The sequence below is a fragment of the Streptomyces sp. WAC03905 genome, assembly GCF_057371075.1.
Genome location: NZ_JBXYDZ010000003.1, coordinates 6,039,492 through 6,096,215, shown reverse-complemented (window position 1 = coordinate 6,096,215; position 56,724 = coordinate 6,039,492). Strand labels below are relative to the sequence as shown.

Sequence of the window (56,724 nt, the reverse complement as noted above, 5' to 3'; positions counted from 1 at the left end):
GTGGCGGGCCCGGGACGAAGTGCTGGCGCGCGATGTCGCCGTGAAGGAGGTGCGCGCTCCGGCCGGACTGGACACCGCCGAACTCCAGCGCATGTACCGGCGGCTGGAGCGGGAGGCGTGGGCGGCGGCCCGGGTGTCCCACCGCGGGGTGGTGACGGTCTACGACGTGGCCTCCGAGGACGGCCGGCCCTGGATCGTGATGGAACTGGTGCGCGGGCTGTCGCTGGCGGACGTGCTGGACGCGGAGGGGCCGATGACCCCGCCGCGCGCCGCTCACATCGGCGAGCAGGTGCTGGCAGCGCTGCGGTCCGCGCACGACTCGGGGGTGCTGCACCGGGACGTGAAGCCGGCGAACGTGCTGATCGCCAATGACGGCCGGGTCGTGCTCAGCGACTTCGGGATCGCGAGCCTGGAGGGCTCCTCGGCCATCACGATGACGGGCGAGGTGGTCGGCTCCCCCGAATACCTGGCACCGGAAAGGGCGTTGGGCCGCGAACCGGGCCCCGGATCGGACCTGTGGTCGCTCGGGGTCATGCTCTACGCCTGCGTCGAGGGGGTCACTCCGTTCCGGCGGGCGACCCCGCTGGACACGCTGCGGGCCGTGGTGGACGAGGAGCCGCCCCCGGCGCGCCGGGCCGGTCCGCTGGAGCCCGTGCTGGAGGGGCTGCTGCGCAAGGACCCGGCGGAGCGGACGGACGCGGCGGAGGCGGCCCGGATGCTGCGGGTGGTGGGCGCGGGCGGAGCCGTACGCGCCTCCGGCGGGCCGGTGTCGGGGCGTACCGCGCCGATGCCGACGGCCCGTCACGGGCACGAAGCGCGCGGCGGAGCCGGACCGCACGGGGCGCAGGCGCCACCGCCCCCCGTGGGCGGGGCGGTGCCCGCGGGCGGGTCCGGTGGGGGTGCGGCCGGGTCCGGCGGGGGCCGGGGCGCGGCCGGGCCGGTGCTCGCCGTCGGGATCGCCGTGCTGCTGCTCGCCCTGGCCGCGCTGGGCTGGGTACTGCTGGGGGACCTCGGGGACCGGGGCGACCGCGGTGGGCACGGGGGCGCGCCGACGGGTCCGGCGGACACCGCCCCCGCCGCCACCTCGGCGCCGGCGCCGGGCGGGCCCGCCTCCGCGTCGGCCGCGCCCTCGGCGTCCGCCGCGCCCGGCGCTGCCGGGCACGTCGCGGTGTACGTCGACGCGGTGCGCACCACCTACACCGGGAGTTGTCCGCCGCAGGCCGGGAGGGCGCCCTCGTTCACCGCGACCGTCGAGGTGGAGAGCGTCCCGGTGGTACTGGAGTACCGCTGGGCCACGCGGAGCGGGCGGACCTCCGGGCCGGGCTGGCAGTCCGTCACGTACGAGGCGGCCGGGCCGAAGAGCCGGCGGCTGGAGCACACCGAGCTGACGCACGCGCCGGGCGCGGTCTTCGAGGACGCCGTCCGGCTGGAGGTGCGGGGACCGGCGGAGGTCGCCACCGCATGGGTGGCGACCTCCGTGACGTGCGAGGAGGCGACCCCGACGGGCGGGGCCACCTCCCCCGGTGCGAGCCCGTCGCCGTCCGCGACGCCGACCACAGGTCCGACGGCGAGCCCGGAGGACGGTGGAGCGGAGGTCGGCGGGCCGGAGGGTGGCGGGCCGGAGGTCGGCAGGCCGGAGGACGGCGGGCCGGATCAGGCCGCGTTGGTCAGGACGGGCAGGTAGCCGCCGGACTGTCCGGAGGCGGTCGGGTGGTAGGACTCGGCGATGTTGAGCCAGTTGACGCTGTGCAGCCACGGGCTGCCGGAGCAGATCTCGTGGCCCGTGAAGGCGCCGGCGACCGAGGCGAAGGTGAAGCCGTGGTTCGCGGCGCGTTTGGCGATGGCTGCGTTGAGGTGGTCGGCGGCGCCGTTGATGGCGGCCCGCTCGCCCTCGCTCAGACCGGTCGTACAGGTGCCGTTCAGCTTGTAGAAGCGGGGATAGCCGAGGACGACGACGCGGGCGGCGGGTGCCCGGCTGTCGATGGCGTCGTAGACCTGGTCGAGCAGGCCGGGGAGGGTGGAGTCGACGTAGGCCTTGGCCTGGTTCACGCGGTTGACGCAGGTGGATTCGGACTGGAGCACACAGGTCGTCATGACGTCGGAGAATCCGGCGTCGTTGCCGCCGATGGTGATGCTGACGAGGTCGGTCCCGGAGTTGAGGGGGCCGAGCTGGCCGGAGAGCACATCACCCGTACGGGCTCCGGAGCAGGCGGTGAAGGCGAAGGTCTGCGGGGAGTGGGCCGCGGCCCAGAGGGCGGGGTAGGCGCGGGTGGTGCGCTTGCAGTTGCCGCTGGCGCCGTCGTAGTTGCCGGCGCCGAGTCCGGAGGAGTACGAGTCGCCGAGGGCGACGTAGCCGAAGTCGGCCTGGGCAGCGGCCGCCTGGCCCGCGCCGAACAGGGCGGCGCTCGCGGCGAGTAGGAGGGAGGAGGTCAGGGCAGCGAAGCGCGACATCTTCATGCTCATGTGTGCGGCTCCTTGTGGGGGTTACTCCTGAGTTGTTGGTACAAGCAGCCGGGGGTTGCCGGAAGTGTCCATGCCAAGAATGTTCGGGGCGGAGATGTGGCCCGAATCTTCACTCCCCTTGCGTTTGAAGGGGGAACTTGGCACCCGATCCGGCGAAACACGGGTGCACGAGGGCACCTCGTGCCGGATCATGGGCGCCATGCCAGCCAACCCGCATGACGCGCTGCCGATCCGGCTCAACGTCGACGACAGCGATTCCCCGTCGGACGTCGTCGACGCGCTGTTCCTGGGCCGGTTCGCCTCGGGCGAGCAGCCCTACTCGCACAGCGTGTCGATCGAGCGGGTCAAGGCGGAGGCGACCCTGCTGCCGCCGGAGGCCACGGTGCTGCGCTCGGCGCGCGACAGCGACCGCAGCGCCACCCTCGCCGAGGGCCAGGGCTGGACCATGCTCGTGTCCCGGTGGAGCCGGGGCGCGGACGTCACCGTGACGGCGGTCAGCGACGAACTCGCCGCCGGCGTGCTCGGCCAGGCCACCGAGGGCGTGCAGGACGAGCCGGAACCGCAGCCGGAGAACGTGACGATGGGCTTCTGGTACGTCTCCCCGCGCCGCGGCCCGTACCGGACGACCCGTCAGATCGCGGCCGGTACCTGGGCGGAGGTACGTCCCAACTACACCGCGCCGGTCGCCTCGGCGATGGACCGGCTGATGAAGGTGACCCCGGACGACATCGCGGGCCGGCTGCTCCTGCTGCACGGCCCGCCGGGCACGGGCAAGACCTCGGCCCTGCGCACGCTGGCCCGGTCCTGGCGGGACTGGTGCCAGGTGGACTGCGTCCTGGACCCGGAGCGGCTGTTCAACGACGTCGGCTACCTGATGGACATCGCGATCGGCGAGGACGAGGGCACGGCGAAGGGCCGCTGGCGGCTCCTGCTGTTGGAGGACTGCGACGAGCTGATCCGCGGCGAGGCCCGGCACACGGCCGGGCAGGCGCTGTCCCGGCTGCTGAACCTGACGGACGGCCTGCTGGGGCAGGGGCGAAACGTCCTGGTCGGCGTGACGACCAACGAGGACCTGGAACGGCTCCACCCCGCGGTGGTCCGCCCCGGGCGCTGCCTGGCCCGCATCGAGGTCGGCCGGCTCACCCACAGGGAGGCGGTGGACTGGCTGGGCACCGAGGAGGGCGTCTCCCGCGAGGGCGCCACCCTGGCGGAGCTCTTCGCCCTCCGCCGCGGCACGGGCCCGGCGGCGGTCCTCCCCCCGCAGACCCACTCGGAGGCGGGGCTCTACCTGTAGGTCCTGTCGTCAAAGTGGCGCCGGTCAGGCCCGCGGTGTCCGGTGCCGTGCATCGCAAGGCGGAGGGGCGCCCGAGTACTGGACGTACGTGGGCGCCCCGACAACGCGGCGAGGTGCGGTGCCGGGCGCCGCGGGCCAGGTGCAACTCTGACGACAGGGCCCAGGGGGTGCCCGGGGGGGCGCGGCGGTGGGCGGATCGCCATCCGCGTCGGGCCGCAGACGCCCCGCGACGGCGGGCAGAAAGCCCCGACCGCGTTCACGACGCGGAGGGCGAATCCAGCCCCGCAGGCGTTCGGGGCGCGGGGTCCGGGGGCGGAACCCCCCGGCCCGGGCCGTCGAGCCGCGGCTGCGGGGCGGCTACTTCGCGGCGTACCGGGCCCGGAGCGCGGCGGTGGCGGAGGCGATCGCCTCCGTCTCCGTCAGCCCCAGCCGGTGCACCCGCTCCGCGAACGCCTGCGCGGCCGACGCGGCCTCGCGCGCCGCGCCCTCCCCCGCCGCCGCGACGAAGGTCCCGTTGCGGCCCCGCGTCTCGATCACCCCGTCGGCCTCCAGCGCCCGGTAGGCCTTGGCGACGGTGTTGGCGGCCAGCCCCAGTTCCTCCGCCAGCCCCCGTACCGTCGGCAGCTTGAAGCCGGCCGGCAGCCTGCCGGACCGGGCCCGGGCGGCGATCTGCGCGCGCAGCTGTTCGTACGGGGCGGCCGACCCGGCCGAGCCGTCGATGGTGATCTTCAGGTTCGTCGAGCTCACGGGGGTGATTGTCCACCATCAGCGGTTAATTGGGAGGCGCCGGGCGCGCGGGCGCCCGTAGCGTCGGGCCCATGACCGTTCTGATCCGCGCTCTCCGTCCGGGTGACCTCCGCGACGTGGAATCGGTGGTACGGGTGCGCCGTGCGGCCCTGCCGTTCCTGATCACCAGTGCCGCAGACGTGACCTTCGAACTCACCCGCTCCCACCCCGCCCGGCACCACCGCGTCCTCGTCGCCGAGACCGCGGACGGCGAGGTCGTCGGCAGCGCCCAGGCCGGCATCGCCCACGACAGCCCCCGGCCGGGCCAGGGGTACGTCAACGCCTGCGTCGACCCCGCGCGCCGCGGCCTCGGCGCCGGCCGGCTCCTGCTGCGGGCGGCCGAGGAGCACCTGGCCGCCCGGGGCGTGGTGGACTCGTACGCCTGGGTGCTCGACGAGCCCGCGCACCGCGCGTTCGCCGAGCGGCACGGCTACCGGCCCGGCCGCTCGGCGCACTTCCTGCGCCTGGACCTGACGGCGGCCGCGCTGCCCGCGCTCCCCGGGGCCCTGCCCGCCGGGGTGGAGCTGCGGCCCGCCGCGGCCTTCGCCGCGGACCCGCGCCCGCTCTTCGCGATCGACGCCGAGTCCACGGCCGACGAACCGGGTGACGTGCCGGCCGACCTCGACGACTACGAGGACTGGCTGAGCCACACCTGGCACCACCCCACGCTCGACAAGGAACTGACCACCGTCGCCCTGGTCGACGGGCGGGCGGTGGCCTTCAGCGCCGCCCGGACCGACGGCGCGACCCGCTACGGCTCGGCGATGACCGGCACGCTGCGCGCGTTCCGGGGCCGCGGCCTGGCCAAGCTCGCCAAGTACACCTCCCTGCACCGGGCCCGTGCGGCCGGCTGCACCGAGGCGTTCACCGGCAACGACAGCGGCAACGAACCGATGCTCGCCATCAACCGGTGGTTCGGGTACGAGATCTGCGCGACCGAGACGCACTGCACGAGGGAGTTGAGGACCGGGTGGCCGAGCAACTGACCGTCGTCCTGACCAAGGCCGGCCGGACCAAGATCCGCTACCCGGCGACGCAGGTCGCCGACGACGGCGACCGCATCTCGGTACGAGCCCCCTGGGCGGCCGAGGGCGTACGGGACTTCGGCTTCGTCCGCTTCGAGCCGGGCGACGTGTTCGTCGAGCACTTCTGGCGGACCCGCTGGTACGCGGTCAAGGAGGTGTGGACGGGCGACGGCGTCCTGAAGGGCTGGTACTGCGACGTGACGCGGCCCGCCCTGGTGCGCAGCGGGGAGATCATCGTCGAGGACCTGGACCTCGACCTGTGGGTCTCGGCGGACGGGACGTCCGTGCTGCGGCTGGACGAGGACGAGTTCGCCGAGAGCGGCCTGGCGGCGAGTGACCCGGAGGCGGCGGCCCGGGCCGTCCGCGCCCTGGACGCGTTGGACGACCAGGCCCGTTCCGCCTCCGGCCTGCCCGCGCTGCTCCGGTGAGTTCGGCGGTTTCCCGCGGGCGGGAGGCCTCTTCCTGATCCCGCTCTTTTGCCTTCCTTAAGCGGAGCCTAAGGATCCTGTCCCGGGGGGCGCGTGCGGCGAAAAGGCGTGGTCCGGGGGCTAGCTTGGCGGGGCCAGGACAGGAAGGGCCGGTCGTGGCGCCGCCGGGGGGCGGCGCCGCCGAGCCCCGTTCCCCGGCGCGCACCCGCCGTTGCCCGAAGGAGACCCGCTCATGTCCGCTCGCCGCCGTACCGTGACGCCGATCCGTATCGCCGCCGCCGGTCTCGCCCCGCTCGCGCTGGCCGCGTACGCCGCCGTTCCCGCGGCCGCCCACGGCTCGATGACGGACCCGGTCAGCCGGGTCGCGGCGTGCTACGCGGAGGGGCCGGAGTCGCCGAAGTCGGCGGCGTGCAAGGCCGCGGTCGCCTCCAGCGGGGCGCAGGCGTTCTACGACTGGAACGCGGTCAACATCGCCAACGCGGCCGGCAACCACCGGGCGCTCATCCCGAACGGTCAGCTCTGTTCGGCCGGCAACGACAAGTACCGGGGCCTGGACCTGGCCCGCGCGGACTGGCCGGCGAGTCCCCTGTCCGCCGGCCCGCACACCTTCCGCTACAAGGGCACGGCCCCGCACAAGGGCTCCTTCGAGCTGTACGTGACGAAGGACGGCTACGACCCGTCGAAGCCGCTGAAGTGGTCCGACCTGGAGCCGGCGCCGTTCGCGAAGGCCACCGACCCGGGCATGCAGAACGGCGACTACGTCTTCTCCGGGACCGTCCCCGCCAAGTCCGGCCGGCACCTGATCTACAGCATCTGGCAGCGCTCCGACAGTCCGGAGGCCTTCTACACCTGCTCCGACGTGGTCTTCGGCAAGGACGGCGGCGGTGCGGGAACACCGCCGAGCACCAAGCCCGGCACCGGGAACGGAAGCGGGAACGGAAGCGGGAACGGAAGCGGCACCGGGTCCGAGCCGTCCGGCAAGCCCTCCGACAAGCCGTCCGCCCCCACCGACCAGCAGATCGCCGACGGCGCCGGCAAGTCCTCGGTGGAGCACCACGGCCACGGCGACAACGACCCGAAGACGAACGGCGCGACCGGCGCCCCGCTCCCCTCCGCGCCCTCGTCGGGCTCGTCGGGCTCGTCGGACTCCGCGGGTCCGGCGGGCTCGGGCGCCCCGGCCGGCGGCAACCTCGCGGAGACCGGCGGCAACGGCGCCACCCCGTCCATCGCCATCGCCGGGGCGGGCGCCCTGGCCGTCGGCGCGGCCGTGCTGTTCGCGATGGCCCGCCGCCGTGCGACGACGGCGGGCCGGCGCGGCCGCCGGTAGGGAGGGACCTTCACACGGGCGGACCGCCCGCGCCCCGGGTCAGTCGAAGACCGAGGCGCAGGTGGTCCGTTCGGCGTGCGCCGGGTCGAGGGCGTTGACCGCCTCGTGCCAGGCGATCCGGTCGGTGAGCCCGATGGCGACGTGTTCCGACAGGTCCAGGAAGCACAGGTCCTGGAGCACGACGTTGCGGACGTTCGGCCCCTCCAGGAAGCCGCTCCGGTACGGCGTCACCACCTCGTCGTACTTGGTGGCGATCACCGTGTACTTCACCCCGGGCACGGTGTCCCCGCCCTCGTTGAGCTTCTGCAGGAAGGCGGAGCCGGCAATCTGGTCGGCGAGGCCGGGGGTGGCGCTGTTGATCAGGTCCTCGGCTCCGGGGAAGTACGGGAGGAGCTTGGTGAAGCCGAGCAGGGTCGTGCCGTGGTTGTCGGGGGCGAGCCCGACCAGCGCGTTCACCTTCGCCGCGCCGCCGAGGAACTTCAGGTAGTAGCGCGGCATCATGCCGCCCTGGGAGTGCCCGACGATGTCGGTCTTGGACGCGCCGGTGGCGGCGAGCACCTTGTCGACGAAGACGTCGAGCTGTTCGGCGGACTTGTCGATGGGGCCGAGCCCGTTGAAGAGGGGTACGCCGGGCAGCTGGCCGTAGTCGAGCGAGTAGACGCAGTACCCGCGGTGCACGAGGTACGGGGCGAAGCCGAGCCAGTTGTCCCAGGAGTTGCCGAAGGTGCCGTGGACGAGGACGACGGGGCGCGGGTGGGCGGCGGACGGCTTGCAGGACCAGTCGTTCCAGCCGCTGCTGGGGGCGGATGCGGCCTGCGCTGCGCCGGTGGGGGCGACGAGTGCGGCGGCGGTGAGGGTGAGGACGGCCAGCGGGCGGAGCAGGCGTCTCCAGGGCAGCATCGTGTGATCTCCTTGCGGTCGACTCAAGGGGAAGCGTGGGGGTTCGTCCCGTGATCCGGATCACAAGGGGGCGCTGCTGCCGCTAAATTACGTGTGAGTAGCAACACAGGGAAGTTACGCGTCGGTAAAAACTCGCGTGTCGTCCGGGCAACCGTCAGGCGGCCAGCGTGCCGCGGGCGATGACGTGCGGACCGAAGCGCGTACGGACCCGGTCCGTGACGGCTTCCAGGCGGCGCGCCTTCTCGTCCTCGGGGTCGAAGCTGAGCTGCCGCACGGCACGTTCGGCCGGGACCAGCTCCTCGGCCCGCAGGGACAGGGCGCGGACCCGGGCCCGCTGCAGGCCGAGGCCCTCGTACAGGGCGTAGGCCGTGGCGGTCAGGACCGCCGAGTGCGCGGTGGGTTCGGCCAGGGTGCGGGTCCGGGTGAGCGTGGTGCGGTCGGCGCAGCGGACGGTGAGCGAGAGGACCCGGCACACCTGCCCGTCCTCCTGTGTACGAAGCTTCGCGCCGAGCTCCTCGGTCAGCGAGAGCAGCGCCCGCCGGTGCCGTACGGGATCCAGCTCGTCCCGGTCGAAGAGCCGCTCGGCGGCGAGGGCGCGGGCGGCCGCGCCCGGCCGGACGGGGGTCCGGTCGATCCCGTGGGCGCGCTCGTGCACCTCACGGCCGAGCCGGGCTCCGAGGATCCGCCGCAGGGCCGCGGGCGGGGCGGCGGCGACCCGGCCGACGGAATCGAGGCCGTAGGAGCACAGGATGCGGGCGGCCTTGGGCCCGACCCCGTCGAGCGCGGTGACGGGCTTGCCCGCGAGGAAGTCCCTTACGGCGGCCGGGTCCTCGGGGAGCACCAGGGTGCCCCCGGGCCCGGCATCGCGGGCGGCGGCCCGGGCCAGCATGGGGTTGCCGGCCACGCCGACGGCGGCGTCCACGCCGTGGAGGGCGAGGGCGCGGACCCGGATCACGGCGGCCAGCCGGCGGGCGTCACAGGCGAAGTAGCGCAGAGCGGCCCGGACATCGGCGAGGGCGGCGTCCGGCGGCAGGGGCTGCACGGCCGGGGTGATCCCGCCGAGCAGGGCGAGCACCCCGGCGTACTCGCGCGCCCCGAGCGGTCCTCCGCCGGCGGGGTGCAGCCGCAGGCACATCACGGCCTTCCCGGGGGCGTTCATCCCGCGCTCCCCGGGCTGGAGTGCCACAGCTTGCGGCCGGTCGCGGGACCGGTGCCGGGCGGCTGGAGGTCGGCCCAGGGGTTCATCTCGTAGCCCGTGGACATGCGGATCGTGCGTCCGGAGCCCTTCGCCGCCGGCTTCCCGTCCCGCTCGTGCCCGTGCCCGTGCCCGTGCCCGTGCCCGTGCCCGTGCCCGTGCTCACCCTCACCCTCACCCTCGCCCTCGCCCCCGTTCTCGTCCTCCCCCGCGGCGGCCGGTCCGCCGTCCTGCCCGCCGGCCGGCTCGGCGAGGCGGGCCGCGACCGCGTCCAGGCCGCCCTTCTCCCGCAGTTCGACCAGCTCGGCCAGGTTCCACGCGGCCGCCCCGACCACGCTCAGGCTCTGCGGGCCCCTGCGCTGCACGACACCTCGTACCAGCAGCAGGAAGGAGTGGAAGACGGTGTGCGCGCACCGCTCGTGGCTGTCGTCGAAGAAGGCCAGGTCGACCAGGCCCGTGCCGTCGTCCAGCGTCGTGAAGATGACCCGCTTCCCGGACCGGATCGGCGGGGTCTGGGTGGCCGCCTTGGCCCCCGCGACCAGGACGGTCCGCCCGTGCTCGGCCTCGCGCAGACGGCGCGCCGGGAGCACGCCCAGCTCGGCCAGGAAGGCGTGGTGGTCGCCCATCAGGTGCCGCGAGGTGTCCATGCCGAGGACGCCCAGCTCCGCGCTGAGCCGCTCCGCGTCGCTCAGGTCGGGCAGCCCGACGGACGCCGTGGAACGGCCTCCCTCCAGCGGGAGTTGGGCGCCGCGCACCCCCGCCGCGCGCTGTGCGCCGTGCAGTTCCGTCAAGTGCAGCAGGAGGTCACGGCGGTTGGCGCCGAACGAGTCCAAGGCCCCGACCTGGGCCAGCCGTTCGGCGACCGGACGCCCCGGACGGGCCCGGTCCCAGAAGTCGCGCAGGGAGGCGTACGGCTGCCCGGACTCGATCCGGGCCGCTTCGGCCCCGCTGATGCCGTGGACGTCGGTGAGCCCCAGCCGCAGTCCCCACACCCCACCCGTGTCGGACACCAGTTCGATGCGGTGGGCGACCGCGGACCGGTTCACGTCCAGCGGCAGCACCGGCACGCCCCGCCGCCGCGCGTCCGCCAGCAGCAGCCGCTTCGGGTACATCCCCGGATCGTGGGTCAGCAGCCCGGCGTAGAAGGCCGCCGGGTGGTGCGCCTTCAGCCACGCCGACTGGTAGGTGGGCACGGCGAAGGCCACCGCGTGCGCCTTGCAGAAACCGTACGAGCCGAAGGCCTCCACGATCTCCCAGGTACGGGCGATCACCTCCAGCGAATAGCCGCGTTCCGCCGCCTTCGCCGCGAACCAGACCTTGATCCGCGCCTGCGACGGCGGGTCGGACAGCCCGCGCCGCACCCGGTCCGCCTCGTCCCGGCCGCAGCCGGTCATGACGTCCACGATCTCGATGATCTGCTCGTGGAAGACCACCACCCCGTACGTCTCGCGCAGCGCGTCGGCCAGGTCCGGGTGCGGGAAGCGCACCGGCGCCCGCCCGTGCCGGGCCTCGATGAAGGGCCGCACCATGTCGGCGGCCACCGGCCCCGGCCGGAAGAGGGAGATGTCGACGACCAGGTCGTGGAAGGTCGCCGGCTGGAGCCGCCCCACCAGGTCCCGCTGGCCCGGAGATTCGATCTGGAAGCAGCCCAGCGTCTCGGCCGATCGGATCAGCTCGTACGTGGCCCGGTCGCCCGGCGGCACCTGGGCCGGGTCGTCCAGGTCGAGCTCCCGCCCCGTGCCGCGCCGGATCTCCGCGACCGCGTGCGCCATCGCGGACTGCATCCGCACGCCCAGCACGTCCAGTTTCAGCAGCCCGAGCTCCTCCACGTCGTCCTTGTCGAACTGGGACATGGGGAAGCCCTCGCCGCTGGTGGGGACCACGGGCGTACGGGCGAGCAGCGAGGCGTCGGAGAGCAGCACCCCGCACGGGTGCATGGCGATCCCGCGCGGCAGTGCGTCCAGCGACTCGACGAGCTCCCACAGCCTCCCGTACGACTCCCCGCGCACGTCGCGCAGTTCGGGGAGTTCCTGCAGCGCGGCGCGGGCGTCGCGGGCCCGGATGTGCGGGAAGGCCTTGGCGAGCCGGTCGACGACGGCCGGGTCCATGGACAGGGCGGCACCGACGTCCCGGATGGCGTGGCGGACCCGGTAGGTCTCGGGCATGGAGACGGTGGCGACGCGCTCGGCGCCGAACCGCTCGATGATCCGCCGGTAGACCTCCAGCCGACGGGCGGACTCCACGTCGATGTCGATGTCGGGCAGGACGCGCCGGCGCTTGGAGAGGAAGCGCTCCATCAGCAGACCGTGCTCGACGGGGTCGGCGTGCGCGATCCCGAGCAGGTGGTTGACGAGGGAGCCGGCGCCGGAGCCGCGGGCCGCGACCCGGATGCCCATCTCCCGTACGTCGTCCACCACCTGGGCGACCGTCAGGAAGTACGAGGCGAATCCGTGGTGGGCGATGATGTCGAGCTCGTGGTGCATCCGCTCCCAGTAGGCGGGGTCGCCGGCGTAGCCGCGCAGCACCATGCCGGCGGAGGCGCGGGAGGCGAGGACCCGCTGGGCGCTGCGGTGGGCGGCGCCGACCAGCCGGGCCTCGGGGAAGTGCACGGAGCCGATGCCGAGGTCGTCCTCGGGGTCCACGCAGCAGGCCTCGGCGGTGTGCCGGGTCTGCGCGAGCAGACGCCGTGCGTCGGCGGGGCCGAGGCCGGCCGCCCGGGCGATCAGGTCTGCGGCCCCGGCCATGGCGGCGGGGTCCTTGAGCCAGCGCTCGCCGGTGTCGAGGGGGCCCCGGCGGTCGATGGGGACCAGGCGGCGGGCGGCGTCGAGGATGTCGGCGACGGGGCCCTGGCCGGGGTCGGCGTAGCGGACGGCGTTCGTGAGCACGGCCGGGACGCCCTGCTCGGCGGCGAAGCCGACGGTACGGGCGGCCAGCCGCAGCGAACCGGGGCCGGTGCCGGTGCGGCCGTGGTGGACGGCCTCCAGGCGCAGGGAGTCGCCGTAGATCTCCCGCCAGGGGGCGAGCAGCCGGGCGGCCCGGTCGGGGCGGCCCGCGGCGAGCGCCCGGCCCACCTCGGAGCCGGGCCCGAGGAGGACGAAGACGCCTTCCCCGCGCAGGGCGTCCCAGGGGACGAGCGGGACCTCGGCGGCCGCCGCGTGGGCGGCGGTGACCATCCGGCACAGCTCGGCCCAGCCGGCGGCGCCGTCCCGGGCCAGGAAGACGGCCCGCGCGGCGGACTCGTCCAGGAAGGCCCCGCCCTTGACGGGGGTGCGTCGCCGGTACGAGGCCTCGCCCGGACCGCCGGCGGCGGACGCGGTCGAGCCCCCCGGCCCGGCCGTGCCCGCCGTGGGGGACCCGGCGGGCGACACCGCCATGTCCACGCCGAAGAGCGGCCGGATGCCCGCCTGCGCCGCCGCCTTCGCGAACCGGACCGCACCCGCCAGGGTGTCGCGGTCGGTCAGGGCGAGGGCGTCCATGCCCCGCTCGGCGGCACGCTCCGCCAGCCGCTCCGGGTGCGATCCTCCATAGCGCACGGAGAACCCCGAAACGGTGTGCAGATGCGTAAAACCAGGCACCCGCGGCCTCCTGCTTCGCTCGTAGAACACCACCCCCGCTCTCCACCATAGAGCAATTCGAATATCCGTGCGAAACACTTGTTCGATCACCTGGGTGCGGTGGGGTCATCCGTTCGGCCCGCCCCTGCTGCGGCCCGCCCCGCGCGCGCCGAGCGTGTCAGACATGACCCCGTCCCAAGGTTTCCTCGCCGAGTTCAAGGACGCCGTGACCACCCGGGCGGCACTGCTCGTCCTGGGGGTCCTCTTCCTCCAGCTCGCCTTCGTCACCTCGTACATCGGGGCCTTCCACCACCCGAAGCCCCACGAGATCCCGATCGCCGTGGCGGCGCCCGCCGCGCCGGCGGCGGAACGGGCCGCGCAGCAGCTCGGCGCGCTGCCCGGGGACCCGCTCGACCCGCGGGTGGTCGCGGACGCGGCCGCGGCGCGCGCCCAGGTCGAGAACCGGGACGTCGACGGCGCCCTGGTCGTCGACCCGGCCGGCCGGACCGACCTGCTGCTGGTCGCCTCGGGCGCCGGAGCCTCGCTGTCCCAGGCGCTGGAGGAGGTCGTGGGCGCCGCCGAACGCGCCCAGGGGCGCACCGTGCGGGTCACCGACGTGGCCCCGGCCGCCAAGGGCGACAGCCGCGGCCTGAGCTCCTTCTACCTCGTCATCGGCTGGTGCGTCGGCGGCTACCTGTGCGCCGCGATCCTCGCGATCAGCGCCGGGGCCCGGCCCGCGAACACCGCCCGCGCCGTCATCCGGCTCGGCGCGCTCCTCGTGTACTCGCTCGCCGCCGGGCTGCTCGGTGCGGTCGTCGCCGGCCCGGTCCTGGACGCGCTGCCCGGCAGCGTCTGGGGCCTGTGGGGGCTGGGCACGCTGGTCGTCTTCGCGGTCGGCGCGATCACCCTGGCCTTCCAGGGGCTGGCGGGCGTGGTCGGCATCGGCCTGGCGATCCTGCTGGTGGTGGTCCTCGGCAACCCGAGCGCCGGCGGAGCCTATCCGTATCCGCTGCTGCCGCCGTTCTGGAGCGCGATCGGTCCGGCCCTGCCGCCGGGTGCCGGTACGTACGCCGCGCGCTCGCTCACGTACTTCGACGGCAACGGGGCGGGGGGCCCGGTGCTCGTCCTGTCCGCCTGGGCCCTGGCCGGGGCGGCGGTGACGCTCGCCTGCGCCGCCCGCTCCCGCGGGGCCAGCCCGGGTCCACCGGACCCCGCCCCCACGTAGCCGCTCCCGCGGGGGTGGCCGTACTCGGGGTCGGCCCGGCCGGTGGCTGCTGGGGCTCCGCCCCTCCGCTCCCGCGGGGGTGGCCGTACTCGGGGCTGGCCCGGCCGGTGGCTTCTGGGGCTCCGCCCCTCCGCTCCCGCGGGGGTGGCCGTACTCGGGGCTGGCCCGGCCGGTGGCTGCTGGGGCTCCGCCCCAGACCCCGCGCCTCAAACGCCGGCGGGGCTGGATGGGGCGGCTCCGCTCCGCAGCGGGCAGCAGTCGGGGCCGGCGGGGCTGGGATGGTGCGGGCCGGTGCGCGGGGCCGCCGAGGGGTGTCTCCTCGGCTCGGCGCGCGCGAGCCTTCTCGGCCGTGGGCCGGGGGTTGCGCGCTCGTCCTGCGGGGACACCCCTCACCGTCCCCGCTCCCCCCGCGACGGGCACGGCAGTGGGGCGGGGACACGGCGGAGTGTCCCCGCAGGACGAGCGCGCACCACCGGGCACAACCGCGAAGTACGGTTCCGCGCGAGCCGAGGAGACACTCCGGCGGGGCACCGCCCCACACCCAACCGACCCGGTCTAGCGGTCACCCCGGCGAAAGCCGCCCCGCCCCCCACCCAACGAAGCCACCGCCCCGCACATCCAGCCCCGCCGGCGATTGAGGCGCGGGGTCCGGGGCGGAGCCCCAGCACACCGGCCCGCAGGCCGCCCCGAGCAGCGCCACCCGCCGCGGGAGCGGAGGGGCGGAGCCCCGGAAGCCGCCGGCCCGCGGGCCGGCGCCGGATCCGCCACCCGCCGCGGGAGCGGAGCGGCCGGATCAGGCGGAGCGGTGGACGACCTCGCCGCCCACCACCACCGTTTCGGCCACCGTGCCCGGGATCTCCTCCGCCGGGACGGCGAGGATGTCCCGGGACAGGACCACGAAGTCCGCCAGCTTGCCGACGGTGAGCGAACCGCGTTCCCGCTCCAGGAAGTTGGCGTGGGCCGAGCCCATCGTGTATCCGTGCACCGCCGTGGCCACGTCCACCGTCTCGGCCGGCTGCCACGCCGGGCCGTCTCCGGACAGCGGGCGGCGCGTCACGGCCGTGTAGATGCCGATCATGGGGTCCATCTCCGCCACGTTCCAGTCGCTGGAGAACGCCAGGACCGCCCCCGCCTCGTGCAGGCTGCGCATGGGCCAGGCCTTGTGCCACCGGCCCTCGCCCACGTTCTGCGCCCAGTCCTTGCCCGGCCCGGCGATCTCCGGCGCGCAGTGCCTGGGCTGCATGCAGGCGACCACGCCGAGTTCCTCGAAGCGTGGTACGTCCGCCGGGTCCAGGCACTCCACGTGGACGACCTGGTGGCGGGCGTCGCGCGGGCCGTTCACGGCCCGCGCGTGCTGCACCGCGTCGAGGACGGTACGGATCCCCCGGTCGCCCGTGGCGTGCACGAAGCACTGGAAGCCCCGCGCGTCGAGCCCGGCCAGCAGCTCCGCGAACTCCTCGGCCGGGTAGAAGGTCTCGCCCCGGTGCGCGCCGCAACCGGTGTACGGCTCCAGCAGGGCGGCCGTGCGCGGCTCCACCACGTCGTCGATGTAGAGCTTGAGCGGGCCGACCCGCAGCCGGTCCCCGGGGTAGGCGCGGGCGGCCGCCTCGAAGTCGTCCAGTTCCCGGGCCGTGGTGCCGCGCGGGTGGAAGAGCGCGGCCACGATCCGCGAGCGCAGCCGGCCCTCCGCCCTGGCCCGCTCGTAGAGGGCGAGGTCGTCGAGGGAGTTCTGCGGTTCGACGACGGTGGTGATGCCGAAGGCGATGGCGTCGTCGAGGCTCTTGGCGAGCCGGCCGTACTGCCGGTCCGGCGAGGCCCACGGGACGCCGAGGTGGCGCAGGGCCCGGTGGCCTTCGCGGGAGAGTCCCTTGACCGCGAAGTCCTTGACGAATCCGGTGGGTTCGCCGGTGCCGGGGTCGAGCGCCGCCGTGCCGAAGGGGAGGTCCGTGCGGTCCCGGGTGACCTCCAGCCGGCGCATGGCCGCGGTGTTCAGCCAGGCCGTGTGCACGTCGTACGAGAGCACGATCGCGGGGGTGTCCCCGGTGACGGGGTCGAGGTCGGCGGCGCACGGCATCCGCCCGCCGGGGATCGCGGAGTAGTCGAAGGCCTCGGCCTCGATCCACTCCGCGTCGGGGTGGGCCTCCCGCCAGGCGAGGATCCGTTCGTGGATGCCCTCCAGGGTCCGCACCCCGGCGAGCTGGACGCAGGCGTCGTCGGAGCCGAGGCGGACGTGGTTGTGCGCGTCGATGAAGCCGGGGAGGACCAGCCGGCCGGCGGCGTCGATCCGTTCGGTGTCCGGTCCGGCCCAGGCCTCGGCCTCGTGGTCGGGGCCGAGCCACACGATGCGGCCGTCGTGCACGGCGAGCGCCTCGGCCTCGGGCAGGTCCGGGTCCACGGTGTGGATGCGGGCTCCGGTGAGCAGCAGGTCGGCGGGGTGGTTCATGGGGTGGTGCTCCTGTTGCGGTGGTGGGAGGGGTCAGGCGGCGGCCGGGACGGGGGCGGGCGCCGGGGTCCTGCGGTAGAGGGCCGCGTAGACGAGGCCGGAGACGACCGCGCCGAGCAGGGTGAGGTCGGCGCCGCCGAGGGGGGCGACCAGCGGCCCGGTCCACAGTTCGGAGTCGCAGGTCAGGGCGGCGAAGGTGATGCCGGTGAGGAGGGCGGCCAGGCCGGCCGGGTGGTAGCCGGAGCGGTACCAGTAGGCGCCGTCGGGACCGGTGGTGTGCAGGGCGTGGCCGTCGTAGCGGCAGCGGCGCAGGAGCATGTCGGCGAGGAAGACGCCGCCCCAGGGCGCGAACACGATGATCAGGAGGGACAGGAAGGAGGTCAGCGCGCTGGTGAAGTCGGTGAGGAAGAGGGCGGCGAGGGAACCGAGGCCGGTGATGGCGGCGCTGACGACGATGGCCCGGGCGCGGGACCAGGGGATGCCGAGGACCTGGAGGTTCAGGCTGGAGGAGTAGAGGGTGATGATCGAGTTGGTGACGGAGCCGCCGAGGACCAGGGCGAGGAAGACGGGCTGGAACCACCCGGGCAGCAGGCTCTCGGTGCCGGCGACGGCGTCGGTCATGTCGGTGCGGGTGGCCGCGGCGACGCCCGCGACGCCGAGGGCGACGGAGGAGAGGAAGCCGCCGAGGGCGCCGTACCAGGTGATCGACTTCAGCGAGGTGGTACGGGGCAGGTAGCGGGTGTAGTCGGCGGGCATCGGCAGGTACGAGAAGGGGGCTGCCAGCATGATCACGAAGGCCAGGCTCCAGCCGGAGGCGCCGGGTACGCCGGTCGCGGGGGCGGTGGTGTCGGCGCCGGGCAGCAGGAAGGCGAGCAGGGCGGCGAAGCCGGCGGCGAGCACGTAGGCCATCCAGCGTTCGGCGAACTGGACGGTGGCGTGCCCCCACATGGCGACGACGAAGGTCAGCGCGAGGGTGACGAAGAGGGCGGCGGCCCGGGCGGGGGTGCCGTGCAGGAGGCCCAGCTCTTCGAGGAACACCTCAAGGGCGAGGGTGCCGACGACGGTGTTGAGGATGGTGTACCCGATGCCGACGAGCCAGTTGAGGACTCCGGCGGGCAGGTTGCCGCGGACGCCGAAGGCGGCCCGGGAGATGACCAGGGTGGCGGTGCCGGTGCGGATGCCGGACAGTCCGGCGGCGCTGATGGCGAAGAAGGCCAGTCCGCTGACCACGACCACGGCGGTGGCCTGCCAGAAGGTGAGGCCGAAGGCGACGGCGAGGGCTCCGTTGATCACGTAGGTGAAGGTCAGGTTGGATCCGAACCAGAGCCAGAAGAGGTCGCGCGCCCTGCCGTGCCGCTCGCCGTCCGGGATCGGGTCGATGCCGCGCGTCTCGACTCTGAAGATCTCGTCACTCATCGCTGCACGCACCCTTGATCTTGAATGGCGTTCTAAGTTCTTGAATGACATTCAAGATGAGGGGTGGAGCGGACCCCCGTCAAGACCCTGTCCGGGATAAGGTCGGCCCACGAAGATCGGGAGGCGGCAGCGGTGGCAGGAGCGGCACGGCGGCGCGACGGGCAGATCGCCCAGGAGCGGATGCTGGAAGAGGCCATGGCGGCGATCGCCGAGGACGGGCTCGCGGCGCTGACCATGTCCAAGCTCGCGGACCGGCTCGGCACCAGCGGCGGCCACATCCTGTACTACTTCGGCAGCAAGGACCGTCTGCTGCTGGAAGCGCTGCGCTGGAGCGAGGAGCAGCTCGCCACCGAACGCGCGGCCCTGCTGCGCCGCCGCGTCACCGCCGCCCGCAAGCTGGAGCTCTTCCTGGAGCTGTACCTGCCGCGCGGCCCGCGCGACCCGCGCTGGACCCTGTGGATCGAGCTGTGGGCCCGTACGCCGTCCAACGAGGACCTGCGGGCGGCCCAGGAGGAGATCGACGCGCGCTGGCACGAGGACCTGCGGGCACTGCTGGCCAAGGGCGTGGAACAGGGCCGGTTCGCGCCGACGGACACGGCCGACCGGGCCTCGGAGCTGCTCGCGCTGCTGGACGGGCTGAGCACCCGGGTGGTCCTGGGCCAGCGCGACGCGGACCGGGTCCGGGCACTGGAGCGGGCGCGCTCGGCGACGGCCCTGCTGATCGAACACCTCTGAGGTGATCGAACACCGCTGAGGGCACGACGGGCCCCGGGACCCAGGGGCGTCCGGCCCCGCCGGCCGGCGGAGCGCGCCCGCAGGGGCCGGCACGGGAATTGCCCCCGAAGTGCGCCCTACCGCACTCCTCCCCCAGCGAGCACAATCGCCGTGACGACTCACAACGATCGTGAGGGAGGGAGCGCGTGCGCGATCAGGTGCGCACAGCGGACGGGCGCGCTCTGACCGTGGAGCGCTGGGGCGATCCGGAGGGCAAGCCCGTCTTCCTGCTCCACGGCATGCCCGGCAGCCGCCTGGGCCCGGCCCCCCGGGGAATGGTCCTCTACCAGCGCCGGATGCAGCTCATCGCCTATGACAGACCGGGCTACGGCGATTCCGACCGGCATCCGGGCCGCACCGTCGCCGACGTGGCCCATGACGTGGCCGCGGTGGCCGACGCCCTCGGCCTGGACCGGTTCGCCGTGGCCGGCCGCTCCGGAGGCGCCGCCGGCGCCCTCGCCTGCGCCGCCCTGCTGCCGGACCGGGTCACCCGCACCGCGGCGATGGTCGGCCTGGCCCCCCGGGACGCGGAGGACCTGGACTGGTTCGCCGGGATGGCCGCGTCGAACGTCAAGGAGTACACCACCGCCTCCACCGATCCCGAGGAGCTGGCCGCCCGGCTGATCCCGCGCGCCGACGGCATCCGCAAGGACCCGGGACGGCTGCTGGACGAGCTGCGCCGGGAGCTGACCGACAACGACCGGATGATCGTCTCCGACGCCGGACTGAGGTCGATGCTGCTGCGCAACTACCGCGAGGGACTGCGTCGTTCGGCGTACGGCTGGATCGACGACGTGCTCGCCTTCAGTCGCCCCTGGGGCTTCGACCCGGCGGACATCCGCTGCCCGGTGATGATCTGGCACGGGGAGCTCGACGTGTTCTCCCCCGTGGGGCACTCCCGTTGGCTGGCCCGCCGGATCCCGGGTGCCACCACGACGATCGAGCCGGCCGCCGCGCACTTCGCGGCCCTGCGCGCGCTGCCCGACGTACTGAACTGGCTGCTGCGCGACCTCCCGATCCCGCCACTCAGCGAACAGCAGCCCGCCTAGGGGGTGTCCGGCCGGTCGACGTCGGCTCGCGGGGGGGCTCCGCCCCGCTTCCGCAGCACGCCTGAGCAGGCGTCACATTGCCACGGCGCCCGGGGGTGATCGCCGTCGCCCCGACTCACCGGCGCAGCCGGGGGACGGCCGGCTGCTCCGGCGCCCGGGACCGCGGGCCCGGTCGGCTCCCGGGACCCCGCGGCGGGGAGCCGGGCGCACCCGCCCGCCCGACGCCGGGACGCTCCGCGTCCCGTCCGGCCGGACCGCGCCACGGCCCCGGGCCGGCGGTCCAGGAGAAAAGGATCTTGCCGTCCGGCGAACGGCCGAATAAGCCACGTCGAGAAATACGCCGCACTCGCTATAGAACGGTTGACCAGGCGTCATGTCTCGGTTGCCAATGGGGTGTGGCCGAGTAAAGTCCACGCTTGACGGCAGCGCGTCGCTGCTGTCATTCACATGACCATTCCACATGGCTTCCCCGAGGACGGTGTCGTGAACACTTCCGCAACCCCCCCGACCAGCACGGTCAAGGCCCGCCGGGTCCCGCTCGCCAAGATCGACGTCGAGACCGCCTCCGCGGCCGCGACGCTCGGTCGCGTGCTGCCCGCAGGATCCGGCCGTCCGGTTCAGGCACCGATCTTCAACTCCGCGCTCTGACACGGAGCAGGCGCTCTAGACTGGCGGAATGACCGGCCTGATCGCATTTCGCGAGATCGTCCTGAAAGTTCACAGCAGATGCGATCTGGCTTGTGATCATTGCTATGTCTACGAATACGCAGATCAGAGCTGGCGAGCCCGGCCGAAAGTGATCTCCCCCGAGGTTATTTCACGGACCGCGTCGAGGCTCGCCGAACATGCCCGTGACCATGCACTCCCCTCCGTCACGGTGATTCTCCACGGAGGGGAACCCCTGTTGGCGGGCACGGCCCGGCTCCGACTCGTCTGCGAGGAGTTCAGCCGGGCGCTCTCCGGGATCGCCGCCCTCGACCTGCGGATCCACACCAACGGACTCCAGCTCGGCACGCGTTACCTCGACCTCTTCGCGGAGTTCGGCGTCCGCGTCGGCGTCTCCCTCGACGGGGACCGCGCCGCCAACGACCGCCACCGCCGCTTCGCGGACGGCCGTACGAGCCATCCGCTGGTCCTCGCCGCCGTCGCGCTGCTGCGCTCCGCGCCCTACCGCCACCTCTACCAGGGTCTGCTCTGCACCGTGGACGTGGCCAACGACCCCGTCGCCGTCCTCGACGCCCTCGTCGAACTCGACCCCCCGCGCGTGGACTTCCTGCTCCCGCACGCCACCTGGGAGACGCCGCCCGTCCGGCCGGACGGCGCCCCGGACGCCTACGCCCGCTGGCTCCTGCGGATCTTCGACCACTGGGACCGGCTGGGCCGCCCGGTTCCGGTCCGGCTCTTCGAGTCACTCCTGTCCACCCTGCGCGGCGGACCCAGCCTCACCGAGTCGCTCGGCCTCGCGCCCACCGACCTCGTCGTCGTCGAGACCGACGGGACCCTGGAGCAGGTGGACTCCCTCAAGAGCGCCTTCGAAGGGGCCGCCGCCACCGGCTTCAACGTCTTCGAGCACGCTTTCGACGAGGTCGCGGCCCATCCCGGGGTCCGGGCCCGGCAACTGGGCCTGGCGGGGGTCAGCGATGCGTGCCGCCGCTGCCCCGTCGTACGTTCGTGCGGGGGCGGGCTCTACACCCACCGCTACCGCGACCGCAACGGCTTCGACAACCCCTCCGTGTACTGCACCGACCTGCGTGAACTCGTCGACGGGGTCGAGGGCCGCACCGCACACCGGGAGACCGCGCCCCAGCTGTCCGACCCGGCCGAGCTGGCCCGCGCGCAGGAGGAGCTGACCCGGATCCTGCTGGCCCGGCTGAACGCGGACCTGGCCGGCGACCCCGACTGGGCGCACGCCTGGGAGCTGGTGGCCGCGGTGGAGCGGGCCGGGGAGGCGGGCGCGGACGCGCTGGACGCCGTACTGGACCACCCGTTCACCCGGACCTGGGTGCTGGCGGCCCTGGACACCGCGCGAGAGGGCCGCACCGGCGGCGCGGAGGCGGCCCGCAGGCTCACTGCGCTGGCCGCGGCGGCCGTGCTGCGCGGCGGGCTGGACCTGCCGGCCGAGGTGGCCTACCGGGACGGCGAGGTGTACCTGCCGACGCTCGGGCTGCTGCGGCTCGGGGAACCGGGCACGGAGGGCCGGGCCTCGCTGCGCGCCACCGACGAGGGGTACGTCGTCCGGGACGGCCGCTCCGAGCACCGCTTCGGTCCGGCGGCGGGCGACGCCCGCTGGCAGCCCGTCCGCACCTGGTCCCCGGCTCCGGACGCGGCGCCGGTGGCCCTGGAGGACCTCGACCCGTACCGCAACTGCTTCCCCCGCCCGCCCAGGCTCCGGCTGGGCTCCGGCGAGACCGAGGAATGGCGGGGCAGGCTCGACCGGGCCTGGGCGCTGCTGCACAAGGCGGTGCCCGCCTTCGCCCGGACGGCCGCGGCCGGGCTGACGACCCTGACGCCGCTCGCCGGCGGCCCCCGGGCCGGCGGCTGGGGCGAGGCGGGCCGGAGCGGGCCGGGTGCGCTGGGGGTGCCGTACGCGGCGGGTGTGCGGGAGACCGCTCTGGCGCTGCTGACCGGGCGGCGGCGGACCCGGCTGCGGGCCCTGACCGAGGTGACCGACCTGTACGCGCTGGACGGGGAGTGGCAGCACCCGTCGCCGTGGCGGTCGCGGCCGGTGCCGGTGTCGCGGCTGCTGGCCGACGTGCACGAGCAGGTGGCGGTGGAGGCGTACCGGCGGGCGACGGCGGGACCCGGGCCGGGCGGTTCGGACCGCATCCACGAGGCCCTGGACCGGCTGTCGGCGGCGGCCGAGCTGACGGTCACCGGCAAGCACCTGGTGGCGGAGCTGCGCTACGAACTGAAGGCGGTCGACGCGTGAGCGCCCACTCTCCCGCGCCGGCCCCTTCCCCGGCGGGCCCGGGCCGGGGCCGCCGGGCCACGGGCGCCCTCCAGCTCGCGGTGCAGCTGCGGCTGCTCGGGGTCCGGCCGGGGATGCGGCTCATGGTGCACGCCTCGCTGCGCGGGACGGGGCTGCGTGCGGAGCAGCTGCGCGACGCCCTGACGGGCGTCCTGGGCCCGCGCGGGACCCTGGTGGTGCCCGCGTTCACCCCGGAGAACTCCCGGACGTCCAGCGCCCATCTGGAGCGGATCGCCGGAATGGACGAGGCGCAGGTCCGGGCGTTCGTGGACCGGATGCCGCCCTTCGATCCGGCGAGCACCCCCAGTCAGGGCATGGGCTCGCTCGCGGAGGCCGTCCGTACGGCGCCGGGGGCGGCGCGCAGTTCCCACCCTCAGACGTCCTTCGCCGCGCTCGGCGCGGACGCGGAGCGGTTGTGCGCAGGTCACCGCCTGGAATGTCACCTCGGTGAGGAGTCTCCTCTGGGAAAGCTGTGCTGGGAGGGCGGACAGGTACTCATGATCAATGTGGGGTTTTCGGTCTGCACCGCTTTCCATCTCGCGGAGTATCGAATTCCGAAGCCCCCCTTGCGCAAGTACGAGTGTGTGGTGAAGGTGAACCTTCCGGAGGGGCACCAGGGGCCCCGCCAGGAGGGGGAGTGGACCGCATACGAGGACGTCGCGCTGGACGACGGCGATTTCGGGGAGATCGGCAGGGCGTTCCCGGATGCGCGGGTGCGCAGGGGGCGGGTCGCGGGGGCGTCGACCATGCTCTTCTCCGTCCCCGAAGCCGTGGACCACGCCCTTGAGTGGATGACCGAAAACCGATGCTGATTGACTGAACGACGAGGGGATGTGGCGAAGCAGCTCCGGAATGATGTTTCTTCGCTCGCATCTTCGGGACGGGGGGCGTGTGCCCGCATCAGTGCAGCCGTATTTTTTTCTCAGTTATGCGCATACACCGAGATTCGGGGCCGGGGGGCCCGATCCCGACATGTGGGTGGAGCGTCTGTTCCGTGATCTCTGCAGCCATGTCATGGCGCTGACGGATCTGCCCGCGGGGGCCGAGGCCGGCTTCATGGACCGGGAGATACGCAGCGGCGAGGGCTGGTCGGAGCGGCTCGGTGCGGCGCTCGCCACCTGCCGGGTCTTCGTCCCGCTGTTCTCGCCGCGGTACTTCGCCAGTGAGATGTGCGGCAAGGAGTGGTACGCCTTCGCACAGCGGGCGATCCACCAGGGGGCGTTGAGCAACCAGCCGGCCGAGGCCATCGTGCCCGCCCTGTGGGTGCCGGTCCCTCCGGCGCAACTCCCGGGCCCCGCCGAGCGGTTGCAGTTCAACCACAACACCTTCGGCGAGCGCTACGTCACCGACGGGCTGTACGGGCTGATCAAACTGCGCGGCTACGCCGAGCAGTACGAGCGGGCGGTGTACGAGCTCGCCAAGCGCATCGTCCGGGTCGCCGAGACCGTCCGTCTGGAACCGGTGCGCCCGCTGGACTACCGGGGCGTGCCGAGCGCCTTCGGCCCGACGGGCAGCAGTCCCGCCCGCACCCTGCACGTGACCGTGGCCGCCGCGTCCCGGCACGATCTGCCGGACGGCCGCAGCCCCGAGTACTACGGGGACAGCGCGCTGGACTGGAACCCGTACCACCCGGTGGCCCAGCGGCCCATCGCCTACGTCGCCGAGGACCTGGTCAAGAACCTCAACTACCAGACCAGCATCGGCTCCTTCGACGACGAGGCCGGCCACTTCGACAGCAAGCAGCCGCCGACCCGGCCGGAGATCCTGATCGTCGACCGCTGGGTGGTGGAGGACGAGCACCGCCGCCAGCGCCTGGCCGCCTTCGACCAGGAGTCCCGCCCGTGGGTCAACGTGGTCGTGCCGTGGAACCGCTACGACCACCAGAGCCGTGCGAAGGAGATCGAACTGGCGCGGCGGCTGGAGGAGACCCTGCCGGTGAAGATGGGCCAGGGCCGCGCGGCCTGCCGGGCCGCCGCCAACGGGGTGGCGAACATGGAGACCCTCGGGCAGATCCTCCCGCAGGTGGTCGAGGCCGCGGCGCAGCAGTTCCTCAGACACGCCCAGGTCTACCTGCCGGCCGGCAGCACCCACACCGAACGTCCGCGACTGCTCGGACCGATGGGGATGAGCGGGCCCGCGGCCCCGCCGCGGGCGCCCTTCCCGCCCGACACGTTCGGCGGCCACAACGACGGCAACGACAGCAACGACACCGACCGGGGGGACGCGGATGACAGCGAGTCGTGACAGCAGGGACGGCCGTGACGGACGCATCGTCACCTTCTACTCGTACAAGGGCGGCACGGGCCGCACCATGGCGCTGGCCAACACCGCCTGGATCCTGGCGGCCAACGGCAAGCGGGTCCTGGCCGTGGACTGGGACCTGGAGGCCCCGGGCCTGCACCGCTTCTTCCACCCCTTCCTGGATCCGTCCACGCTCGGGGCCACCACCGGGGTCATCGACCTGATCAGCGAGTACGCGTGGGCCGCCACCAGTCCGGTGACGCGCGCCGACGACTGGCACAAGGACTACGCGCGGATACAGCCGCACGCCGTCTCGCTGACCCCGGAGACGCTGGGCTGGGAGTTCCCCGAAGGCGGCACCCTGGACTTCGTCTCGGCGGGCCGGCAGAACCGCGAGTACTCCGCGACCGTGTCCACCTTCGACTGGGACAACTTCTACGACCGGCTCGGCGGCGGGCTCTTCTTCGACGCCTTACGCGCGGACATGAAGAGCAACTACGACTACGTCCTGATCGACAGCCGCACCGGTCTGTCCGACATCGCGGACATCTGCACCGTGCACCTGCCGGACGTCCTGGTGGACTGCTTCACCCTGTCCGACCAGTCCATCGACGGTGCCGCGTCCGTCGCCCGCCAGATCGACGAGCGGTTCAACGACCGCGGCATCAAGATCTATCCGGTGCCGATGCGGATCGACGAGGGCGAGAAGGAGAAGGCCGACGCGGGCCGGGCACTGGCCCGGCTCAAGTTCGACCGGTTCCCGGGCGGCCTGGTCGGGGACGAGCTGCACCTCCTACTGGGGCGCGGTGGAGATCCCGTACCGGCCCTACTACGCCTACGAGGAGACGCTCGCCACCTTCGGCGACGAGGCGGGTCTGACCAACTCCCTGCTCTCCGCCTTCGAGCGGCTGACCGCCGTGGTCACCGAGGGCGAGATCACCTCCATGCCGGCCATCGGCGAGGAGGTCCGGCTGCGGATCCGGGACGCCTTCACCCGGCGCCGTCCGGCGCTGCCGGCGGACCTGTTCCTGTCCTACGTCGCCGAGAACAGGATGTGGGCGGACTGGATCGAGTCGGTGCTGACCCGGGCCGGTTTCCGGGTGGTGCCCAAGGACGTCTCGGCCGAGCGGCCCGCGGCGGGCGCCACGGCCTCCGCCGGGGACACGCTGGGCGGCGGCACGGGCATCAGCATCGACACCGCCGCCCGGACGGTGGTGCTGCTGTCCACGGCGTACCTGAAGTCGACCCGGGCCGTGGACGTGTGGGAGCGGGCGGCCGCCGAGGACCCGACGGGCGGGCGGCGCCAGCTGGTGCCGCTGAGGGTGGGCGACGTACGGCTCGCCACGCCGTACATCGACCGCAACCCGGTGGACCTGTTCCGGCTCGACGAGGTGCACGCCACGGCCGCGCTGCTGCGCGCGGTGGAGCGTCCCATGGCCCTGCCCGACAGCGTGGCGAGCGCCTCGCAGCCCGGCCCGCGCTTCCCGGGGACGGTCCCGAAGATCTGGAACGCGCCGCCCCGCAACCCCGGGTTCACCGGACGCAGCATCGTCCTGGAGCGGATGCGCGACCAGCTGGGCGGCGGGATGGCCGTGGTGCTGCCGCAGCCGCAGACCCTCTTCGGTCTCGGCGGCGTCGGCAAGACCCAGGTGGCGCTGGAGTACGTGCACCGGTTCATGGCCGACTACGACCTGGTGTGGTGGATCTCCTCGGAGCAGACCGACGACGTGGTCGCGGCCCTCGCGGAGCTGGCCGTACGGCTGGGCGCGCAGACGGGCGAGGACATGGCGGCCGCCTCCCAGGAGGCCATCGACCTGCTGCGGCGGGGGGTGCCGTCCTCCCGGTGGCTGCTGGTCTTCGACAACGCCGACGATCCGGAGACCCTGAAGCGGTTCTTCCCGCCGGGCGGTCCGGGGCACGTGCTGGTGACCTCCCGCAACCAGTCGTGGTCGCAGTACGGGGACGCGCTCCCGGTCGACGTGTTCCTGCGCGAGGAGTCCATCGAGCACCTCCAGCGCCGGGCCCCGGGTCTGAGCAAGGAGGACGCCGAGCAGGTGGCGGTCGCGGTGGGCGACCTGCCGCTGGCCGTCGAGCAGGCGGGCGCCTGGATCGCGGAGACCGCGACCCCGGTGGCCGCGTACATCGAGCAGCTGGCCCAGCAGGCGGCGAGCGTCCTGGGGCTGAACCAGCCGCCCGGATATCCGGAGCCGGTGGCCGCCACCTGGAACATCTCCATAGAACGGCTCCAGTCGCGGTCCCCGGCGGCGGTGCGGCTGCTCCAGCTGTGCGCGTTCCTCGCGCCCGAGCCGATCTCGGCGAACCTGCTGTACAGCAAGGAGATGATCGACGCCCTCAAGCCGTACGACGCCTCGCTCCAGGAGAAGCTGGTGCTGGGGCGGGTGATCCGGGAGATCGGGCGGTTCGCGCTGGCCAAGGTCGACCAGGTCAGCAACAGCATCCAGGTGCACCGGCTGGTGCAGGCGGTGATCCGCTCGCAGATGCCGGAGGAGGACCAGCGCGAGGCCCGGCACGCCGTCCACCGGATCCTGGCCGGGGCCCGGCCGGACGACGACGAGCCGATCGACAACCCGGAGACCTGGCCGCGGTTCAACACCATCTGGTCACACCTCACGCCGTCGGAGGCCCGGTACTGCAAGGAGCCGGAGACGCGCCGGCTGCTGATCGACCGGGTCCGCTACCTCTGGAAGCGCGGCGACTTCAAGGCCGCCTACCAGCTCGGCGAGGAGCTGCGCGAGGCCTGGAAGGAGATGCTGGGCAACGACGACCTCCAGTACCTGTACCTGCGCTTCCACCTGTCGAACATCCTGCGCTCGCAGGGCCGGTTCGTGGAGGCGAAGGAGCTGGACGAGGTCACGCTGGAGCGGCAGAAGGCGGTGCTCGGCCCCTCGCACCCGCACACGTACATGACCATGAGCGGTCTGGCCAACACCCTGGGCGCGCTGGGCCAGTACGGGCAGGCGATGGAGCTGGCGACCGACGCGCACGAGGGGTTCAGCCAGATCTTCCACGAGGCGCACCCGCGCACGCTCGCGGCGGCGAACAACCTGGCGCTGAACCTGCGGCTGGTGGGCCAGTACACCAGAGCCCGCGAGATCGACCAGGAGGTGTACGACCTGCGCACGGAGGTGCTCGGCCCGGAGCACCCGTACACCCTGTCCTCGGCGCAGAACCTGGCCCGGGACCTGCGCGAGGTGGGCCGGTACGAGGACTCGGTGCAGCTGCTGAGCCGGACGTACGAGATCTACAAGCGGACGCTGGGCCGGGCGTTCCCGGGCACCCTGTCGGCCGCGAAGAACCTGGCGGTGTCGCTGCGCCGGGCGGGCCAGCTGGAGGACGCGCTGCGGCTGACGACGGCCACCCGGGCCCGCTACCGGGCCAAGTACACGTCGGTCAACCCGGACCTGCTGTCCTGCGAACTGAACCTGGCGTCGGACCTGTTCGCGACCGGGGACCCGGGCGGGGCGCGGGACCTGGCGCAGGAGGTGGTCGACGAGTACATGAAGGTGCCGGGCGAGCGGCATCCGTACACCCTGGCGGCCGTGAACAACCTGGCGGTCTTCCACTGGGGCACGGGCGCGGCCGAGCCGGCGGAGGCGATGCTGCGGCAGACGATCCGGCTGATGCGGGACGTGCTGGGCGACAACCACCCGCACACGGTCTTCGCCCATCTCAACCTGGCGAACACCCGGGCCGACCTGGGCGATCCGGAAGGAGCCCTGGAGCTGGAGCGGCTGGCCGTGCTGCGGCTGCGCGAGGCGCTCGGGGCGCACCATCCGGAGACCCTGGCGAGCAGCTCGAACATGGCGGTCAGCCTGGACTCGATGGGGCGCAAGGAGGAGGCGGCCCGGCTGCGCGCCGAGGTGGTGTCCGAGCTGACCCGGCTGCTCGGCGAGGACCACAGCCTCACCCGGTACGCCCGGGACGAGCGGCGGATCCACCGGGACCTGGAGCCGCTCGCCGTGTGATCCGACGGAGGACGGCGGGGGCCACCGGTCCCCGCCGCCCGCCACCCGACATCAGGGGGGCGTTGTGACCGACAGCATGACCTTTCGAAACGAGGACCTGCCGGTCCTCTTCCACCACACGGACCGGGCGGCGATCTCCCGGCAGCGGGAGTCCACCCAGGCGACGAGGACCCAGCTGCTGCTGCTCGTCCTGGCGGCCGGGGCGGCCGCGCTGCCGCCGGGGCCCGAGCTCGGCTCGCTGCACCTGTTCGGGCTGCTGAGCGCGCTCGGCTTCGCGGGGGTGCTGGGCGTGGGCGTGCGGGCGACCCGGCGCCGGGCCCGCCCGCAGTGGCAGCTCAACCGCAGTGCGGCGGAGTTCATCAAGTCGCTGGCCTGGCGGTACGCGGTGCACGGGGCGCCGTTCGGCAGTGGATCGGCCGACCCCGGGGAGGCGTACCGGGCGCGGCTGGAGGCGGGGCTGGCCGAGCTGCGGAAGATGGGCTGGGAGGATCCGCGGGCGGCCGGGGCCGTGCCGGAGGGCGCGGAGATCACCGGCGCGATGGAGCGGTTGCGCGGCAGGGACTACCACGTGCGGCGGGAGACGTACGTCCGGGACCGGCTGATCGAACAGCGCAACTGGTACCGGCGGCGGGCGGAGGTGTCCCGGCGGGCGACGCACCTGTGGTCGTGGACGATCGTGCTGCTGACCTGCCTGGCGCTGCTGTTCGCCCTGATGAGGGCGTTCGGGTCGGGTCCCGGTGCGGGCCTGACCGGGCTGCTGAGCACGGCGGCCGCGGCCGGCATCGCCTGGAACGAGGTGCGCCGCCACCATCCGCTGATCGAGGCGCACACCCTGATCGAGCAGGACCTGGCGGCGATGATGGTCGTGATGCAGACGACGATCACCGAGTCCCAGTGGCCGTCGTCGGTGTACGAGACCGAGCGGTACGTCTCGCCGCAGCACACGGACTGGCTGGCCCGGCACAGCAGTTGAGTCACGGGCGGGTGTGGGTGGGCGTGACTCAGTCCCGGGTCACGCCCTCGCACCACAGGACGGTGACCGGCTTGCCCAGGGACCGGGCGTAGGCGACGATCTCGGCGGTGCCGCCGTGCCCGCGGGCGGGCCGGCCGTCCCAGACGGCGACGAGCCGGTCGCAGGAGTCGGCGATGTAGGTGCCGGCCGCGTAGTAGGCCTCGTCGGTGGAGCGGGCGAAGTCCATCCGGATCTCCTGGGTGGCCCGGAGCCTGAGGCGGCGGTAGCGGTCGAGCGACTCGGCGTCCTCGAAGGCGTCCTCGTAGTCCTCGCTGGGGATCACCACGGTGAGGTCGGCGCCGCATTCGAGCGCGACGGCCGCGAACAGCTGGTCCGCGCCGTCGGCGAGGCTGGAGAGGGCCTCCAGGGGCCCTTCGTGGCCGCCCAGCACGGCCCGCAGTCCGCTCTCCACATGGCCGAGCACCGAGTCGGGGAGGGACCGGTGCCCCGTCACGCCGATGCGTTTCATGCAGGAACCTGCTTCCCCCGGGGACACGGCCGCCCTGGACATCCTCCCAGAAGGCGGGAGGACGTCCAGGGTGCCGACAGGGGCGCGCGGGACATGCGTCAGTAGACGCTGACCCCGTAGGCGTTGAGGGCCTCGACCACGGGCTGGAAGAAGGTGGTGCCGCCCGAGGAGCAGTTGCCGCTGCCGCCGGAGGTGAGGCCGACGGCGCGGGTGCCCGAGTAGAGCGGGCCGCCGCTGTCACCGGGCTCGGCGCACACGTTGGTGCGGATCATGCCGTAGACGACGTCGCCGCCGCCGTAGTTGACGGTGGCGTTGAGGCCGGTGACCCGGCCGCTGTGGATGCCGGTGGTGGAGCCGCGGCGGGTGACGGACATGTTGACCGTCGCGTTGACGGCGCTGGTGATGTCCTGGCTGCCGACGGTTCCGGGAGGCGTGGGCGTGTTGCTGGCGTACTTGATGAGGCCGTAGTCGTTGGTGGGGAAGCTGGACCCGGCCGTCGAGCCGAGGACGTTCGTACGGGCGGAGTTGGTCCACCAGGTGCCGGCGCCGTCGGTGCAGTGTCCGGCGGTCAGGGCGTAGTAGTTGGCGCCGCTGCGGACGTTGAAGCCGAGCGAGCAGCGCCAGCTGTTGGCGTAGATGGCGTCGCCGCCCGAGGCCAGTTTGGTGAGCTTTCCGGGGATGCGTTCGATGCGCAGCGCGCCCGCCTCGGTTCCGGCCTCGCGCTTGATTCTCGCGAGGGCGGCGGCGGAGACGGTGGAGTCGGCGGAGACCACGAGGGTTCCGGTGGCGGGGTCGGCGTGCCAGGCGGTGCCCGCGACGTCGGCCCGCAGGACGGATGCGCCGGCCGAGGCGAGCCGGTCGGCGCTGAATCCGCCGTCCTGGGGGTCCGCGCTCGCCGCCGTGGGTGCGGCGAGCGCTGCGGCGGCGGCCAGGCCGGTGGCCACCGCGAGCAGCCTGTTACGGGTGGTGCGCTTGATCCTCACTTGTCGTCCTCCTGGAGAGGTTCGGGGGCCCGGCGGTTGTGGGGGTGCCAGAGCCCGTGAGGCGCAGCCGGGGGCACGGCGGGCGCATGGACTTTGGCCGTGCCCCTGACAAGCGCTGTCGGGAGTGTCCTGTCGGCGGATACCGGCCGCAAGAGCGGCTTTCGGCCTCCGCGCGCCGTGTTTCACCGTGGGGTGCGGTGTGTTCCGGGGCGGTGGCGGAGACCTGGGGAAGGGGGTCGCGGGGGCGCGGTCGGGCGGCGCGGCGGAGCCCGGTCGGGGCCCGGCGGGATCGCGCCCCGCGCCTGGGATATACCGGCCCGCGGGCGGCGGACGGGGCCGCGGCCGTACCCGCGCGGGGCGTCGCCGGCCCGCGGTACGGCCGGGGCCGGGAGGGGTCGTGTCGCGGACGGGGCGGGGAGGGGTCGGCTCGTCCCCGGACCCCGCGGGCGCCCTCGGCGCGCCACCCCGTCGGTACGGTCGCACGCGCGCGCCGGGTGGCTCCCCCGCGGCGGGGACGCGGGCGCGCGGCGGCCCCGGAGGGGCTCGGTGCCCCCGGTAACGAGGCCGAAGGCCCTTACGGGCCGGCGCCGTCCGGACCGGAGGGCGACGGCTCGGACCGTCCTGTCCGTACGCCGGGACCGTGCGGGCGCCGGGGCTCCGGGGGCCGGCACGGCCCCGTCCCCGGCGGGCGGGCGGCGCCGCGGGGCGCGGTCCGCGGCCGCGGCGGTCCGGTGGGCGCCGCCGCCGCGGGCGCTCACCGGGTCCGTCCAGGAGGCGGTACGGGTCGTCCCGGCGCCGGGCGCCGTGAGGTCTGCCCGGCCGGGCTCGCCGGGGGGCGTCTCGCGCACCTGCCGCACGGGGGTGCGCCCGAGGGCGCGGCGAGCCGCGGTGCCGGGTGCCGCCGTGCCCGGGGGTGCCTGCCGGCGGTGGCCGGTGGCGACGCTCCGCGGGCCCGGAACGGCCGGAATTCGACCTTCCGGGTATGTGGCGGGGCCGGGGCCGCCGCCCGGCGCGAGGGAGCCGGCCGCGGCCGGGAAGCCCGCCGGGGCGCACACGGCCGGCGCCGCGTCCCGGTGCTCGCCCCGTGTCCGCCGGACCGCGTGCGGATCGTCTGCTTCTTCGCTCATCCCGCTCAGCCCTTCCACGTCCGCCCGGGCGGGAATCCCCGCATACGCCGTCCGGGGGCGTGGAACTGACGCGGGCTCAGTCGCAGCAGCAGCCGCAGTCGCAGTCGCAGCAGCCGCCGTCGCCACCGCCGCCGCCACCGGAGCCGCCGGCCGGCGAGGAGTTCGGGCGGCAGCAGTCGCAGCACTCGCAGGCGTCGCACCACGGGTCCCGCTTCTTGCGCGACCAGGGACCCTCGTGCTCGGTGCAGCAGATCTGGCAGGTGCAGAAGAGCCCGATGGCCACGGCGCAGCCGGCCAGCAGGCCACGGCGCGGCCGCTGCGGGTGCTGTCCGCCACCGCCGAAGCCGCCACCGAAGCCGCCGCCGCCGGAGCCGCCGCCGAAGCCGCCGCCACCGAAGTCGCCGCCTCCCCCACCGCCTCCGTACCCGCCGGGTCCCGCGGGCGGCGGGCCCCCCGGCGCCTGCGGGCTGTTCACGCCGTGCGGTCCGGCGCCGTAGGGGTTCCCGCCGGTCCCGTCGTACGGGTTCGAGCCGTACGGATGCGCGCCGTGGGGGTTCGAGCCGTACGGGTTCGGGCCCTGCCCGGCCGAGGCGGTGGCGGTGTGGCCGCAGCTCATGGTCCCGAAGGCCCGGTCGACCGAGGTGCGCAGTTCGTGCACGAGCAGCTGGTGGGCGAGCCCCGCGTCGGCGAACTCGACCTCGCCCAGCGCCAGCCTGATGCCCTGCAGGGCGTCGTCGCAGAGCCGGCGGGCCTCGGCGCGCGAGGTGCCGGTGGCGGTGAGCGGGTTCCAGGCGCCCGCCCCGGCGTCGGCACCCTGGTCCTCCACGGCGTCCAGCAGGTGCGCGAGGCGCCCGAAGTAGCGGCCCGCCTCGGCCAGCGCGGGGGCGTTGCCCGGCCGTCCGGCCAGTTGCGCGGTATGTGCGAAGGCGGCGGCCGTCGCGGTCTCCGTCGGCTCGGTCACCACGAGCACCGACGTGCCGGGACCGGCCAGCGTCTCGATGCCCGCCTGCCGGTCCACGGCGTCCACGAGCACGGCGGTGTCGAAGCCGAGCGAGGCGCCGGTGCGCGCACCGGCCCGGTCCCAGCCGCGGGCCACCGTGCGCGCGGCGAGGGCGAGGGGGGCGCGGGCCAACAGCCCGTCCCGGTCCGCGACGTGGTCGCGCACCTTCGCGGAGGCCAGGACGAGCGAGACCGCGGCCGCGAGCCGGGCCCCCTCGCCCTGGGCGACGGCCGCGGTGCGCATCCCGCGCAGCGGGCAGGGGCCGGCGGTGCGCCGGGAGCCGGGTGCGGGGCCGGACTGAGCCTCCGTCAGAACGGAGACGAGCAGGCCGTCATAGTTCGTGACGATCCGGGCGAACTGCCCGTGATCCCCCCGAAGTGCCAGGCAGAGCCCGCACAGATGGGCCATCCACTCGGCCTTGAAGCGCTCTCCGAGCCGGTGCGTGCAAGGTCTGACTATGCCGAACAAGCTGCTTCCCCCGTGTGTCGTACGCGTGCTTGCCCGGCATCGTATCGACCCGGGTCTTTCACCCGTACGTCCCCGTCACCCACCCGTACGGCGGTGGCGGTCGTATTTTCACTCAGTCAGCAGCGGTATCGACCAGGATCCTTGACCGTGCAACGGATGTTCTGCACCAGTACCGTCACGAAACCCCTGCGCGGCGACTATCCACTTGGCGCGTTGTCAGCATCATGGACGAGCATAGGGGCAGCGGAGAGAAAGACAGACTGACCGCGGTGAAAGGAGGCAGTCCATGGGTTCGGTGCGCAAGGCGAGTGCCTGGCTGGGTCTCGTGGAGGACAGCGACGACGAGCGCTACTACGACGACGACTACGCGGAGGCCGCCCACGGTTCCGTCGCGGGCCCCGGTGACCAGTGGGTGACCGACCCCCGCGTCAAGGTGGCCTCCGAGTCGGCCGTCGAGCACGGCCGCCGGATCGCGACGGTCACCCCGGACGGGTTCCGCGACGCGCGCGGCATCGGCGAGCTGTTCCGCGACGGTGTCCCCGTGATCGTGAACCTGTCGTCGATGGACCCGACCGACGCGAAGCGCGTCGTCGACTTCGCGGCCGGCCTGACCTTCGGGCTGCGCGGTTCCATCGAGCGGGTGGCGACCAGGGTCTTCCTGCTGACCCCGGCCGACACCCAGATCGTGAGCGGCGAGCCCGGCGGCCGCTCGCGCGACTTCTTCAACCAGAGCTGAGCAGGGCTCTCACCGGAAGGCGTCCAGCCCGGTGAGCGCCTTGCCCAGCACCAATTGGTGCATCTCGACCGTGCCTTCGTAGGTGAGGACCGATTCGAGGTTGGTGGCGTGCCGCATGACGGGGTATTCGAGCGAGATCCCGTTGGCCCCGAGGACGGTCCGCGCGGTGCGGCAGATCTCGATGGCCTCGCGGACGTTGTTGAGCTTGCCGAAACTGATCTGCTCCGGCCGCAGGGTGCCCGCGTCCATCCGCCGGCCCAGGTGGTGGGCGAGCAGGATGCCCTTGTGGAGTTCCAGGGCCATGTCAGCCAGCTTGGCCTGGGTGAGCTGGAAGCCGCCGATCGGCTTGCCGAACTGCTCACGCGTCCTGGCGTAGTCGAGCGCGGCCTCGAAACTGGCCCGCGCCGCGCCCATGGACCCCCAGATGATCCCGTACCGGGCGTGGCTGAGGCAGCCGAGCGGGCCCTTGAGCCCGACGACGAGCGGCAGCACCGCGTCGGCGGGCAGCCGTACGTCGTCCATCACCAGCTCGCTGGTGACGCTGGCCCGCAGCGACCACTTGTGCTTGATCTCCGGCGCGGAGAAGCCGGGCGTGTCGGTGGGCACCGCGAAGCCGCGGATGCCGTCGTCGGTCTGCGCCCACACCACGGCCACCGCCGCGACGGAGCCGTTGGTGATCCACATCTTGCGGCCGTTCAGCACCCAGTCCGTGCCGTCGCGCTTGGCGTAGGTGCGCATCGCCGCCGGGTCCGACCCCACGTCGGGTTCGGTCAGCCCGAAGCAGCCGATCAGCTCGCCCGCGGCCATGCCGGGCAGCCAGCGCTGCTTCTGCTCCTCGGAGCCGTACTTCCAGATCGCGTACATGGCGAGCGAGCCCTGTACGGAGACGAGCGAGCGGATCCCGGAGTCGGCGGCCTCCAGCTCCAGGCAGGCCAGGCCGTACTGCACGGCGCTGGCGCCGGCGCAGCCGTAGCCCTCCAGGGACATCCCGAGCGCGCCGATGGCGCCGAGCTCGCGCGCCAGGTCCCGGATCACGGGCAGCTCACCGCTCTCGTACCACTGGGCGATGTTCGGCAGCACCCGGTCCGCGGCCCAGCCGCGGACGGTGTCCCGGACGGCGAGGTCCTCGGGCCCGAGGAGCTCGTCGAGCCCGAGCGGATCGGTGGGTACGAAGGACACGGGGCCTCCCGGCGGCCTGGGCGGCCCGAGGGCCGCGTGGTGCCGGGGGCCGCGTCGCGGCCGGCCCGGCCGACAGAACCTAGCAGCGCAAGTTTTTGCGCGGTACCGCTGACGCTAGCGACCCCGCCGGTACAAAATCCAGCCCCTCCGGCGTTTGACGGGCGGGGCCCGTCCGGCTCTTGTGGAGCCCCGCCGGGCGCCGTACCGGGCGAGCCCGGCGGTCAGCCCGCGTGCTCCACCGGAGCCGGACGGGGCTCGCCCTTCGCCTGGGCGGGCAGCCGCACGGGCTCGGCGTCGTCGGCCGCGCCGCAGTCCATCACCCGCGGCAGCTTCAGCGCCATGACGGCGCCCGCGAACAGCAGCCCCGCGCTGACCAGCAGCGTGACGTGCAGTCCGTGCACGAAGGCGTGCCGCGCCGCCGCGTGCAGCGAGGCCCCGGCCGGGCCGCCGAGGCCCGCCGCGATCGTGTAGGCCTCGCCCAGGGAGTTCGCGGCGCCCGCGGAGTCCGCCGCCGAGACCCCCGGCACCGAGGCCAGCCCCGGCCGGTACGCGGCGTTCATGACGCTGCCCAGCAGCGCGATACCGATGCCCGCGCCCAGCTGGTAGGAGGTCTCGCCGATCGATGCCGCGCCGCCCGCGGTCTCGGCCGGAGCCTCGCTCAGCATGGACTCGTACGCGGCGAAGAGCGTGGTCTGCAGTCCGTAGCCGAGCAGGATGAAGCCGACGGTCAGCAGCACCGGCCGGTCCTGCTGTCCCATGAGCGTCAGCAGCAGCACGGCGAGGGCCGTCAGGACGAAGCCCAGCGAGACCATGGTGCGCGGCCCGATCCGGGCCAGGGTGTACGAGCCGGTGGCGCCCGCGGCCATGGCGGCGAAGGTCAGCGGCAGCAGCCGCAGCCCGGTTTCCAGCGGGCTCAGGTGCAGCACCAGCTGCAGGTACTGGACGGCGATCAGCTCCAGCCCGACCAGCGCGAGCATGGCGAGCACGATGCAGGCGACCGAGGTGGAGAAGGCGGCCCGGGAGAACATCCGCATGTCGATCAGCGGGTGCTCGCGCCGCTTCTGCCGCCGTACGAACAGCACGAGGAGCGCCGCGCCGAGCAGCAGCGGGACCAGCGCCCCGGCGTCGAGGAGGTGCCGTTCGGCGCCGAGCCGCTTGATGCCGAGGACCGCGCCGAGCACACCGGCCGCGGCCATCAGCGCGCCGAGCACGTCCCACGGCCCGTCGGCGGAGCCGCGCGACTCCGGCAGCAGCCAGCGCCCGAGCGGCAGGATCAGCGCCATCAGCGGGATGTTGATGAGGAAGACCGAGCCCCACCAGAAGTGCTCGACGAGGAAGCCCCCGAGGACCGGGCCGCTGGCCGCGCCGATCGCGGCGACGGCCGTCCAGATGCCGATGGCGAGGGCCCGCTCGCGCCGGTCGGGGAAGACCTGGCGCAGGATCGACAGGGTGGCCGGCATGATCATCGCGCCGCCGATGCCGAGCAGGGCGCGGGCGGCGATGAGGACCTGGGCGTTGTCGGCGAGGGCCGCTGTCGCGGAGGCCACGCCGAAGAGTGCGTAGCCGAGGAGGAGGATGCGGCGGCGGCCGATCCGGTCGCCGAGGGTGCCGAAGAGGATGAGCAGCGAGGCGCAGACCAGCGGGTAGGCGTCGACGATCCAGAGCAGCTCGATCGAGCCGGGCCTCAGGTCCTCGGTGACGGACGGGACCGCGACGTGCAGGATCGTCGCGTCGAGCGCGACGAGGACCAGGCTGACGCAGAGAACCGCCAGGACGACCCAGCGGTTGGCACCGCCGGAGACCGCACCCAGCCGCTGCCAGGGCGAAGGGGTCCCGGCCGTGGCCGCGTTCGTCCCCGCCATGCATGTACCTCCCAGGTGATCCCTCGCGCTCGGTGGACCAGCGTCTGGTGGAGCCGCGAGGGGTGGTGCGCTGTGCGGCGTCCAACGGGGTCCGGCATCGACACGCGAGTGAACGGTCAGCGTACGCGAGTTCGTGTGCCCGTCACGTGGTCAAGCTCTCATCCCGGCGGGCCCCTCCGTGTGGCGTGCGCCACTTCCCCGCCCCGGATTCCCGCCCCGCGTACACGTCCGCTCACGCTCCGTCGACGGCGGCGCCGGCCCCGGTCGGGCGCCACCGATAATCATGCCCGTGGAAGATCTTGGATTTCGCCGGGCCGCGCCCGCGCTGGCCGTCTTCGCGGCGGTCCGGCTGCTCGGGCTGACCGTGCTCGCGGTGTGGGGCGCGGTGGCGGGCAGCAGCCCGCACACGTTGCTGTCGGCCCGATGGGACTCGCTCTGGTACGCCCGCATCGCCGCCGAGGGGTACGGCTACGAGATCGCCCTGCCGGGCGGGGACGTGCACTCGAACCTGGCGTTCTTCCCGCTGCTGCCGTGGCTGGAGCGGGGGGTGTCGGCGGTGACCGGGCTCTCGTACGGCTCGGCGGGCCTGGTGGTGTCGGTGCTCGCCGGGCTCGCGGCGGCCTGGGGGATCTTCGCGGTGGCCGACCTGCTGCACGGCCGCCGCACCGGGGTGCTCGCCGTCGCCGCGTGGGCGGCGCTGCCCGTCGGGATCGTGCAGTCCATGGCGTACAGCGAGGCCCTGTTCACCGCGCTGGCCGCGTGGGCGCTGTACGGGGCCCTGCGCGGCCGGTGGCTGACGGCGGGCCTGCTCGCCGCCGGAGCCGGGCTGACCCGCCCGGTCGGCGCGGCGGTCGTCGCGGCGGTGTGGGTGGCGGCCGTACTGGCCCGGCGGCGCGGGGAGCGGTCGTGGCGGATGGCGGCCGGGGCGCTGCTGGCCCCGGCGGGCGCGGCGGCGTACGTGTCGTGGGTGGGCGCGCGCACCGGGGACGGCCCGCTGGGGTACCTGGACGTGCAGGCCGGCTGGGGAAACGGCTTCGACGGCGGCTGGGCCTTCGCCCGCTTCGTCGGGGCGCAGCTGGCCTCGTCGGCCTGGCCGGCCGGGCTGGGACTGATCGCGGGTGTGGCCCTGGTGCTGTGGCTGTACGGGGCGTGCGTGCGGCAGCGGCAGCCGACTCCGCTGCTCGTGTACTGCGGGATCGTCGTGGCGCTGGCGCTGTGCGCCTCCGGGTACTTCGGTTCGAAGCCGCGGCTGTTGCTGCCGGCGTTCCCGCTGATGCTCGTGCCGGCGGCGGCGCTCGCCCGGTGGCGGACCCGGCGGGCGGCCCTGGTGCTGGGGGCGGCGGCGCTGGCCTCGGCGGTGTACGGGGCGTTCTGGCTGAACGGCTCGGGCCCCCCGTAGCACCCCCGCGCGCCGCGGCGGATCTTCGCAGGCCGTCCACGGGCACGGTAATCGACCTGCGGCAATAAAGCCCGAATAAGCAGTCGAAACAATTACCGGACACCGGATCGGGAAGGACCCAACCCCTGCCGGAATACCGGGAATTAGGGCCGCGTGAGACCAACTCCACATCACATGGTCATCACAAACCCCGCGATTCGCCCGGGCTGACCATCGCCGCGCGGTAACGTCGATTGAGTGCGTACCGACCAAATCCTGACCCGTCTGGAGCGGGTCTTCGCCCGGCTGGACCGGGAACCAGAGCGACCGGCTCATCTGCAGACCCCGCAGATGAGCCGGCACCGCGTCGTACTCCTGGGCTCGACCCTCGCGTTCTACCTCGCCATCGTGGTGGCCGTGCTGACCACCTCCTGGCTGGTCCGCCTCGACTGGCAGATCATGTTCTTCCGGCCCTACGAGCAGTGGCCGCAGCTGCACGCCTTCCTCGACTACCTGGTCGTCCTCGGCCAGCGCGGGCCCACCGCGGTCATGGTCGCCGCGTGGCTGGGCTGGCGCTCCTGGCGGCAGCACACCCTCCGCCCGCTGATCACCCTCGGCGTGGCCCTGCTGCTGCTCAACGTCACCGTCGGGTCCGTGAAGCTGGGCCTGGGCCGGCTCGGCCCGCACTACGCCACCGAGATCGGCTCGGCCGAACTCTTCGCGGGCGGCGATATATTCCCTTCCGGCCACACCGCCAACGCCGTCGTGACCTGGGGAATCCTGGCCTACCTGGCTTCCACCGTGGTCACCCGGCGGGTGCTGTCGGTGGTGTCCGCCGTCGTCTCGCTGAGCGTCGGCGCCACCACCGTGTACCTCGGCACGCACTGGGTCAGCGACGTCCTGCTGGGCTGGTCCGCGGGTCTGCTGATCCTGCTGGCCCTCCCCTGGTTCGAGCCGCTCATCGCACGGACCGAGGCGTACGTCTTCGAGCTGCGCGAGATGCTGCGCCGCCGGGCCGAGACCGGGCGGATGCCCGCCCCGGTCGTCTCGGCGCTCACCCCGCTGCTCTCCGCGGGCGGCAAGTGGCGGCTGGAAGCCGCCCCCCGGGCCCCCGAGGAGCCGGTCGCGGTACCCGCCGCGGTCGCGGCGGCCGGCGCCCTCACGGGACACTCCCCGGCGCACCGCCCGGCCGCTCACCCGGCCAACCGGCCGCACCTGATCCGCTCCGAGCGGACCCCGGTCACCCCGGTCGGCAGCCGCCGCCCTCCGCACACCGAGCGGACGGGGACGCGGGGCACCGCGGCCCGTCCGGTCGCGGGCGGCTGACGTCCACGGCGGGGGCGGTACGCACCACCCACCCCCGCACCGCGAAGGCGGGCCGGGTCATCGACCCGGCCCGCCTTCGGCGTTCGTCAGCGCCGCGCCCGGACGTTCGTCCGTCCCGGGTCACGCTTGTGTCACAGAATATCTACAGCCGCCAATTGCTTTCCGGAGCGCGACACGCCCGGGGTCCGGACGTATTCGAATTTCCGTCGAGAAGCACAGAATTGCCGCGGCGCATTTCCACGGCCCGCTTGGACCGGACCAGCTGAATCCCCCTCAGGTCCGCTACATTTCCTTCACTTCCGGCGGCCCCACGGCCCGGCCCAGCAGATCTCTCAGGTCCCTCAGCCGATCGGTGAGTCCGGCCGGCTCGACCACTTCGAACTCACAGCCGAGCAGCATGATGTGAATCACGAGAACGTCCAGGTTCACGGCCCCGGTGCGCAGCAGGCAGGTGTGCGCGTCGACCGCTTCGAGGACTCCGTCGCTCGGCCCGATGATCTGCGCCGCCTCCTGCTCGGAGATCTTCAGCCGCACCACGGCGCGGGCGGCGTACACCCGCTGGGACACGCCTTCGGAGACGTAGGCGGCGAGGTCGTCGGCGGGTGGCGGGCGCGGGGTGAACCGCGGTCCGTGAGGCGGTCTGGGCTCGATCCGGTCCGCGCGGAAGGTCCGCCACGCCTCCCGGTCCAGGTCCCAGGCGACCAGGTACCAGCGCCGCTCGGTGCAGACGAGCCGGTGCGGTTCGACGGTACGGCGGCTGACGCTGCCGCCGTGGTCGCGGTAGCCGAAACGGAGCCGCTCGGCGTCCCGGCAGACCGAGGCCAGTTCGGTCAGGACCGAGGCGTCCACCGTGGACCGCTGGGCCCCGCGCAGCATCGGCACGGTGAACTCGTTGAGGGCGGACACCCTCCGGCGCAGGCGCGACGGCAGGACCTGCTCCAGCTTGGCGAGCGCACGCACGGAGGCCTCCCCGATCCCCTCGACCCCGTTGCCCGCGGCGGTCCGCAGCCCGACGGCGACGGCGACGGCCTCGTCGTCGTCCAGCAGCAGCGGCGGCAGCTCGGCCCCGGCGCCCAGCTGGTAGCCGCCGCCGGTCCCGGGGCTGGCGTTGACCGGGTACCCCAGCTCCCGCAGCCGGTCCACGTCACGACGGACCGTCCGGGCGGTGACGCCGAGGCGGTCGGCGAGGTCGGCACCGGTCCATTCGCGGTGGGCCTGGAGCAGGGAGAGCAGGCGCAGCAGCCGTGCGGAGGTATCGAGCATCCCCCGAGTCTGCCAGCGGCGTCCCCCCGTCCGGCGGACAGCGCCGAAGCCCCCGGCCACCCCCGTCCCCGGCTCGGCTCAGCCTGTCGGTGGCCTCGTCGCGGGCGCGGGCTCCGGCTTCGCCGACGGCACGGATCCCGGCTTCGCCCCGGGCGCGGGGTTCTGCTTCCGCGGGGGCGCGGGATTCGGCCTCGCCGACGGCGCGGGATTCGGCTTCGCCGACGGCTCGGGATTCGGCTTCGCCGACGGTACGGGGTGCCGGTCCGGGAGGAGCAGGAGGGTGCCCACCGTGATCGCCGCCGGCTTCGGGCCGATCGTCTCGCGGTTGGCCTCGTACAACGCCTGCCACCCGCCCTCCACCCGGCGCTCGCGGGCGATCGTGACGAGGGTGTCCCCGCCCCGTACGGTGTGCATCCGCCCGGCCAGCCCGTACCGCTTCGAGCAGACCGGCCACGCGTTCCACCCCTGCGCGGCGAGGACCTCCTGCGCCACCCGGATCTGCTGCACGCGGTGCGCCAGGTCGGCACGCGGTGCGAACGCCAGGCCGCCGTACTCCTCCCACGTCGGCTGCCAGAACTGCAGCCCGCCGTAGAAGCCGTTGCCGGTGTTGACCGCCCACCGGCCGCCGCTCTCGCAGTCGGCCACGCAGTCCCAGGGCCACTCCCCGCCCGGCCCGCAGTCCCCCGGCCCGCTCCCGATCACACCGGGCGACCCGGGGTGCGCGGCCCCGGCCGGACCCGGCGCGGGCGGCGGAGGTGCCGCGCCCGCCGCGCCCGCCGCGGCCTGCGGTGCCGCGAGCGCCAGCACGACGGCCGCGAGGACGGCTCGGAGGTTGGGCATCGGGTCACGCTACGCAGCACCGCCCGGTGCCCCGGGACCCGCCACGCGGCGACCGCCGCACCCCACCCGGTCGGCCGACGCCCCACGCCCCACGGAACGGCCACACCCGGCCATCAACTGCGCACAACCAGAAAACAGTTGGCACAAATCCGAAGCTCCGGTCGCACGGTTCACCCTTCCGGGCGCCAGGTTCGAATCCGTTCCCTCAAATGGCGTGACCCCGGCCGCCGCTCCCGCGTTGTGCCCGGCGAGCCGGGATCCTCCCGGACCCGCACCTATGCCGAGGAGCACCCCGTGCCGCGCATGCTCGACGTCAGTGATGAGGTACGTGCCGAGATCGGCGACGAAGAAGCCGACAGGCTGCTCGTCGGCGACGACGCGCCGCGCAGTTACGACTGCACCTCCTGCCGCACCCCGGGCGACCCCGAGAACGACCGCACCAGCACGGTGCTGTTCGTCGGCGAGGAGACCGCGGTCCTCGCCTTCGCCCACGCCACCTGCATCCCCTCGCAGGTCGTCTCCGTCTCGGAGGAGCAGCTCCAGGGCGCGGTCCGCAGCATCACCGGCGACAGCCCGGCCGCGCAGGAGGCGGGCGTCGCCGCCGCCCCGCAGAACGTGCCCGGCGGACAGGCCGTCCTCGGCATCACCAGCGGCCTCGTGCTGATCGGCGGCGAACTGCACCCCGCCCTGGTCGTCGAGCCGACCGCGCCCATCGCCCGCCCGGGCAGCGAGGGCCCCGGCGACGACTTCCTGCCGCTCCTGATCGAGCAGGGCTTCATCCCGGTGACCGACACGGCCGAACTCCCCACCCTCCTCGGCGGCTGGTCGGTCCTGCTCGCGGCCGGGCAGCTGCACGCCGTGCTCCAGCCCGGTGCCGAGGGCGGCGGCCAGGTCGCCTGGTGGCAGGCGCACCAGGCGCTGTCGGTCACCGACGGCTGGCGGGCCGCCGTCCAGAAGACCCAGCGCGTGCTCATCTACGCCGCCCCGGTCGGCTCCATCGGCCAGCAGCCCCGTGAGGACCTGCTGCGCGACGCGCTGGACAAGGCCGCCGCCGCCGGCAAGCTCGTGGCCGCGGCGATGCCGCTGGCGGGTACGCCCGGCGCCTGATCCCCGCCGGTACCGAACGGCCGCCCGGCCCCCGTCACGGGGGCCGGGCGGCGTGCGCCGGGGGTGTGCGGTCCGTCCCGCACACCCCCGGCGATCTGTGTTTCCTCCCCCGCCACCCCGCATCCGCAGCGCGCCGGTTTCGTTGGCTGATACGTGCATCCATACGACTCCTCCCGCGCCCCGTCCTATCCGAGCACCGTCCCCGCGATGCGTCCCGTACGGGACCGGGACAGCTCTCCGGCCGTCTCGCACACCCCGATCTACGACACGCTGTACTCGGAGTACCTGCGCGCGTTCCGGGCCCTGCCCGGCGACCGTACGGGCGAGGAGGACCTCGGGTTCACGGCCTTCTCGTACGGCGGCGGCTACACGGTCGGCTCCTACGGCGGCGGCTGGAGCGGCTCCGCGTGGCAGCGGATGGAGTGGCAGCCCTCCTACGGCCCGCACACCCCGTCCGCGTCCGCCTCCCAGCCCCCGGCGCAGTCCCCGTCGCAGGACCAGCCGCAGACGCAGCCCGCCTACTCGTACGCGGGCGGCCCCGGATACGCCGACGGGCGGCAGCACCAGACCGGGATGACGCACATCCCGGCGGCCCTGCCGCCCGCTCCGCGCCGGGGCTACTGACCCCGGACCGCCGCTACTTCTTCTTCTTGTACTGGGCGCCGCGCTTCTCGCGCACCCGCACCGAGATGTGGATCGGGGTGCCCTCGAAGCCGAACTCCTCGCGCAGGCGGCGCTCGATGAAGCGCCGGTAGCCGTGCTCCAGGAAGCCGGAGGCGAAGAGGACGAACCGCGGCGGCTTGCTCCCCGCCTGGGTACCGAACAGGATGCGGGGCTGCTTGCCGCCGCGGATCGGGTGCGGGTGGGCGGCGACGACCTCACCGAGGAAGGCGTTCAGCCGACCGGTGGGAACGCGCGTCTCCCAGCCCGCCAGGGCCGTCTCGATCGCCGGGACCAGCTTCTCCATGTGACGGCCGGTGAGCGCCGAGACGTTCACCCGGGGCGCCCAGGAGACCTGCTGCATCTCGGTCTCGATCTCGCGCTCGAGGTAGTAGCGGCGCTCCTCGTCGAGCTCGTCCCACTTGTTGTAGGCGATCACGATCGCGCGGCCGGCCTCGACGGCCATGGTGATGATGCGCTGGTCCTGGACGCTGATGGTCTCGGTGGTGTCGATCAGGATGACCGCCACCTCCGCCTTCTCGACGGCCGCGGCGGTGCGCAGCGAGGCGTAGTAGTCGGCGCCCTGCTGGAGGTGGACCTTCTTGCGGATGCCGGCGGTGTCGACGAATTTCCAGGTGACGCCACCGAGCTCGATGAGCTCGTCGACCGGGTCGCGGGTGGTGCCGGCCAGCTCGTTGACGACGACCCGGTTCTCCTTCGCGACCTTGTTCAGCAGCGAGGACTTGCCGACGTTCGGGCGGCCGATCAGCGCGATGCGGCGCGGGCCGCCGGGCGCGACGCCGCCGAAGGTCTGCTCCGGGGCGTCCGGGAGGACGTCGAGGACGGCGTCGAGCATGTCGCCGGTGCCGCGGCCGTGCAGCGAGGAGACGGGGTGCGGCATGCCGAGGCCCAGCGACCACAGGGACGCCGCGTCGGACTCGCCGCTCTGGCCGTCGACCTTGTTGGCGCACAGGACGACGGGCTTCTTGGCCTTGCGGAGCAGCTTGACGACGGCCTCGTCGCTGTCGGTGGCGCCGACCTTGGCGTCGACGACGAAGACGACGGCGTCGGCGGTCTCGATGGCGTACTCGGCCTGGGCGGCGACGGCCGCGTCGATGCCGAGGACGTCCTGCTCCCAGCCGCCGGTGTCGACGACCTTGAAGCGCAGGCCGGCCCACTCGGCCTCGTAGGTGACGCGGTCGCGGGTGACGCCGGGCTTGTCCTCGACGACCGCCTCGCGGCGGCCGATGATGCGGTTCACCAGGGTCGACTTGCCGACGTTGGGGCGGCCCACGACGGCGAGGACGGGCAGCGGGCCGTGGCCCTCCTCCTCGATGGCGCCTTCGACGTCTTCGAGGTCGAAGCCCTCTTCCGCGGCGAGCTCCATGAACTCCGCGTACTCGGCATCGCCAAGTGCTCCGTGGTCGTGCTGGTCGTTCATGAAGTCCGTTCCTCGTCGTTCGTGGTGATCGGTGGTGCCCGCGCAGCGCGGTTCCACTACTGGGTTCAAGTCTCGCTCAGCGCCCGGTCAGGCGCTTGGCGTCGGCCAGGTGGGCGGTCAGCCGGTCCTGGATGCGTTCGGTGGCCCGGTCCAGCGCGGTACGGGTGCGGCGGCCACTGCCGTCCCCGGCGTCGAAGGCGGAGCCGAAGACGACGTCGACCCGGCTCTTGAAGGGCGGCAGCCCCGGGATGAGCCGACCGCGGTCCTCGCCGCTGCCGAGCACGGCGACGGGCACGATGGGTGCGCCGCTGCGGACCGCGAAGTAGGCCAGTCCGGCGCGCAGCGAGGCGAAGTCGCCCTCGCCCCTGCTGCCCTCGGGGAATATCCCGAGGGCGCCGCCCTGATCGAGGACGGAGAGGGCGCGGCCGATCGCCGCCCGGTCGGCGCCGGAGCGGTCGACCTTGACCTGGCCGATGCCGTCCAGGAACGGGCCGAGCGGGCCCACGTACGCTTCCTTCTTGATCAGGAAGTGCAGGGGGCGGGGCGCGGTGCCCATCACCATGGGGCCGTCTATGTTGTGGGTGTGGTTCACGGCGAGGATGACGGGGCCCGAGGCGGGCACCTTCCAGGCGCCCAGTACGCGCGGCTTCCACAGCCCGTACATGAGGCCGATGCCGATGCGCCTGCCGACCGCCGCACCCTTGAGGGAGGGCGTTCGGCTCACGTGCGGACCGCCCGCTTCTCCTCGACGAGCGTGACGACGCACTCGATCACCTGGTCGAGCGTGAGTTCGGTGGTGTCGACCTCGACGGCGTCGCCGGCCTTGGCCAGCGGGGACGTCTTGCGGCCGGAGTCGGCGGCGTCGCGCTTGATCAGCGCCGCCTTGGTGGCCGCGAGGTCGGCGGCCTCCTTGCCGCGGAGTTCTCCGCTGCGCCGGGCGGCGCGGGCCTCGGCGGAGGCCGTCAGGAAGATCTTGAGGTCGGCGTCGGGCAGGACGGTGGTGCCGATGTCCCGGCCCTCGACGACGATCCCGTCCGCGTCCCGGGCCGCCTCGGCCGCGATGGAGCGCTGCAGCTCGGTGATGAGGGTGCGCACCTCGGGGACCGCGCTGACGGCGCTGACCTTGGAGGTGACCTCCTGGGTGCGGATGGGGCCGGCGGCGTCGAGGCCGTCCACGGTGATGGTGGGTGCGGCCGGGTCGGTGCCGGACACGATGGACGGCTTGCCGGCGGCGACCGCCACGGCCTGCGCGTCGTCGGTGTCGACCCCGTTGGAGATCATCCACCAGGTGATGGCCCGGTACTGGGCACCGGTGTCCAGGTAGCGCAGCCCGAGCTTGGCGGCCACGGCCTTGGAGGTGCTGGACTTGCCCGTGCCGGAGGGACCGTCGATGGCGACGATCACGGCGGACGGAGCGGCGGTTTCCACGGTGCGGGCACCTTCCTGGTTGCGCGTACGTGTCCGGGCGCGGCAAAGCGCCCCTCTCCAAGGTTACCGGGCCCGGGCACCGCCCGGCCCCGGTAGCCCCACCCGCTGCCGGCCGGCTACTGGCTGCGCAGTGCCCAGCCCCGTTCCCGCAGCTCGGCGGTGAGCCCGGCGACGGAGCGCGGCTCCACCATGAGCTGGACGAGACCGGCCTGCTGGCCCGTGGCGTGCTCGATGCGGACGTCCTCGATGTTGACCCCGGCGCGGCCGGCGTCGGCGAAGATCCGTGCCAGCTCGCCCGGCTGGTCGCTGATGAGCACGGCGACCGTCTCGTAGACCGTGGGCGCCGCTCCGTGCTTGCCCGGGACCCGCACCCGGCCCGCGTTCCCGCGGCGCAGGACGTCCTCGATGCCGGCGGCGCCGCTCCGCCGCTTCTCGACATCGGCGGACTGGAGGCCGCGCAGCGCGTCCACCGTCTCCTCCAGGTCGGCGGCGATCCCGGCGAGCACGTCGGCGACCGGTCCGGGGTTGGCCGAGAGGATCTCGACCCACATGCGCGGGTCGGAGGCCGCGATCCGGGTCACGTCGCGGATGCCCTGCCCGCACAGCCGGACGGCCGTCTCGTCGGCCTCTTCCAGGCGGGCGGCGACCATGCTGGAGACGAGCTGCGGGGTGTGGGAGACGAGCGCCACGGCCCGGTCGTGCGCGTCCGCGTCCATCACCACCGGGACGGCACGGGACAGGGCGACGAGTTCCAGCGCAAGGTTGAGCACCTCGTGGTCGGTGTCCCGGGTCGGGGTGAGCACCCAGGGGCGGCCCTCGAAGAGGTCGGCGGTCGCGGCGAGCGGCCCCGACTGCTCCTTGCCCGCCATGGGGTGCGTGCCGATGTAGGCGGTGGCGTCGACGCCGAGCGCGGCCAGTTCCCGCCGCGGCCCGCCCTTGACGCTGGCCACGTCGACGTAGGCGCGCGCCGCGCCGCGTCCTATGAGGTCGGCCAGGGTCGCGGCGACGTGGGCGGGCGGTACGGCGACGATCGCGAGGTCGACCTGTTCCTGCGGGGGCTCGTCGGTGCCGGCCCCGAGGGCGGCGGCGGTACGGGCCCGGTCGGGGTCGTGGTCGGCGAGGTGCACGGTGATCCCGCGGGCTGTCAGGGCGAGCGCCGCGGAGGTGCCGATCAGTCCGGTTCCGATGACGACGGCGGTTCTCACGGGGCGCTCCACGGGTGCGTGACGACAGGTTCTGACTCAGGGTAGCCAGACGGTACGCCGCGAGGGTCCGGCTGCCCGCCCAGTGGGACGGCGGCCGGACCCTCGCGCGCGGGTGGTTCCGCGGGTGGTTCAGAGGTTCTGCTGCCTGATGATGTCCTCCAGCGAACCGGAGGGGATCTCTCCGCCCGGGGTCAGCTTGTCGACCGCCTGCGGCAGGGACTGCGCGATCTGGTCCGCGGCCTGCTCCGGGGAGAGGCCGGCCTGGGCCGCGACCTTCTGGAGGGTGTCGTCCGGCAGGGCCTCGCTGATCTGCGCGCCGCTGACCGACTGGTTCTGGCCGGTGCCGATCCAGGACTGCGCCTGGTCGGCGAGGCCGGACCTGGTCAGCATGTCCAGGAGGCCGCCGAGCGGGTTGTTCGCGGCGCCGCCCGCCCGGGCCCCGGCGGCTCCGCCGCCCGTGAGCGCGCCGAGCAGGGCGCCGAGGATGTTGCCGCCCGCGCCGCCGCTGCCGCCCTGGCCGCCGCCGAGGAGGCCGCCGAGGAGCGAGCCGAGGTCGTTACCTGCCATCGTCATGCCTTTCGCAGGGGGGCCGGGCCGCGCGGACAGCGCCGTACCCGGCGTCGAGACACGGACAATGTGCCCCGTACCGCATGGGGTCGCCACCTGGCACGCGCGCTCGCTCCGGCTGGGGTAGAACGATCCTCATGATCTTCCACATCGTCCCGCTCGCGGACTGGACGGCCGCGCCCGATCTGCCGTACGCCCCGCCCTCGCTGGACTCCGAGGGTTTCGTTCACTGTTCGGCGGACCGGGCGACGGCGCTCGGCATCGTCGATGCGCACTACCGCGCCGAGCCGGGGACCCTGCTCGCGGTCGGGCTGGACGAGGACGCGCTGACCGCGGAGGTCCGCCGGGAGGGTGATTCCGGCGGCAGGTTCCCCCATGTTTTCGGACCGCTGAACCGGGACGCCGTGATCGACGTGTGGGAGGTCGTACGCACACCCGGCACACCTGCCTCACTGGCACCGTGGCAGCCGGGCCCGTGAAACGGCGCGGCGGGCTTCACCTGAGGCCCGCCGCAGGCCAGGATGCTGCACGCCGATCCGGCCACAGAGCGAGGAGAGACTGATGAGCGACCCCACGCAAACCGCCCGGCGCACGGTACTGGTGATCGGCGCGGCCGGCCTGGCCGGCGGTGCGCTGACCGCCTGCGGCAGTGGCGGTGACGGCGGGAACACCACGTCCGGCGAACCGAACGGCGCCGCCACGCCACCGCCCGGGTCCGCCCCGGCCGCCACCCCCTCGGCCGGCGGCGCGGCCGGCGGGAAGTCCATCGCGAAGGCGGCGGACGTGCCCGTGGGCGGCGGCAAGGTCCTCAAGGAGGAGAAGCTCGTCATCACGCAGCCCACGGCGGGCTCCTTCCGCTGCTTCACGGCGGTCTGCCCCCACCAGGGCTGCCTGGTGAACAAGGTGGAGGACAACACGATCGACTGCCCCTGCCACAACAGCGAGTTCAAGGCCACGGACGGCGCCGTCATCAAGGGTCCGGCCACCAAGGGACTGGCCGAGAAGAAGATCACGGTCGCCGCGGACGGCAACATCACGCTGGCGTAGCGGGCGCTCGCAGCCCTGCCGGCCTGCGGAAACGGCCCGGCAGGGCGGGCGCGTCCTGACGTAGGCTCCCGGGATGGACGATCTGACGCTGGTACGGGACCACACGGTCTACCGGTGCGTGATGGGCTCCCGGGCCTTCGGGCTGGCCACGGAGACCAGCGACACCGACCGGCGCGGTGTCTTCCTCGCCCCGACACCGCTGTTCTGGGGGTTCGACAAGCCCCCCACGCACGTGGAGGGTCCCCGGGACGAGGAGTTCTCCTGGGAGCTGGAGCGCTTCTGCGAACTGGCCCTGCGCGCCAACCCGAACATCCTGGAGTGCCTGCACTCGCCCCTGGTGGAGCACGTCGACCCGGTCGGCACGGAGCTGCTCTCCCTGCGCGCGGCCTTCCTCTCCCGCCGGACCCACACCAGCTTCAGCCGGTACGCGGCCTCCCAGCACGGCAAACTCCTCGCGGACGTCCGCGTCCACGGCGCACCGCGCTGGAAGCACGCCATGCACCTGCTGCGCCTGCTGCTGTCCTGCCGCGACCTGCTGCGCACCGGGACCCTGACCATCGACGCGGGCCCATACCGCGACCGGCTCCTCGCGGTGCGCCGCGGGGAGCTGACCTGGGACGAGGTCGACGCCTGGATGACGGGTCTGCAGGAGGAGACGGACAGGGCCCTGGCCGGCACTCCCCTGCCGGAGGAACCGGACCGGGCCCGGGTGGAGGACTTCCTCGTCCGGACCCGCCGCGCGTCAGCCGCGTAGGTCCGCCCGGGCCACCTGCGTGCGCCGCCGGACGACGAAGGCGTCCAGCGCGCGGTACGCCGTCCCGTGCTCGGGCGGTGCCGTCAGCTCCTGGGCGGTGTCCGGCACGGATCAGGCATCCCAGAGGGTGCCGAAGGCCAGGAGTTCGTCCCGGTACTCGATGCGGCCCTCCCATGCGCGCGGCCAGACGTCCGCCCCGAGGTGCGCCCCGGCGAAGGCGCCGGCGAGGCAGGCGAGGGAGTCTGAGTCGCCGCGGGTGCAGGCCGCGCGGCGCAGCGCCGTGAGGGGCTCGTCGGGGAAGAGGAGGAAGCAGTGCAGGGCGGTGGCGAGGGCCTCCTCGGCGATCCAGCCGTCGCCGGTGGCCAGGCAGGGGTCGGTCTCCGGGGACGGGGAGCGCAGGGCGGCGGCGAGCCGGTCCAGTACCGCCAGGCACTCGTCCCAGCCGCGCGCGATGAAGGACTCCGGGGTGGCGTCGGAGGCGGTCCGCGTCCAGAGGTCGCCGAGCCAGCGCTCGTGGTAGCGGGTGCGGTTCTCCAGGGCGTAGGAGCGCAGTCGGCCGACGAGGCCCGTCACCTCGGTGCCGGAGGCCAGCAGGCGCACCGCCCGCGCGGTCAGGTCGGACGCGGCGAGCGCGGTGGGGTGGCCGTGGGTGAGCGCGGACTGCAGCTGGGCCGCGCCGGCCCGTTCCTCGTCGGTCCAACCGGGCACCAGCCCGACGGGGGCCACGCGCATGTTCGCCCCGCAGCCCTTGGAGCCGGTCTGGCTGGCGTCGCGCCAGTCGCGCTGCGGGTCGTTCAGCAGGTGGCAGGCCCGCAGGCAGGTGTTGCCGGGAGCGCGGTTGTTCTCCGGGGAGTGGTACCAGTCGACGAACTCCTCCCGGACCGGGCGGGCGAGGCGCAGCGGGCCGACCCGGCCGCGGTCGGCGGCGGTGCGTATGCCGCGCGCCAGGGCGAGGGTCATCTGGGTGTCGTCGGTGACGATCGCCGGGGCGGGCAGGCTCATCTCGCGCCAGGGACCCGTCTTGGCGAGGATCGCGGGCACGTCGTCGAACTCGGTCGGGAAGCCCAGGGCGTCGCCGAGGGCGAGACCGATCAGCGCGCCGGTCGCGGCTCGCTTCGTCATCGGGAGGTTCCTTCCGGTCGGAGCAGAGGGGGGTGGAGGGCGGTCGCCGGGCCGGCCCGGTAGACGGCGGCCGGTTTGCCGCGGCCCCCGGTGAGGCGGGCGGCGCCCGGTACGGCCTCGACGAACCCGGGCGTCGCCAGGACCTTGCGGCGGAAGTTGGGGCGGTCGAGGACGGTGTCCCAGACGGTCTCGTACACCGCGAGGAGCTCCCCCAGCGTGAACTCGGGCGGGCAGAAGGCGGTGGCCAGGCAGGTGTATTCCAGCTTGGAGCGGATCCGTGTCAGGGCGTCGGCCAGGATCACGGCGTGGTCGAAGGCCAGGTCCGGCACCTGCCGCAGGGGCAGCCAGCGGGCCTGCGCCGCGTCGCCGCCGCCGTCCGCCGCCGGCTCGGGCAGGTCCGGCACGAGGGCGGTGAAGGCCACCGACACGACGCGCATCCGCGGATCGCGGTCCGGCTCGCTGTAGGTGCGCAGCTGTTCCAGGTGCAGGCCGGCCACCAGCTGCTCCGGCAGGCCGGTCTCCTCGGCCAGTTCGCGTCGGGCGGCCGTCTCGGCGGACTCCCTGGGCAGGACGAAGCCGCCGGGCAGCGCCCAGGCGCCGGCGTACGGTTCCTGGCCGCGCCGGATCAGCAGGACGTGGAGGGCGCCGCCGCGGACGGTGCAGACGGCGAGGTCGACGGTCACCGCGAACGGTGCGAAGGCGTACGGGTCATAGCCCGGCTCCGGCGCTCCGCTCATCGGTTCTCCGGGAGCGGGTCGGCGAACCGCCAGCCCTCGGCGAGCAGTTCGTCCACGGCCGCCACGGCCGTGGCGAGCCGTTCGCGCCGGTCGCCGCGCAGGGACAGGTGGCGGCGTCCGGTCGCTTCCAGCTCCTCGCGGAACCGCCGGGTCATCCAGGGCCTGAGGTGGGGGCCGTCGCGCAGTCCGTCGTCCTCGAAGGGGACGTCGGCGTCCTCGGTCAGCAGGTAGAGGTCCCGGTGGGTGAGCGAGGCGATCCGCTCGACCTCGGCGTTGCGGCCGCCCATGTACCGCTCGTGCCAGACGCCGGTGGCGAAGGAGTCGGTGTCGCAGATCAGGACCGGGGAGCCCTGCCGGGCCGCCCGTTCCTCCTCGGCGTCCTGGCGGCGGGCGATCAGCGGGAACTCCTCCGAGGTGAAGGAGACGTCCGTCCACGCGGCTCCCGGGTCGGCGGCCCTGGCGGCGGCGAGCTTGTCCTCGCTGTAGCGGCGTCCGTACTCGGCGACCCAGCCGGTCGTCGCCCAGACCCCGCCGCGCGCCCGGTAGTGCGCGGCCAGGTCCCGGGACAGGGTCGTCGTCCCGGTGGACTCGGCTCCGAGTACGACGACGCGGCGCGCGAGGCGGGCCCGTACGGCGGGCCCCAGGAAGTCCCAGCAGGCGGCCGGGTCGGCCCGGACGGCCGTCCCGGAGACGGGGAACAGAACGCGCGCGGGGTCCACGCAGACCTCCTCGGCACCGAACCGGCGGGCGAGTTCGGTCCCGTACTCCTCCGAGGTGAAGACGGCGTCGACGGGCCGGCCGACCGCGGCCCGGAAGATGGCCATGTGGGCCTCCCAGACCGCCGGGTCGTGCAGGTCGACGGGGATGTCGTCGACGGCTCCGACGACGTCGGCGTCCGGATGGGCCTCCCGCATCCAGGCGACGCGGTCGGCGAGCGGTACCGATTCCACGGAGGCCGCGCAGACCAGGACGGTCAGCCGCTCGCAGCGGTCCTGGGCGGTGCGCACCAGGTGGTGGTGCCCGGCGTGCGGCGGGTAGAACTTGCCGAGCACCAGGCCGTGGCCGAAGCGCCTCATGCCGTCGCCCCCAAGGCCGTCGTGGGTGCGGTGCGCTCGGAGAGCGTCCGCCGCCAGCCGAGCAGGCCCACGACGCACAGGGCGAGGAAGCCGACGTAGAGCAGGGCGGTGAGGTGGAGCCCCTTGTAGGCGTACAGGGGGATGTAGACGAGGTCGGCTGCGATCCACAGCCACCAGGACTCCACGAGCTTGCGGCACTGGCCGTAGGTCGCCGCGAGGGAGAGCACGGTGGTGGCCGCGTCCCAGAAGGGGACGGTGGAGTCGGTGGCCCGGGCGAGGAGCAGGGTCAGGCCGAGCGTCGCCACCGCCCCGGCCGCGGCCAGCCAGGCCCATTCCGTGCGCGTGGTGCGGCGCACCGGCAGGGCTGCGGCGGTTCCTGGTCCACCCCCATGGGTCCAGGACCACCAGCCGTACGCGGCCAGGGCGATGAAGACGATCTGGAGCCCGGCGTCGGCGTAGAGGCCGGCCTGGGCGAAGAGCACGATGAAGAAGACGTTGTTGGCGATGCCGATCGGCCAGTTGGCGATGTGCTGCCGGGCCACCAGCCAGACGCACAGGGCGCCCGTGGCGAAGCCGAGCACCTCGGTCCAGCTCAAGGTCCAGTTCATGCCGAGCCCCACTTCCTTTAATAGTCACTGTGACTATAAACAGGGATGCGGGGTGGGGGCAAGACCATGAGCGGCACGGAAGAGCGCAAGCAGAAAGCCCGCAGTGCCGTCAGCACTGCGGGCTTCCTCGGTGGAGCGGGTCCCTGCCGGCCGGTCCTACAGACCGACCTCGCGCATCAGCATCCCGACCTCGGTGTTGGTCAGGCGGCGCAGCCAGCCGGACTTCTGGTCGCCCAGCTCGATGGGACCGAAGGAGGTCCGCACGAGCTTGTCGACGGGGAAGCCGGCCTCGGACAGCATGCGGCGGACGATGTGCTTGCGGCCCTCGTGGAGCGTCACCTCGACCATGTAGTTCTTGCCGACCTGGTCCAGCACGCGGAAGTTGTCGGCGCGCGCCCAGCCGTCCTCCAGCTCGATGCCGTCCTTGAGCCGCTTGCCGATGTCCCGCGGCAGCGAGCCGGTGATGGCGGCGACGTAGGTCTTCTTCACGCCGTACTTCGGGTGCGTGAGGCGGTGGGCCAGCTCGCCGTGGTTGGTGAGCAGGATGATGCCCTCGGTCTCGGTGTCCAGCCGGCCGACGTGGAACAGCCGCGTCTCGCGGTTGTTGACGTAGTCGCCCAGGCACTGGCGGCCGTCCGGGTCCTCCATGGTGGAGACGACGCCGGCCGGCTTGTTCAGCGCGAAGAACAGGTACGACTGGGTGGCGACGGTCAGGCCGTCCACCTTGATCTCGTCCTTCGGCTGGACGCGCTTGCCCTGCTCGGTGACGATCTCGCCGTTGACCTCGACGCGGGCCTGCTCGATGAACTCCTCACAGGCGCGGCGCGAGCCCATGCCGGCGCGGGCGAGGACCTTCTGCAGACGCTCGCCCTCCTGCTCGGCGCCCGGGAAGGTCTTCGGCGTCCTGATCACGGGCTTGTCGGCGTACCGGTCGCGCACGCGCTCCTCGATGCGCGCGTCCAGCTCGCGCGGACGGGACTGGCCGCTACGGCTGCCCGGACCGCGGCGCGGGCCGCCGGCGCCGCCGATGCCGGGGGTCTTGGAGGCGCGGGGACCGCCCTTGGCGCCACCGCGCGCCGCGTCACCGCGGGCACCGCCGCGGCTGCGCTCGCCCTCGGGGCCGACGTCGTAGCGGCGCTCCTCCGGGCGGGGGTTGCGGGGACGCTGGGGCGCCTGGTCGCGGTCACGATCGCGCGAGCCGCCCTGGCCGCCCTGGCTGCCGCGGTAGCCGCCACCGCCGGAACCGCCGGAGCCGCCCCGGTAGCCGCCACCGCTGCCGGAACCGCCGCGGTAGCCACCGCCGCCGCTGCCGGAACCGCCGCCGGAGCCGCCGCGGTAGCCACCGCCGCCGCCCGAGCCGCCGCCACGGGCGCTACCGCGCCCGCCGCCGCCGCTGTTCCTGTTGCCGCCGTTGCCGTTGCCGCTGCTTCGCATCAAAGTTCCGTCGTCTTGTCGTCTTCATCGGTGTCCGGTGCGTCCGGATCGAACGACGGCACACCTTCTTGCGTCTCGGCTTCGATCGCGTCCGCCTCGGGGAGGAAGGGCGCGAGCTCCGGGAGCTCGTCCAGGCCGCGCAGGCCCATCCGCTCCAGAAAGTAGTTCGTCGTCCTGTATAGGATCGCACCTGTTTCGGGTTCCGTCCCCGCCTCCTCCACCAGACCGCGCTGGAGGAGGGTCCGCATGACCCCGTCGCAGTTGACTCCGCGCACGGCGGAGACCCGCGAGCGGCTCACCGGCTGGCGGTACGCGACGACCGCCAGGGTCTCCAGCGCCGCCTGGGTGAGCCGGGCCTGCTGGCCGTCCAGCACGAAGCCCTCCACGGCCGGCGCGTACTGCGCCCGGGTGTAGAACCGCCAGCCGCCGGCGACGAGCCGCAGCTCGAAACCCCGGCGGGCGGCCGTGTACTCGTCGGCGAGCTCCCGCAGGGCGTCCGCGACCTCGCGCGGGCTGCGCTCCAGGACCTTGGCCAGGTGCGCTTCGGTCGCGGGCTCGTCCACGACCATCAGGACGGCCTCCAGGGCGGGCTTCAGGTCCAGCGCGGCCACCGCGCTCCCGCCGCCGACGATGCCGTCGCTGCCGTCGCTGCCGTCGCGGTTCAATCCTTCGCCTCCACGATCTGGTCGAACTCGTCGGTCACGGTCGGCATGCCGTCGCCGTCCCCGCCGCTCCAGCGCACCGTGAGGGTCCGCAGGGCTTCCTCCTGGTCGAGGACGACCGCCTTCTCCCGGTAGAGCTCCAGGAGGGCCAGGAAGCGC

The 56,724-nt window shown here is 73.7% G+C and carries 47 protein-coding genes and 1 pseudogene (2 of these 48 running past the window's edge); 22 read left to right on the top strand and 26 right to left on the bottom strand.

What is annotated here, in order from left to right; genetic code table 11:
- On the top strand, positions 1-1,684 hold the 3' portion of the coding sequence (locus tag AC2RP6_RS30030; RefSeq protein WP_486449014.1) for a serine/threonine-protein kinase. 86 nt of this gene lie to the left of the window's left edge; only the last 1,684 of its 1,770 coding nucleotides appear in the window; its start codon lies beyond the left edge, outside the window; the stop codon is at positions 1,682-1,684.
- On the opposite strand, the gene AC2RP6_RS30025 is transcribed toward AC2RP6_RS30030, so the two are convergent.
- Positions 1,654-2,457: an SGNH/GDSL hydrolase family protein gene (locus AC2RP6_RS30025; protein WP_486450500.1), complete on the bottom strand. Its 804-nt coding sequence runs from the start codon at positions 2,455-2,457 to the stop codon at positions 1,654-1,656. The genes AC2RP6_RS30030 and AC2RP6_RS30025 overlap by 31 nt on opposite strands.
- Positions 2,458-2,662: 205 nt before the next feature.
- On the opposite strand from AC2RP6_RS30025, the gene AC2RP6_RS30020 reads away from it, so the two are divergent.
- Positions 2,663-3,757: a DUF5925 domain-containing protein gene (locus AC2RP6_RS30020; RefSeq protein ID WP_486449013.1), complete on the top strand. Its 1,095-nt coding sequence runs from the start codon at positions 2,663-2,665 to the stop codon at positions 3,755-3,757.
- A 357-nt stretch (positions 3,758-4,114) separates the two neighbouring features.
- Here AC2RP6_RS30020 and AC2RP6_RS30015 read toward each other — a convergent pair whose 3' ends face one another.
- Entirely contained in the window at positions 4,115-4,504 is a 390-nt protein-coding gene (locus tag AC2RP6_RS30015) for a GntR family transcriptional regulator (RefSeq protein WP_486449012.1), read from the bottom strand.
- A 71-nt stretch (positions 4,505-4,575) separates the two neighbouring features.
- Here AC2RP6_RS30015 and AC2RP6_RS30010 point away from each other — a divergent pair, with 71 nt between their 5' ends.
- The 3 genes from AC2RP6_RS30010 (at position 4,576) to AC2RP6_RS30000 (ending at position 7,323) form a co-directional block, all read left to right on the top strand.
- Entirely contained in the window at positions 4,576-5,529 is a 954-nt protein-coding gene (locus AC2RP6_RS30010; protein ID WP_486449011.1) for a GNAT family N-acetyltransferase, read from the top strand.
- Entirely contained in the window at positions 5,514-5,996 is a 483-nt protein-coding gene (locus AC2RP6_RS30005; protein WP_486449010.1) for a ribonuclease FAU-1 family protein, read from the top strand. The genes AC2RP6_RS30010 and AC2RP6_RS30005 overlap by 16 nt, the downstream gene beginning before the upstream one ends.
- A 232-nt stretch (positions 5,997-6,228) precedes the next feature.
- Positions 6,229-7,323: a lytic polysaccharide monooxygenase auxiliary activity family 9 protein gene (locus AC2RP6_RS30000; RefSeq protein ID WP_486449009.1), complete on the top strand. Its 1,095-nt coding sequence runs from the start codon at positions 6,229-6,231 to the stop codon at positions 7,321-7,323.
- Between the two features lie 39 nt (positions 7,324-7,362).
- Here the strand turns inward: AC2RP6_RS30000 and AC2RP6_RS29995 are convergent, their stop codons facing one another.
- The 3 genes from AC2RP6_RS29995 to AC2RP6_RS29985 form a co-directional block, all read right to left on the bottom strand.
- Complete coding sequence (locus AC2RP6_RS29995) at positions 7,363-8,223, bottom strand: esterase/lipase family protein (protein ID WP_486449008.1); 861 nt, start codon at positions 8,221-8,223, stop codon at positions 7,363-7,365.
- Positions 8,224-8,377: 154 nt separating this feature from the next.
- Entirely contained in the window at positions 8,378-9,382 is a 1,005-nt protein-coding gene (locus tag AC2RP6_RS29990; protein WP_486449007.1) for a DNA polymerase Y family protein, read from the bottom strand.
- Positions 9,379-12,993: a DNA polymerase III subunit alpha gene (locus AC2RP6_RS29985; protein ID WP_486449006.1), complete on the bottom strand. Its 3,615-nt coding sequence runs from the start codon at positions 12,991-12,993 to the stop codon at positions 9,379-9,381. The genes AC2RP6_RS29990 and AC2RP6_RS29985 overlap by 4 nt, the downstream gene beginning before the upstream one ends.
- A gap of 163 nt (positions 12,994-13,156) precedes the next feature.
- On the opposite strand from AC2RP6_RS29985, the gene AC2RP6_RS29980 reads away from it, so the two are divergent.
- On the top strand, positions 13,157-14,197 hold the full coding sequence (locus AC2RP6_RS29980) for a DUF3533 domain-containing protein (protein ID WP_486449005.1): 1,041 nt from the start codon (positions 13,157-13,159) through the stop codon (positions 14,195-14,197).
- Between the two features lie 793 nt (positions 14,198-14,990).
- On the opposite strand, the gene AC2RP6_RS29975 is transcribed toward AC2RP6_RS29980, so the two are convergent.
- Both AC2RP6_RS29975 and AC2RP6_RS29970 read right to left on the bottom strand, forming a co-directional pair.
- Positions 14,991-16,640, bottom strand: a complete 1,650-nt coding sequence (locus tag AC2RP6_RS29975; protein ID WP_486449004.1) for an amidohydrolase — start codon at positions 16,638-16,640, stop codon at positions 14,991-14,993.
- 33 nt (positions 16,641-16,673) lie between these two features.
- Complete coding sequence (locus AC2RP6_RS29970; RefSeq protein ID WP_486449003.1) at positions 16,674-18,056, bottom strand: purine-cytosine permease family protein; 1,383 nt, start codon at positions 18,054-18,056, stop codon at positions 16,674-16,676.
- Between the two features lie 132 nt (positions 18,057-18,188).
- Between AC2RP6_RS29970 and AC2RP6_RS29965 the strand changes: the two genes are divergently transcribed.
- From AC2RP6_RS29965 to AC2RP6_RS29930, 8 genes and pseudogenes are all read left to right on the top strand, one after another.
- On the top strand, positions 18,189-18,791 hold the full coding sequence (locus AC2RP6_RS29965; RefSeq protein WP_486449002.1) for a TetR/AcrR family transcriptional regulator: 603 nt from the start codon (positions 18,189-18,191) through the stop codon (positions 18,789-18,791).
- Between the two features lie 185 nt (positions 18,792-18,976).
- Positions 18,977-19,879 carry an alpha/beta fold hydrolase gene (locus AC2RP6_RS29960; protein WP_486449001.1) on the top strand — a complete coding sequence of 301 codons (903 nt, stop codon included), beginning with the start codon at positions 18,977-18,979 and terminating at the stop codon, positions 19,877-19,879.
- A 483-nt stretch (positions 19,880-20,362) separates the two neighbouring features.
- Positions 20,363-20,527 carry an FxSxx-COOH cyclophane-containing RiPP peptide gene (fxsA, locus tag AC2RP6_RS29955; protein ID WP_486449000.1) on the top strand — a complete coding sequence of 55 codons (165 nt, stop codon included), beginning with the start codon at positions 20,363-20,365 and terminating at the stop codon, positions 20,525-20,527.
- Positions 20,528-20,555: 28 nt separating this feature from the next.
- Positions 20,556-22,808 carry a radical SAM/SPASM protein FxsBH, inactivated beta-hydroxylase extension form gene (gene fxsBH, locus AC2RP6_RS29950; protein ID WP_486448999.1) on the top strand — a complete coding sequence of 751 codons (2,253 nt, stop codon included), beginning with the start codon at positions 20,556-20,558 and terminating at the stop codon, positions 22,806-22,808.
- A complete protein-coding gene (locus AC2RP6_RS29945; protein ID WP_486448998.1) occupies positions 22,805-23,659 on the top strand; it encodes an AAC(3) family N-acetyltransferase in 855 nt (284 codons plus the stop codon). The genes fxsBH and AC2RP6_RS29945 overlap by 4 nt, the downstream gene beginning before the upstream one ends.
- 43 nt (positions 23,660-23,702) lie before the next feature.
- Positions 23,703-25,091 carry a TIR-like protein FxsC gene (locus AC2RP6_RS29940; RefSeq protein ID WP_486450499.1) on the top strand — a complete coding sequence of 463 codons (1,389 nt, stop codon included), beginning with the start codon at positions 23,703-23,705 and terminating at the stop codon, positions 25,089-25,091.
- Positions 25,075-29,074: pseudogene (gene fxsT / locus AC2RP6_RS29935) on the top strand (FxSxx-COOH system tetratricopeptide repeat protein). The gene AC2RP6_RS29940 and the pseudogene fxsT overlap by 17 nt, the downstream one beginning before the upstream one ends.
- Positions 29,075-29,150: 76 nt before the next feature.
- Positions 29,151-30,047: a DUF4231 domain-containing protein gene (locus tag AC2RP6_RS29930; protein WP_486448997.1), complete on the top strand. Its 897-nt coding sequence runs from the start codon at positions 29,151-29,153 to the stop codon at positions 30,045-30,047.
- A 28-nt stretch (positions 30,048-30,075) separates the two neighbouring features.
- Here AC2RP6_RS29930 and AC2RP6_RS29925 read toward each other — a convergent pair whose 3' ends face one another.
- The 3 genes from AC2RP6_RS29925 to AC2RP6_RS29915 form a co-directional block, all read right to left on the bottom strand.
- The gene (locus AC2RP6_RS29925; protein ID WP_486448996.1) at positions 30,076-30,555 is read right to left on the bottom strand and encodes a hypothetical protein; all 480 of its coding nucleotides are present in this window, start codon (positions 30,553-30,555) and stop codon (positions 30,076-30,078) included.
- A gap of 98 nt (positions 30,556-30,653) precedes the next feature.
- Positions 30,654-31,538, bottom strand: a complete 885-nt coding sequence (locus AC2RP6_RS29920) for a S1 family peptidase (protein ID WP_486448995.1) — start codon at positions 31,536-31,538, stop codon at positions 30,654-30,656.
- Between the two features lie 1,203 nt (positions 31,539-32,741).
- Positions 32,742-34,133 (bottom strand): DUF5685 family protein, encoded by a 1,392-nt coding sequence (locus tag AC2RP6_RS29915; RefSeq protein ID WP_486448994.1) that lies wholly within the window; start codon positions 34,131-34,133, stop codon positions 32,742-32,744.
- 286 nt (positions 34,134-34,419) lie between these two features.
- On the opposite strand from AC2RP6_RS29915, the gene AC2RP6_RS29910 reads away from it, so the two are divergent.
- Positions 34,420-34,869, top strand: coding sequence for a cell division protein SepF (locus AC2RP6_RS29910; protein ID WP_030030440.1), 450 nt, complete (start codon positions 34,420-34,422; stop codon positions 34,867-34,869).
- 9 nt (positions 34,870-34,878) lie between these two features.
- On the opposite strand, the gene AC2RP6_RS29905 is transcribed toward AC2RP6_RS29910, so the two are convergent.
- Entirely contained in the window at positions 34,879-36,048 is a 1,170-nt protein-coding gene (locus tag AC2RP6_RS29905) for an acyl-CoA dehydrogenase family protein (RefSeq protein WP_486448993.1), read from the bottom strand.
- 221 nt (positions 36,049-36,269) lie between these two features.
- The gene (locus AC2RP6_RS29900) at positions 36,270-37,910 is read right to left on the bottom strand and encodes an MFS transporter (protein ID WP_486448992.1); all 1,641 of its coding nucleotides are present in this window, start codon (positions 37,908-37,910) and stop codon (positions 36,270-36,272) included.
- A 283-nt stretch (positions 37,911-38,193) separates the two neighbouring features.
- Here AC2RP6_RS29900 and AC2RP6_RS29895 point away from each other — a divergent pair, with 283 nt between their 5' ends.
- Positions 38,194-39,309 carry a glycosyltransferase family 39 protein gene (locus tag AC2RP6_RS29895; RefSeq protein ID WP_486448991.1) on the top strand — a complete coding sequence of 372 codons (1,116 nt, stop codon included), beginning with the start codon at positions 38,194-38,196 and terminating at the stop codon, positions 39,307-39,309.
- A 237-nt stretch (positions 39,310-39,546) separates the two neighbouring features.
- On the top strand, positions 39,547-40,614 hold the full coding sequence (locus AC2RP6_RS29890) for a phosphatase PAP2 family protein (protein WP_486448990.1): 1,068 nt from the start codon (positions 39,547-39,549) through the stop codon (positions 40,612-40,614).
- A 282-nt stretch (positions 40,615-40,896) separates the two neighbouring features.
- Here AC2RP6_RS29890 and AC2RP6_RS29885 read toward each other — a convergent pair whose 3' ends face one another.
- Both AC2RP6_RS29885 and AC2RP6_RS29880 read right to left on the bottom strand, forming a co-directional pair.
- Positions 40,897-41,877, bottom strand: a complete 981-nt coding sequence (locus AC2RP6_RS29885; RefSeq protein WP_486448989.1) for a helix-turn-helix transcriptional regulator — start codon at positions 41,875-41,877, stop codon at positions 40,897-40,899.
- Positions 41,878-41,955: 78 nt separating this feature from the next.
- Complete coding sequence (locus AC2RP6_RS29880; RefSeq protein WP_486448988.1) at positions 41,956-42,717, bottom strand: transglycosylase family protein; 762 nt, start codon at positions 42,715-42,717, stop codon at positions 41,956-41,958.
- A 294-nt stretch (positions 42,718-43,011) separates the two neighbouring features.
- Between AC2RP6_RS29880 and AC2RP6_RS29875 the strand changes: the two genes are divergently transcribed.
- Complete coding sequence (locus AC2RP6_RS29875; protein ID WP_486448987.1) at positions 43,012-43,824, top strand: hypothetical protein; 813 nt, start codon at positions 43,012-43,014, stop codon at positions 43,822-43,824.
- A 207-nt stretch (positions 43,825-44,031) separates the two neighbouring features.
- Positions 44,032-44,448: a hypothetical protein gene (locus tag AC2RP6_RS29870; protein WP_486448986.1), complete on the top strand. Its 417-nt coding sequence runs from the start codon at positions 44,032-44,034 to the stop codon at positions 44,446-44,448.
- A gap of 13 nt (positions 44,449-44,461) precedes the next feature.
- Here AC2RP6_RS29870 and der read toward each other — a convergent pair whose 3' ends face one another.
- The 5 genes from der to AC2RP6_RS29845 all read right to left on the bottom strand — a co-directional run bounded on the left by der (position 44,462) and on the right by AC2RP6_RS29845 (position 49,125).
- A complete protein-coding gene (der, locus tag AC2RP6_RS29865) occupies positions 44,462-45,925 on the bottom strand; it encodes a ribosome biogenesis GTPase Der (RefSeq protein WP_486448985.1) in 1,464 nt (487 codons plus the stop codon).
- 76 nt (positions 45,926-46,001) lie between these two features.
- Positions 46,002-46,691, bottom strand: a complete 690-nt coding sequence (locus AC2RP6_RS29860; protein ID WP_486448984.1) for a lysophospholipid acyltransferase family protein — start codon at positions 46,689-46,691, stop codon at positions 46,002-46,004.
- Complete coding sequence (gene cmk / locus AC2RP6_RS29855) at positions 46,646-47,353, bottom strand: (d)CMP kinase (RefSeq protein WP_486448983.1); 708 nt, start codon at positions 47,351-47,353, stop codon at positions 46,646-46,648. Before cmk ends, AC2RP6_RS29860 begins: the two co-directional genes overlap by 46 nt.
- A gap of 116 nt (positions 47,354-47,469) precedes the next feature.
- A complete protein-coding gene (locus tag AC2RP6_RS29850) occupies positions 47,470-48,558 on the bottom strand; it encodes a prephenate dehydrogenase (RefSeq protein ID WP_486448982.1) in 1,089 nt (362 codons plus the stop codon).
- 129 nt (positions 48,559-48,687) lie between these two features.
- A complete protein-coding gene (locus AC2RP6_RS29845) occupies positions 48,688-49,125 on the bottom strand; it encodes a YidB family protein (RefSeq protein WP_486448981.1) in 438 nt (145 codons plus the stop codon).
- Between the two features lie 137 nt (positions 49,126-49,262).
- On the opposite strand from AC2RP6_RS29845, the gene AC2RP6_RS29840 reads away from it, so the two are divergent.
- From AC2RP6_RS29840 to AC2RP6_RS29830, 3 genes are all read left to right on the top strand, one after another.
- A complete protein-coding gene (locus AC2RP6_RS29840; RefSeq protein ID WP_486448980.1) occupies positions 49,263-49,604 on the top strand; it encodes a DUF952 domain-containing protein in 342 nt (113 codons plus the stop codon).
- An 82-nt stretch (positions 49,605-49,686) separates the two neighbouring features.
- The gene (locus AC2RP6_RS29835) at positions 49,687-50,172 is read left to right on the top strand and encodes a Rieske (2Fe-2S) protein (protein ID WP_486448979.1); all 486 of its coding nucleotides are present in this window, start codon (positions 49,687-49,689) and stop codon (positions 50,170-50,172) included.
- Between the two features lie 73 nt (positions 50,173-50,245).
- A complete protein-coding gene (locus AC2RP6_RS29830; protein ID WP_486448978.1) occupies positions 50,246-50,926 on the top strand; it encodes a nucleotidyltransferase domain-containing protein in 681 nt (226 codons plus the stop codon).
- Positions 50,927-51,037: 111 nt separating this feature from the next.
- Here AC2RP6_RS29830 and AC2RP6_RS29825 read toward each other — a convergent pair whose 3' ends face one another.
- The 7 genes from AC2RP6_RS29825 to AC2RP6_RS29795 form a co-directional block, all read right to left on the bottom strand.
- Complete coding sequence (locus tag AC2RP6_RS29825) at positions 51,038-52,048, bottom strand: ADP-ribosylglycohydrolase family protein (RefSeq protein ID WP_486448977.1); 1,011 nt, start codon at positions 52,046-52,048, stop codon at positions 51,038-51,040.
- Positions 52,045-52,785 (bottom strand): NUDIX hydrolase, encoded by a 741-nt coding sequence (locus AC2RP6_RS29820; RefSeq protein ID WP_486448976.1) that lies wholly within the window; start codon positions 52,783-52,785, stop codon positions 52,045-52,047. The genes AC2RP6_RS29825 and AC2RP6_RS29820 overlap by 4 nt, the downstream gene beginning before the upstream one ends.
- Positions 52,782-53,861, bottom strand: a complete 1,080-nt coding sequence (locus AC2RP6_RS29815; protein WP_486448975.1) for an AAA family ATPase — start codon at positions 53,859-53,861, stop codon at positions 52,782-52,784. Before AC2RP6_RS29815 ends, AC2RP6_RS29820 begins: the two co-directional genes overlap by 4 nt.
- Positions 53,858-54,469: a nicotinamide riboside transporter PnuC gene (pnuC, locus tag AC2RP6_RS29810; RefSeq protein WP_486448974.1), complete on the bottom strand. Its 612-nt coding sequence runs from the start codon at positions 54,467-54,469 to the stop codon at positions 53,858-53,860. Before pnuC ends, AC2RP6_RS29815 begins: the two co-directional genes overlap by 4 nt.
- Positions 54,470-54,625: 156 nt before the next feature.
- On the bottom strand, positions 54,626-55,903 hold the full coding sequence (locus AC2RP6_RS29805) for a pseudouridine synthase (protein ID WP_486448973.1): 1,278 nt from the start codon (positions 55,901-55,903) through the stop codon (positions 54,626-54,628).
- Positions 55,903-56,535 carry an SMC-Scp complex subunit ScpB gene (gene scpB / locus AC2RP6_RS29800; RefSeq protein ID WP_486450498.1) on the bottom strand — a complete coding sequence of 211 codons (633 nt, stop codon included), beginning with the start codon at positions 56,533-56,535 and terminating at the stop codon, positions 55,903-55,905. Before scpB ends, AC2RP6_RS29805 begins: the two co-directional genes overlap by 1 nt.
- A gap of 29 nt (positions 56,536-56,564) precedes the next feature.
- Positions 56,565-56,724: the 3' portion of a segregation and condensation protein A gene (locus AC2RP6_RS29795; protein ID WP_486448972.1), read on the bottom strand. It continues 986 nt past the right edge of the window; the window shows 160 of its 1,146 coding nt (coding positions 987-1,146); its start codon lies off the right edge, out of view; its stop codon occupies positions 56,565-56,567.

Bases quoted from the DNA above. Each gene is read 5' to 3' on its own strand.
- AC2RP6_RS30025 (WP_486450500.1), bottom strand. From the start codon at position 2,457: ATGAAGATGTCGCGCTTCGCTGCCCTGACCTCCTCCCTCCTACTCGCC.
- AC2RP6_RS30020 (WP_486449013.1), top strand. From the start codon at position 2,663: ATGCCAGCCAACCCGCATGACGCGCTGCCGATCCGGCTCAACGTCGAC.
- AC2RP6_RS30010 (WP_486449011.1), top strand. From the start codon at position 4,576: ATGACCGTTCTGATCCGCGCTCTCCGTCCGGGTGACCTCCGCGACGTG.
- AC2RP6_RS30000 (WP_486449009.1), top strand. From the start codon at position 6,229: ATGTCCGCTCGCCGCCGTACCGTGACGCCGATCCGTATCGCCGCCGCC.
- AC2RP6_RS29995 (WP_486449008.1), bottom strand. From the start codon at position 8,223: ATGCTGCCCTGGAGACGCCTGCTCCGCCCGCTGGCCGTCCTCACCCTC.
- AC2RP6_RS29990 (WP_486449007.1), bottom strand. From the start codon at position 9,382: ATGAACGCCCCCGGGAAGGCCGTGATGTGCCTGCGGCTGCACCCCGCC.
- AC2RP6_RS29980 (WP_486449005.1), top strand. From the start codon at position 13,157: ATGACCCCGTCCCAAGGTTTCCTCGCCGAGTTCAAGGACGCCGTGACC.
- AC2RP6_RS29975 (WP_486449004.1), bottom strand. From the start codon at position 16,640: ATGAACCACCCCGCCGACCTGCTGCTCACCGGAGCCCGCATCCACACC.
- AC2RP6_RS29970 (WP_486449003.1), bottom strand. From the start codon at position 18,056: ATGAGTGACGAGATCTTCAGAGTCGAGACGCGCGGCATCGACCCGATC.
- fxsBH (WP_486448999.1), top strand. From the start codon at position 20,556: ATGACCGGCCTGATCGCATTTCGCGAGATCGTCCTGAAAGTTCACAGC.
- AC2RP6_RS29940 (WP_486450499.1), top strand. From the start codon at position 23,703: ATGTTTCTTCGCTCGCATCTTCGGGACGGGGGGCGTGTGCCCGCATCA.
- AC2RP6_RS29930 (WP_486448997.1), top strand. From the start codon at position 29,151: ATGACCTTTCGAAACGAGGACCTGCCGGTCCTCTTCCACCACACGGAC.
- AC2RP6_RS29925 (WP_486448996.1), bottom strand. From the start codon at position 30,555: ATGAAACGCATCGGCGTGACGGGGCACCGGTCCCTCCCCGACTCGGTG.
- AC2RP6_RS29910 (WP_030030440.1), top strand. From the start codon at position 34,420: ATGGGTTCGGTGCGCAAGGCGAGTGCCTGGCTGGGTCTCGTGGAGGAC.
- AC2RP6_RS29900 (WP_486448992.1), bottom strand. From the start codon at position 37,910: ATGGCGGGGACGAACGCGGCCACGGCCGGGACCCCTTCGCCCTGGCAG.
- AC2RP6_RS29895 (WP_486448991.1), top strand. From the start codon at position 38,194: ATGCCCGTGGAAGATCTTGGATTTCGCCGGGCCGCGCCCGCGCTGGCC.
- AC2RP6_RS29885 (WP_486448989.1), bottom strand. From the start codon at position 41,877: ATGCTCGATACCTCCGCACGGCTGCTGCGCCTGCTCTCCCTGCTCCAG.
- AC2RP6_RS29880 (WP_486448988.1), bottom strand. From the start codon at position 42,717: ATGCCCAACCTCCGAGCCGTCCTCGCGGCCGTCGTGCTGGCGCTCGCG.
- AC2RP6_RS29870 (WP_486448986.1), top strand. From the start codon at position 44,032: ATGCGTCCCGTACGGGACCGGGACAGCTCTCCGGCCGTCTCGCACACC.
- der (WP_486448985.1), bottom strand. From the start codon at position 45,925: ATGAACGACCAGCACGACCACGGAGCACTTGGCGATGCCGAGTACGCG.
- AC2RP6_RS29845 (WP_486448981.1), bottom strand. From the start codon at position 49,125: ATGGCAGGTAACGACCTCGGCTCGCTCCTCGGCGGCCTCCTCGGCGGC.
- AC2RP6_RS29840 (WP_486448980.1), top strand. From the start codon at position 49,263: ATGATCTTCCACATCGTCCCGCTCGCGGACTGGACGGCCGCGCCCGAT.
- AC2RP6_RS29835 (WP_486448979.1), top strand. From the start codon at position 49,687: ATGAGCGACCCCACGCAAACCGCCCGGCGCACGGTACTGGTGATCGGC.
- AC2RP6_RS29830 (WP_486448978.1), top strand. From the start codon at position 50,246: ATGGACGATCTGACGCTGGTACGGGACCACACGGTCTACCGGTGCGTG.
- AC2RP6_RS29825 (WP_486448977.1), bottom strand. From the start codon at position 52,048: ATGACGAAGCGAGCCGCGACCGGCGCGCTGATCGGTCTCGCCCTCGGC.
- AC2RP6_RS29820 (WP_486448976.1), bottom strand. From the start codon at position 52,785: ATGAGCGGAGCGCCGGAGCCGGGCTATGACCCGTACGCCTTCGCACCG.
- AC2RP6_RS29815 (WP_486448975.1), bottom strand. From the start codon at position 53,861: ATGAGGCGCTTCGGCCACGGCCTGGTGCTCGGCAAGTTCTACCCGCCG.
- pnuC (WP_486448974.1), bottom strand. From the start codon at position 54,469: ATGAACTGGACCTTGAGCTGGACCGAGGTGCTCGGCTTCGCCACGGGC.
- AC2RP6_RS29805 (WP_486448973.1), bottom strand. From the start codon at position 55,903: ATGCGAAGCAGCGGCAACGGCAACGGCGGCAACAGGAACAGCGGCGGC.